The sequence below is a fragment of the Thiothrix sp. UBA5583 genome (assembly GCA_002425225.1).
GTDB lineage: Bacteria > Pseudomonadota > Gammaproteobacteria > Thiotrichales > Thiotrichaceae > Thiothrix > Thiothrix moscowensis.
In genome coordinates, this window is sequence record DILV01000003.1 from 55,751 (window position 1) to 102,823 (window position 47,073).

Below are 47,073 nucleotides of genomic sequence, written 5' to 3' on the forward strand. Positions count from 1 at the left end.
CAAAGGCAAGTCATGGTCAACCGAACAACTGGCTCAACAACTGGATGGCTGGATGATGTCAGGTCGTGATGTCAGTCTGCTGGTCGGTGGGCCGGAAGGTTTGTCAGCAGCCTGTCAGCAGCGTGCCGAGCAAAGCTGGTCATTATCCCCGCTTACTTTTCCGCATCCGCTGGTGCGTATTGTTGTTGCTGAACAATTATTCCGCGCATGGAGCATTTTGACGAACCATCCTTACCATCGTGGTGACTAATGCAAACAGAGCTACAGCTTGTGCTGGCGTCAGCATCACCGCGTCGTCGAGAACTATTGGAACAGATAGGTATCCATTTTCTGGTACAAACCGCTGATGTGGATGAAACTCCGCTTGCGGGGGAAAGCGCCGTGGCTCTGGTGGAGCGTCTGGCTGCCAACAAGGCTGAAACAGTCAGGAACCGGCGCAAAGCGGCAGGTGAAACGGATTTGCCCGTGCTGGGTTCGGATACGTTGGGAATACTGGATGGCGAGTTGCTGGTAAAACCAGATGACTATGCGGATGCCCAGCAGATGCTACGGAAAATGTCAGGACGCCAACACGAAATCCTGACAGCCGTCGCACTGGCTACGCATGAAGGTATCCGCGTTGCTGTCAGCCGGAGCGTGGTCAGATTCCGTTCAGTGTCGGATGAGGAAATTCTGGCATACTGGCGCACAGGAGAACCGCATGACAAGGCAGGTGCTTATGCGATTCAGGGGCGAGGCGCGATTTTTGTGGAAAAACTGGAAGGTTCCTATTCTGGTGTGATGGGTTTGCCCCTGTTCGAGACAGCACAATTGCTGACAGCGGCAGGTATTGCAGTCTTATAAAATAACAATGACCAAAGGCGGATTCATGAGTGCAGAATTACTGATCAACGTAACCCCGCAAGAGTCACGAGTTGCCTTGCTGGAAAACGGCAGTTTGCAGGAAGTTCTGATTGAGCGTACTTCCCGCAAAGGTATCGTTGGCAATATTTACAAAGGCAAGGTTAGTCGCGTTCTTCCTGGCATGGAAGCTGCGTTCATTGATATAGGTCTGGAAAAATCCGCTTTCCTGCACGCATCGGATTTGAGTCACCCCTCACTGGAAGAATTCAACGGTAGTACCATTCCTCATGTGACCGTGCAGATTGGTGAATTGCTGTACGAAGGCAAGAAGTTGCTCGTACAGGTCATCAAGGATCCTTTGGGAACCAAAGGGGCACGTCTGACCACTCATGTTACCATTCCCTCCCGTTTTCTGGTGTTGATGCCAGATAATGACAATGTTGGCATTTCCGGCAAGATCGAAGAAGCGGCTGAACGGGAACGTTTGCGCTCCGTGATTGAGCAATTGCGTACCGAATTCAATGACCATTACGGTTATATCGTGCGTACAGCAGCAGATGGCATCAGTGAAGATGAATTACGCCGCGATATGAAGTTTCTGCGCACACTGTGGGAAAACATTGCCAAAACCGAAGCCGAGTCGCCTGCGCCCAAACTGGTCTATTCCGACCTGCCGCTGGTACTGCGGGTGCTGCGTGACATGGTAGGTGAAAAAATCAGCAGGGTGCAGATTGATTCTAGGGAAACAGCCAGCCGAGTCATCGAATTCAGCCAGAAATACATTCCTGACCTGGCGGATGTGATTGAGCATTACCCCGGCGAACGCCCCATCTTCGACCTGCACGGGGTGGAAGAGGAAATCCAGAAAGCCTTGCAGCGCAAGGTTCCGCTTAAGTCAGGTGGCTATCTGATCATTGACCAGACCGAGGCAATGACCACCATCGACGTGAATACCGGTGGGTTTGTGGGCAGCCGCAATCTGGAGGAAACCATTTTCCGCACCAATCTGGAAGCCGCGCAAACCATTGCCCGCCAGTTACGCCTGCGCAACCTGGGCGGCATCATCATTATCGACTTTATCGACATGTTGCAGCACGACCACCGCCAGCAAGTGTTGAAGCTACTGGAAAAGTCGCTGGAACGTGACTACGCTAAGACTTACGTCTGCGACGTTTCCCCGCTGGGGCTGGTGGAAATGACCCGCAAGCGTACCCGTGAAAGTCTGGAACACGTTTTGTGCGAGCCTTGCCCCTGTTGCAGTGGCAATGGTTTTGTGAAAACAGCCGAGACCGTATGCTACGAAGTTTTCCGGGAGATCCTGCGGGCTGTGCGCCAGTTTGATGCCAAAGAACTGTTGGTGCTGGCTTCGCAGGAGGTCGTCGACCTTTTACTGGATGAAGAATCTGATAGCCTGGCTGAATTACAACAATTTGTAGGAATACCCATCCGGCTACAGGTAGAAGCACTTTACACGCAGGAGCATTTCGACGTTGTACTTTTATAGGGGGCAGGGCGGTTTCGTTTTACGCCTGACCTACCTGCTGCTGACCTTCTTTTTCCACCTGGCCATTTTTCTGGTTGCATTGGTTGGCCTGGCGCATTTCTGGCTACCTATGGTGGGTGATTACAAAGAGGTACTGGAAAAAGAGCTTTCCAGCTTTGTAGGCAGTCAGATCAGTATTGGGCAGATTCGGGTTGACCCTGACAGCGAGTCCCCGCGCTGGATCATGGAAAACCTGCAATTGACCGAAGCCGACGGCTATTCCCCCATTCATATCCAGCAGCTTGCATTGACCTTGGACTGGCGGGAAAGCCTGCGTACCTTGCGTTTGCAGCCTGCTGACATTCAGTTAGAGGGGGTGGAGTTCGCCCTGTACCAGCAGTCAGGCTCGCTGCCGGAAGTCCGTGGTTTACGCTTCCCGCTGCCGGGGCAGAAAAATACAACACTGAATATTGAACGCAAGTCACCTATTCGCATCAGCGTCAATGGTGGGTATGTCCATTGGACAGATGCTGCCAGCCATCGCACCCTCACCTTGAGTGACCTCCAGTTTTTGGGGGAGTTTTTGCCGGATGAAATTACCTTGCAAGCAGATGCACTGTTCCCGCCTGCTATCGGTGAAACGTTGGGAGTGGATGCCGTCATGCGGCATGTGGAGTTGCCAGATGGCAAAACCGACTGGGAGGGCAAGCTGCATACCCGCACCCATATTTACAACCTTGCCACCCTACCAGCCGCCATTGTACAGGAGTACGGGATACATTCGGGTTCTCTGGAACTGGATGCAACCATTACTGCCGCCACCGGCAAGCCGTTGCATATCAGTGGGGGTGGGGAAATCCAGCATCTTGGCTGGCAGGGTAATGCTCATGTACCTGCCCTGAATAATGTCAATGCTTCCTTTTCTGCCAGTAATGACGGCGGCAAGGTGGATGTCAGCGTTAATGACAGTGTACTCAACTACCCGCAATGGTTTGAGCGGGAACTGCTGATTGACCGTATGACCTCGGATTTGCAATGGCGGGTTGCGGATGATGGCTGGCATTGGCAAATCGGCAAGCTGCAACTGGAAAACCCCGACCTGACGGCGCAAGGTTCCGGGACATTACATGTGCCGCTGGATAAACCACCTGACCTGAATCTGGCGATGAGTTTTGCGACCCGGCAGGTGGTAAACAATGTGCGTGATTACATCCCGGCAATTGTGGATGACGATACCGAACACTGGTTGAAAACAGCCATTGTCGCCGGTTATGTGCCCAGAGGGGAATTCACCTTGCGCGGCAATCCGGCAGATTATCCGTTCAAGCAAAAAAATGGGATTTTCGATATTCGTTTTGATGTGGAGCAAGGTGTCCTCGCATATTTGCCGGAGTGGCCGGAAGCGCGTGACGTGAGCGGAACTTTGCGCTTTTATAACGAAGGCATGAGTGCCACTGTGAAAAGCGCCCATATCATGGATTTGAATGTTACCGGTGGCACGGTGGATATTCCCAACATGCTGCAATACGCTCGTTTGCTGCTTGATTTGAAGACAGAAGGCGATTTGCAGGGGCATATGAATTATTTGCGCGATTCCCCGCTTGGCAAGAACCTGCGTGATTTCATGCAGGTGGCGGAGTTTGCCGGGAACTCTCGCTTGCACCTGAAGCTGGATGTGCCGCTGACTCAGCAGGTACTGGATCGGGAAGGTGTTGTCGTCGATGGTGTGGTTGAGTTGCAAGACAACCGTTTTGCCATTCCCGGATACAATCAGGTTTTCAGCAAACTCAATGGCAAGGTACATTTTGACCAGTCCGGGGTGGAGGCGCAGGATGCCAGCGGCGAATATCGCCAGCAACCTGTTAAATTGGGTGCTGTGACCGACCGGAAAAAGAATCTGATTACAGTGATGTTGAATCAGCACAATGATCCGACGTTGTTTCTGCCTGACTCGCTGGCTGTTCTCAAACCTTATGTGCAAGGCAAGACAGTTATTGAAACGCGGGTGGAATTGCCTGCGTTTGGTAACGACAGTAGCAGTCAGACGCCTGCCAACCTGAAAATCACCGCCAAAAGCGGTTTGCAGGGTGTAGCGCTCCACCTGCCTGCACCGTTGCACAAGGCGGCAGAGGACATCCGGGAATTGCTGTTGGAGGTGGAGTTACCGTTTGATTCTGCCAAACCCTGGGACGTTACGGTTAACCTGTTCAAACAGTTGTCAGTAACAGCACGCCTGCCCCACAAAGGCAAGCAGCAGCTTGCGATGGGCATCAGTTTGGGAGGGAAAGAAGCAACTTTACCGGATAAAGGAATGCAGGTGACGGGGGAGCTTGCCGAGGTTGACCTGATGGCTTTGCAAGGTCTCGGCATGGCGGCAGCACCAAGACAAGGAAAACAGGCAACAACCTTGCCGATCAAGGCCAACATCAATATTGGCAAGTTGTTGCTGGGAGAACAATCATTGGGTAAAGCCAGTTTGCAGGTAGAAGGCGATGACATTATGCAGGCACACCTGCGGGCTGAAAAAGCCCAGGCAAACCTGCACTTGCCCCTGCGCACACCGGGAAGTGGCAGGGCTAACCTTGACCTGACCGACATTGATCTCGACAAGCTGAATCGTGGCTTGTCTGCGGGAGGCAAGGATTCTGGCAAAGGTTTGTCACCCAAGGGTTTCCCCTCCATGCGCTTTTCCTGTCTGGCTTGCCGCAAAGGGGATTTTCCTATCCAGCAACTGATCCTCAACATGAACAAGTCCCGCAATGACTTGCAGATTGAAACACTGGAAATCAGGAATCCTTTGCTGATCCTGCTTGCCAAACAGGGACGCTGGTATGAAGACAGGGATGGCGTATCACGCACGGAACTGGTAGCTACAGCAAATATTCCAGAGCCGGGACGTTTGCTGGAAGAGCAGGGAAGCCCGGCAGGTTTGAAAGGTGGAGCACTGACAGCAAATGCCAGCCTGGGATGGATTGGCGCACCCTTTAATTTTGCCTTGCCAAAACTGGAAGGTGACATTAGCGCCCGGCTGACCAGTGGCAGCCTCACCGAAGTAGAACCGGGGCTGGGACGTTTGCTGGGTTTGTTGGATGTGCAGCGTTTACCCAGCCGCCTGTCAATGGATTTTCGTGACATGACGGGTAAAGGTGTAGCCTTTGATGAAATCAGTGGGACTTTCCGGCTAGAACACGGTGTCCTGACAACCCGTAATACCATTATCAAAGCAGCCATTCTGGTTGCGGGTATTCAGGGCAGTACTGATCTTGTCCGCAAAACCCACAACCAGACCGTTACCATTATGCCTAATCTGAATTCGGCATTACCGTTAGTGGGTGCTGCCGTTGGTGGATTGGGGGGCGGGGCAGCCATGCTACTGTTCAATTCGGTAACAGAGAAACCGGCAGAAGACAAACTGAAGTCGTCTGGCGGTTTTCGTTACCGGGTAACAGGCTCGTGGGTAAAACCTGATATTGCTGAAATAAAAGCATCGCCCGGCGCTACGGATGTTGATGTTTTGTTGCAGTGAACAGACAATGGCAAGGTATTTGTTGTAAAACACAAACGGGGAGGTGTTCATGACATTGATGGCTGCAATCCAGATGGCTTCAGGCCCGCAAGTGCAGGCAAACCTGATGGAAGCAGGACGACTGATAAAGGAAGCAGCAGAGCGTTCTGCCAAACTGGTGGTATTGCCTGAAACCTTCGCCATGATGGGAGCCAATGAAGCTGACCGGGTAGCCATTGCGGAAACGTTCGGCGAAGGGCCGATTCAGGCATTTATCAGTCAACAGGCAAAAAAACACGGTGTCTGGATTGTCGCAGGTACCATTCCGATACGATCTGATGATCCAGGTCGGGCTTATGCTGCTTCCATTCTGTACAATGACAAGGGTGAAGCGGTTGCGCGTTATGACAAAATCCATCTGTTCGATGTGCTGCTGAGCGAGAATCAGGAAGTCTATACGGAAAGTGACACAACTGTGCCGGGACACGAAGCCATTGTAGTCGATACCCCGTTTGGCAAGTTGGGTATGTCGGTTTGTTACGATCTGCGTTTCCCCGAATTGTACCGGCGTTTGTCAGCCAGAGGGGCACAGATTCTGGTGATTCCTTCTGCCTTCACGGAACTGACCGGCAATGCACATTGGGAAGCGTTGTTACGGGCGCGTGCCATTGAAAACCTGTGTTACGTGATTGCGCCGGGACAGGGTGGGTATCATGTTAACGGCAGGACAACTTATGGGCACAGCATGATCATCGACTATTGGGGGCGCATCCGTGGCGTGCAGGAACGGGGAACAGGGGTAGTCATTGCCGAGATTGAGCTTGCTGCCCAGGAACAAACCCGCAAGACCTTCCCGGTACTATCGCACCGTTGCCCGGAAAGTATTCAATCATGATTGGCTAAACGTTAAGGAAAAACATGAAACAGGCAATCGAATTGGCTCGTGAGACGTTTTTGACGTCAACGGGTCTGAGCGACCAGCATCTTGAACAGGTTTTCAGCCATTTGCTGCGTCAGGATACGACGCTGGCAGATTTGTATTTCCAGTCTGCCCGTTACGAATCGTGGGGGTTAGAAGAAGGCATCATCAAAAGCGGCAGCTACAGCATCGAACAGGGTGTCGGTGTGCGAGCTGTTTGTGGTGAACAGACCGGTTTTGCCTACAGCGGTGAAATCAGCCTGCCTGCACTGCTGGAATCCGCCAGGGCTGCCAGCGCCATCAGCCGTGCTGGGCAATCCGGTTCCGTGAATGCTTGGAAAGTGAACGCACCTTCCCGCGCCTTGTATGGCATGGATGATCCACTGGCCTCTCTCAGCGAATCTGACAAGATCGCCTTCCTGCAACAGATCGACAGCATTGCCCGCGCTACCAGCCCGTATGTACAACAAGTCATGGCAAACATGGTTGCTGTGCATGAAATCATCCTGATCGTGGATGAAAGCGGGCGCATGACCGCTGATGTGCGTCCTCTGGTACGCACCAACGTTTCCGTCATCGTCGAGCGCAACGGGCAGACTGAAAGCGCGACGGCGGGCGGTGGCGGGCGCTTCAACCTCGATTTCTTCACCAATGGCAACAAGGCGCAGGAATACGCCGAAGAAGCCGTGCGCAAGGCACTGATCAATCTGGATGCCGAAGCCGCACCGGCAGGCAGCATGACCGTGGTGCTGGGCAATGGCTGGCCGGGTGTGCTGCTGCACGAAGCCATCGGTCACGGTCTGGAAGGCGATTTCAACCGCAAGGGCACGTCCGCTTTCGCCGGGCGCATCGGTGAACAGGTCGCCGCCAAAGGCATTACCGTGGTGGATGATGGCACACTGAGCCAGCGTCGTGGTTCCCTGAGCGTGGATGACGAAGGCACAGAAACCCAGTGCACCACCCTGATCGAAGACGGCATCCTCAAAGGCTATCTGTTTGACCGCCAGAATGCTGCCCTGATGAATACCCGCTCTACCGGCAATGGGCGTCGTCAGTCCTATGCGCATTTGCCGATGCCGCGCATGACCAATACCTACATGCAGGCGGGCAATTACGCAGCGGAAGAAATCATTGCCTCGGTTGACAAGGGTATTTACGCCGTCAACTTCTCCGGTGGGCAGGTCGACATCACCTCCGGCAAATTCGTGTTCTCCGCGTCCGAAGCCTATGTGATTGAAAACGGCAAGCTGGGCAAACCGCTCAAGAATGCGACACTCATCGGCAATGGCCCGGATGTTCTCACTCGCGTCAGCATGGTCGGCAATGACCTGCAACTCGACACCGGTATCGGCGTGTGCGGCAAGGACGGACAAAGTGTGCCTGTCGGCGTTGGTCAGCCAACCCTGCGGGTCGATGGCCTGACCGTCGGTGGAACTGCGACAGCATAAAGGAATAGAACAATGATTGAGTTGGAAAACCGTTTCGATACAGCTACCGAATTTCAGGCGATGGCTGAGCGCGTGCTGGAAGCTGCCAAAGCCAAAGGTGCGACTGCTGCTGAACTGGACATCGACAAAGGTACAGGCTTGTCAGTGGAAGTGCGTATGGGGCAGGTGGACAAGCTGCAATACCACCGCGACCAAGGCATCAACATCACCGTGTATTTCGGCCACCGCAAAGGCTTTGCATCCACGGGCGATTTTTCCCGCCAGGCAGTGGAAGATACGCTGGATGCCGCTTGCCGTATTGCCCGCTACACCTCGGAAGACGAATTCAACGGTCTGGCTGACCCGGAACAGATGGCTACTGTATTCCCCAAGCTGGATTTGTACCACCCTTGGGAACTGGACGCTGAAATGGCGGTGGAAATGGCGCTCCAAGCCGAAAGTGTGGCGCGTGAACATGACCAGCGCATTACTAACAGCGAAGGCGCTTCCGTCGATAGTTACGCCGGTTTGAGCCTGTATGCCAATAGCCATGAGTTCATGGGCATCCGCCACAGCACTCGCCATTCCCTGAGTTGTGCGGTGGTGGCGCAGGATGGCGACTCCATGCAGCGCGATTACTGGTATAGCGTTTCGCGCGTACCGGGCTATCTGGATTCAGCCGATACGGTGGGGGCGGAAGCCGCCCAGCGTGCCTTGCGCCGTCTGCACGCACGCTCCCTGTCGACCCGCGAAGCACCCGTGCTGTTTTCCCCGCAAATGGCGCGTGGTTTGATGGGTAGTCTAGTCGGTGCTATCAGTGGTGGCTCCCAGTACCGCAAAGCTAGCTTTCTGCTGAATTCACTGGGGCAGCAGGTGTTCCCGGAATTTGTACACCTGTACGAAGACCCATTCATCCGTCAGGGGTTGGGAAGTCGTTCCTATGATGGTGAGGGTGTGGCAACTCGCCAGCGCGACATTGTGAAGGATGGGGTGATTCAGGATTATTTCCTCGGCAGTTACAGCGCCCGCAAGCTGGGCATGAAGTCTACCGGCAGTGCCAGCGGCGCGAGCAACCTGTTGCTGGCAGATACCGGAGTGAGCTTTGTTGACCTGCTTCAGCAAATGGGAACGGGTTTGCTGGTGACAGAGCTAATCGGGCATGGCATCAACAGCATTACCGGTGATTATTCGCGCGGTGCGGTCGGCTATTGGGTTGAAGACGGCATGATCGTACACCCGGTGGAGGAAGTGACCATCGCCGGAAATCTGAAAGACATGTTCCGGGGCATTGTCGGCATTGGTGACGATGTAGACGAGCGCGGCAGTATCCGTACCGGTTCGGTTTTGATTGATAAAATGACCATTGCTGGTCAGTGATTTACCCCTCAGCTTAAAGGAAGTTTATGAGTCAGTTTGAAAATGTTAGCGTCAATAAAACTGCCAATGTGTATTTTGATGGTAAATGCGTCAGCCATACCGTGACGCTGGCAGATGGCACGCGCAAGAGCGTAGGTGTTATCTTGCCTTCCAGCCTGAAATTCAATACCGGTGCGCCGGAAATCATGGAGTTGCTGCAAGGCCGTTGCCGGGTGCGCATGGCTGGTAGTGACGAGTGGGTAGAGTATGCCGGTGGTCAGTCATTTGATGTGGCTGGCAATTCTTCCTTCGACATCGAGACGCTGGAAGATTTGCACTACGTTTGCCACTTCGGTTAAGCCATATGCAGGGCGGGGTGTGTCAACACGCTCCCGTCCAGTACCACCTGATTGTTTACCAGTTTCAACCGGCCTTCCACAAACCACTTCACTACGCGCGGATAAATGACGTGTTCCTGCACATGTACCCGTTGCGCCAGACTTTCTTCAGTATCGCTGGGTAACACCGGCACTTTGGCCTGCATGATCACCGGGCCACCATCCAGTTCCGGGGTGACGAAATGTACGCTGACACCGTGTTCGCTGCCACCGTCTTCCAGCACCCGGCGGTGGGTATGGATGCCTTTGTACAGCGGTAACAGGGATGGGTGAATATTCAGCATCCGCCCAGTGTAATGGGTAACAAATGCGGGGGTGAGGATGCGCATAAAACCGGCTAGCACCACTAGATCAGGCTGGAAGCTGTCGATCCGTTCCTGTAGTGCTTGATCGAAGGCTTCGCGGCTGTCGAAACAGGTATGATCCAGCATTTCGGCTGGAATACCGGCAGCGGTAGCGCGTTGCAGGCCGTAGGCATCCGGGCGGTTGCTGATGACGGCGGCAATGCGAGCATGGACACGCCCGGTTTGAACGGCATCAATCAGAACTTGCAGGTTGCTGCCATTGCCGGAAATCAGCACTACCACGGCGGGCAGTGCTGTTTGGGTTTCAGTCGGCATACTGGACAAAAGGTGTGTCAGAATCAGATGTATCCATGTTGCCGATTTGCCATGCACGGATATTTTCCAGACGGCAAGCCGTAATGATGTCTTCAGCCTGTTCAGCCGGGACGACCAGGATCATGCCAAGGCCACAGTTGAAGGTACGCAGCATTTCATCATCAGTCACACCGCCTTTTTCCTGCAACCAGTTGAAAATCGCAGGGCGTTCCCAACTACCCAGGTTGATTTTTGCCTTGGTACGGGATGGAAGGACACGCGGCAGGTTTTCGGTAATGCCACCACCGGTAATGTGTGCCAGAGCGTGGATGTCATGACGGCGTAACAGATTGAGGATGGCTTTGACATAGATGCGGGTGGGTTCCAGCAGTGTCCGCCCGAGAGTGGATTCACCGAATGGCGTATCCAGTGGTTCGCCGCTGACTTCCAGAATTTTGCGGATCAGGGAATAGCCGTTGGAATGCGGGCCGGATGATGCCAGACCAATCAGTACGTCGTTACGATGTACCCGTGCATGATCCAGAATTTTGTCGCGTTCAACTACACCGACGCAGAAACCGGCCAGGTCGAAATCTTCGCCGTGATACATGCCGGGCATTTCGGCAGTTTCCCCGCCAGCCAACGCAGCACCTGCCTGCAAGCAACCTTCGGCGATGCCGCTGATGACCTGGGATGCAATTTCAACATCCAGTTTGCCGGTTGCATAGTAATCGAGGAAAAACAGGGGTTCTGCACCACTGACAACGATGTCGTTGACACACATGGCTACCAGGTCAATACCGATGGTGTCGTAGATGCCGGTATCCAGTGCCAGTTTCAGCTTGGTACCAACACCATCCGTGCCGGATACCAAAATGGGCTGTTTATAGTGGGAAGGAATTGACATCAGTGCGCCAAAGCCACCCAGACCACCCAGCATTTCGGGGCGTTTGGTGCGTTGGGCAAGGGGTTTGATCCGTTCAACCAGATTGTTGCCAGCATCAATATCAACACCGGCATCACGATAGGTCAGGGAAGGTTTGTTTGAATCCATTAAAGCCTGTCTCATCGGGCAATGCAAAGCGCGGATTCTAACACAGCCGCTAATCGCCTGACAGACAGAAACCTGCTAGTCGCATTGAAAAAATGCTGGAAATCGGGCGTGATTTTGATTACGCTATGCCACCTTCGGAGAGCTGGTCGAGTGGTCGAAGGCGGCGGTCTTGAAAACCGTTGAGGGTTAAACCTCCGGGGGTTCGAATCCCTCGCTCTCCGCCATCATCTAATTTCATGCTGTGTCATGAAATATCAAAAAGCCCTTGCAGGCCGCAATCTGCAAGGGCTTTTTTTATTTTTACCTCATCTGGGCGTTTTTGAACGCAACAAATTTCGGTTGTACATAAGGATTAACAATTCTCCATATTCAGGCTATATTCCTTGAGGGTGTTAACAACTCGTCAGGGGATGCTTGCTCGTGCCGAATATTGCAGATATTTTCGTCAGCTTTGCTCATGTCGATGATCAGCCGGTTGCCAATCAGCAACAGGGTTGGATTACGCATTTCACCAACGATTTGCGCGGCGAGTTAAACCGGCGCATGGGGCGCAAGGACAATTACCATTTCTGGAAGGATTTCCGCTTGCAGGGTAATGATGCGGTCACGCCGGAAATAGAGCAGCAGGTGACGCAAGCAAATACGTTGGTGATTCTGTTTTCCACCGGCTGGCTGGCTTCGCCTTGGTGTCAGAAAGAGCTGGAGTTGTTTTTGCAAAGCCACCCGGATGTCAAAGGGCGCATTTTCGTGGTCGAGTTGGAACGTTTCAGGCAGGAAGACAAGCCGTCAGTCATGCAGGATTTGCTCAATTACCCGTTTTGGCGCGTGACAGACAAAGACCGGGTGAGGCAATTGGGCTACCCCGTGCCGCAAGCTACGGATAGTGTTTATTACGAACGGCTGGTGGATTTGTCACACGATCTTGCCAATACACTGAAAACCCTGCAAACCAGCACCGCCCAGCCCCCCGAACCACCCAAAGCCACGGTGTATGTTGCGCCAGTGGATTACCCCTTGTATAGCCAACGTTCCAACCTGATCAGCGAGTTGAAGCAGTTTGGGATTGCAACCTTGCCTGCTGCCAATACACCCGACCCACATATCGACGCGAATCTGGCGCAATGTTCGCATTTTGTGCAATTGCTTGATGCACACTACACGATGGGCATTCCCTGTAACCAGCATTTTACCGCCGAGGTGGCGAAAAAGCCGATCCTGCAATGGCGCGACCCCAAACTCGATTACGCGGGCGGGCATGTGCCGGAGGAACAGCGCAAGTTGCTGGAAGGTAAAACCGTGATTGCTGCACCGTTGGCAGATTTCATCCGCATGGTGCGCGAAGCGGTGTTGCCTAAACCCAAGCCGCCCGATGAGGAAACACCCAGAGTGAGCGGGGAACAAATGGTGTTTGTCCACGCCAGTCAGGATGACTTTGAACGGGCAAGGGAGGTGGCGAAAAACTTGCAGAAACGCGGTTACGGCATTGCTTTGCCACGCTATCAGGGTGAGCCGGAGCGTATCCGCAAAAGCATTGAACGTGGCTACCAGTGCTGTGATGTATTGCTGTTGGTGTACCACAAAGCGCCCGCCGAACTGGTGGAAGATTACTTGTCGGAAGCCAAGGTACAGACCTTGCAGCGTGATACCAAGCCGCCGATCCTGCTGTGTCAGGGGGACGATGCGGAGGAGTTGTATTTCATCCCGCCCGGTGTGAAACCGTTGGTGTGTCAGGGTGATTTCGACCAACACTGCCTTGAGCAGTTTCTGGCGGAGGTGGAAGCATGAGCCGCCCTAAACTCCAGCCATACCCCGGTTTGCGGGCGTTTGAACGTTACGAATCGCGCATTTTCTTTGGGCGGCAGCAACAGGTCGATGATTTGCTGGCTCGGCTTAAGCAGCACCATTTCCTTGCGGTGCTGGGCGCATCCGGCAGCGGTAAATCCTCGCTGGTGAAAGCGGGTTTGTTGCCGGGGCTGGAAAAAGGCTACATGGGCGAAGTCGGTTCGCGCTGGGCGATTGCCGAGATGTGCCCCGGTGATCAGCCGTTTGTGCGGCTGGCGGAAGGGTTGCTGGCGGATAAGGTATTTGTGGCGGCGCAGGGGAGTTCCCCCCATCCTAACCTTCCCCCGCAAGGGGGAAAGGAACAAGAGGTGATCCCTTCTTCGCTCCCTGCCCCCCTTGCGGGGGAAGGGTTGGGGAAGGGGGGAAAGGCTGCGCCAGCAGCCTTAGCAGCAGAGTTACGCCGTGGCTCGCGCAGCTTGCACGAAATCCTCACCCACGCGCCGCTACCCGCTGGCACGCGCCTGTTGCTGCTGGTTGACCAGTTTGAGGAAATGTTCCGTTTTCGGGAGCAGGAGGAAAATCAGGCGGCGGCTTTCGTCGCGCTGTTGTTGGAGGCTTGCACCCACCCGGATGTGTACGTGGTTATCACCATGCGTTCCGACTTTTTGGGGGCGGCGGCGGAATTCCACGGCTTGCCGGAGGCGATCAACGCCGGGCTGTACCTCACGCCGCGTTTGTCGCGGGAACAGTTGCGCGATGCGATTAGCTTGCCTGCGCAATTGTTTGGTGGGTCGGTGGAAGATGCGCTGGCAAATCACCTGTTGAATGAGGCGGGTAATGACCCTGACCAGTTGCCGCTGTTGCAGCACGCGCTGATGCGGCTGTGGGAAAACGACGCGGATAAAATCCTCACGCTCGACGAATACCGGGGCTTGAGGGGCTTGCGCGGGGCGTTGAATGACCACGCGGAACAGGCTTGGCAGGAGTTGGATGCTGACGGGCAAGCGGTTGCTGAAGCGATGTTTCGCGCCCTCACCGAACGCAGCAAGGATGGGCAGGACATCCGCCGTCCGCTCAAGGTGCAGGCGTTGCTGGATATGACTGGGGTGGAATTGCCGACCCTGACGCGCATTGTCGATACCTTCCGCCAGCCGGGGCGCAATTTCCTGATGCCGCCGCCGCAAGTGGCGTTGACGGCGGATACGGTGCTGGATATTAGCCATGAAAGCCTGATCCGCCAGTGGCAGCGGCTGCAAGACTGGGTGGCGGCGGAAGGCGACAAGGCGGCGCTGTATTTGCGGCTGCTGGAGGGGGCGCAGCGTCATGCGGGTGGGCGTGGCGAATTGTGGCGCGGTACGGATTTGGCGGTGGCGCGGGAGTGGCGGGAGAAGACGCAGCCGAATGGGGCTTGGGCGGGGAGGTATGCGCCTGCGGCAGATTCCTCCGTCTCTCCCCCCCATCCTAACCTTCCCCCGCAAGGGGGGAAGGAACAAGAGATACTTCCTTCTACTGCTGCTGCGTCTTCCTCTTCGCTCCCTGCCCCCCTTGCGGGGGAAGGGCTGGGGATGGGGGGGAATGTTTCGGAGTACCACAATTTCACCTTGGCAATGCAGTTCCTCAGCGAGAGTGAAGCGGAGGAGCAGCGTGTCCGCGAGGCGGAGGAGGCGCGGCGCAAGGCGGAATTGACGCAGGCACGGCGGCGGTTTGGCTTGGCGTTGGTGGGTTTGCTGATTGCAGCGGGCTTGGCGGTGTGGGGGGCGATTGAGCGTAACCGTGCCGAGCAACAGACCGTGCAGGTGCGCAAGACTGAGCAGGCGCGTACCGAGAGCCTGTTCGACTCGACCTTGACCCATGCCTCACTGCTGACCAAGGTGGAAGATTTCGCGGCGACTGCCACCAAGCTGGAAAGCACCCGCCCGCTGGATGCGGACATCCCCGCGCCGCGCCGCCATGCCCGCGACCTGCTGGCGGGCTATACCGCCATGATGGGCGGGGCAGCGCAAGCCACCTTGCAGGATGGCGACCAGCCTTTGCCAGCATTGGCTGGCGATGTTGCCATCAGCCCGGACGGGCATTGGCTGGCAGCCTCCGGCGAGCGCGGCACGGTAGCACTGTTTGAACGGGCGAGCGGCGAGCTGGTGCAGAAGCTGGAGGGGCATGATCCAAGCGCAGGCCGTAACGGTACAGTGTGGGATATTGTTTTCCACCCTACCCAACCTTGGCTGTTTTCCGGCGGTGACGATGGGCAGATTATCCGCTGGGCATTGCCGCAGGCGGGGCAAGCCGCCAAGGTGTTGCAGCAGTGGCAGGTTGAGGCAGGTAGTGTGGGTGCACTGGCGTTGACCCCGGATGGCAAGGTGCTGGCGAGTGGGCATGATGATGGCAAGATTCGCTTGTGGGAGGTGAAAGAAACCCCTCCCAGCCTCCCCTTGTCAGGGGAGGGGCAAGACGGTTCTCCCCCTGATAAGGGGGAGTTAGAGGGGGTTTCTTCGCAGGGGAAAGGCACTTCGCCGAAGTTGTTGCGGGTGTTGGAAGGGCATAGCCAGAGGATTGCTGATGGACGTGGTTTGGCTTTTAGCCCGGACGGGGAGCGGCTTGCCAGTGCGTCTTATGACAATAGTGTGCGTTTGTGGGATTGGGAAAGCGGGAAAGAAACCCATCAGCTACAAGGACGCAGAGGTGTTGCATTCAGTCAGGATGGAAAAAAACTGGCAAGTTCAAACTACGACAACACCATTTTATTGTGGAATGCCGAAACAGGAGAGCAAATCGGTAATCCGCTCAAAGGGCATCAGAACATGGTATTTGGCTTGCAATTCCTGCCTGACGGGCTGCTGGCTTCTGCCAGTCGCGACAACACCATCCGCCTGTGGGATGTGGCAACCGGCATTACCCGGCGCATCCTGCAAGGGCATACGGCAACAGTGGGCGGTTTGGCATTGTGGCAGGAGCAAGCAAGCGTGCTGCTGTACAGTGTCAGCAATGATGGCACGGTGAAACGCTGGGGTGGGGAGTTGCCGGGGCAATGGTTGGTTGATCTACCCAATGAACCAACGCCTAGTGCGATTTCCCCTGATGGCAAAACGGTGGTCGTTGGGTTCAATGATGGCAGCTTGCGGGTTTATGCTTTGCCTAATCAGGAGGGGAAAGTAGCGTTATTATCTGAAATGACGGAAGCACATAAAGCTCGGTTGATTCGTTTGGCTTTTAACCATGATGGCTCTCGCCTAGCTTCCAGTGATTTGGATGGTGTCGTCAAAGTCTGGTCAGTCCATGAGGATGACGGTTTTTCCCTGCAACTGGAAAAGACCTTGAGTGAGCATAAGCGTGCTGTCCATGCCGTCGCTTTCTCCCCCGACGATTCCCAACTCGCCACTGCCAGCTATGACGGGCGCATCGGCTTGTTTGATCTGGTGGGTGAGGGGAAGCCGCAGTTGTTGGACGCACACCCATCGGGAAGTTCTGATGGCGTTGCCTCAGTCAGTTTCGATCCTACAGGACAATATTTACTGAGTGCCGGATTCAAAGATTTTGCCATTAAACTTTGGGATTTAGATGCTCAACCACCTACTCCCCAAACGCTTGCAATTGGGGCAGATAGATTGATGTGGGCAAGCCTCAGCCCGGATGGTAAGCAACTCGCCAGTATGGGGCGCGAAGCCACCGTCAGCGTCTACCCCACCAGCGGCACTGACACACCCCTGCGCCTGAACGGGCATGAACAGACGGTGTTGAAAGCCATTTTCAGCCCGGATAGCCGCCAACTGGCAACGGTAAGCACTGACATGACCGTGCGGCTGTGGGATTTGGACACGCAAAGCGAACTGTTCCGTTTGCGTTTGCCGGATGATTGGAATCCCGCACGGGGGCGTGGGTCAGGTGTCTGGGACTTCGACTTCCGTTGTTCGCCGACGGGTTGCTGGATTGCCGTGCCGCTCACGTCGGGGAAGCAGGCGTTGTATAACTTGGGGAAGGTGGGGTATTAAGTCTTGTCCCCCGTTCTCATCCTCTGTAACATTTCAGTATGACCTGTCATACGCGGAGTATGCCCCCATGAGAATCAATGCACGGCTGGAGGACAGCTACGAAGCCAAGTTTATGCTCGTCCAGCAACAGGAACACAAAAACCGTACTGACATCCTCAAAGAGGCACTTGACCAGTACTTCGCCCACAAACTCCAGCAACAAGAACAGAGCGCGTGGGAGAAAAACCAGCGGATATTGAAAATGCTGGCAGGTATCGGCAATGGCCCGGAAGACGGTTCGGTCAATTACAAAAAATACGTACAAGAGTATCTGAATGAAAAATTCCCTGCTCGCTGATACGGGGTTTTGGGTGGCGTTGATCAATCCCCAAGACCAGTTTCACGCTGTTGCTGTGCGCTATTTGGCAAACTGCCGCCATGATCTGGTGACAACATGGCCTGTCATTACGGAAACCTGTTACATGCTGCTGAGCCGTCGGGGGATGCCTGCGGTAGAACAGTTTTTGAAAATTGGCAGTAGCGGTGACTTCAGCATTTTTCCTTTGACTAGCCAACATTTAGCAAGGTCAGCCGAGTTAATGGTCAAATATGCCGACCTGCCAATGGATTTAGCGGATGCTTCCATGGTGTTGTTGGCTGAATCATTAGGGCATGGGCGTATACTCTCGACTGACCAGCGTGATTTCAATACTTACCGCTGGAAGAATCACCAGCCGTTTGAAAACCTGCTACTGCCATAAAGCAAAAATAAGAGACACCCATGAACTACGAAGGCATCGAAACCCTCCCCTTGCAGGAATACACCGAAAAGGCGTACCTCGACTACTCGATGTACGTCATCCTCGACCGCGCCCTGCCACACCTCGGCGACGGCTTGAAGCCCGTGCAACGCCGCATCGTCTACGCCATGTCGGAACTCGGTCTGAACGCCGCTTCCAAACACAAAAAATCCGCCCGCACCGTCGGTGACGTACTCGGCAAATTCCACCCGCACGGCGACTCGGCCTGCTACGAAGCGATGGTGTTGATGGCGCAGCCGTTTTCCTACCGCTACACCTTGGTGGATGGGCAAGGCAACTGGGGTTCGCAAGACGACCCGAAATCCTTCGCCGCCATGCGTTACACCGAATCGCGCCTGACTGCCTATGCCAAAGTACTGTTGCAGGAATTGGGGCAGGGTACGGTCAACTGGCAACCCAACTTCGATGGCACGCTGGAAGAGCCGGTAGTGTTGCCCGCCCGCCTGCCGAATGTGCTGCTGAATGGCGCAACTGGCATCGCGGTGGGGATGGCAACCGACACTCCCCCCCACAACCTGCGCGAAGTGGTGACGGCTTGCATCCACCTGCTCGATCACCCGGACGCGAGCGTGGCGGAATTGTGCCAGTTTATCCCCGCCCCTGATTTCCCCACTGAAGCGGAAATAATCACCCCGGCAACTGATTTCATCAGCCTCTACGAAAAAGGCAATGGCACCTTCAAGATGCGAGCGCGTTATGAAGTGGAAGACGGTGATGTTGTAATCACCGCCTTGCCGTATCAGGTATCGGGCAGCAAGGTGCTGGAACAGATTGCCGCGCAGATGCAAGCCAAAAAATTGCCGCTGGTGGAAGACCTGCGTGATGAATCCGACCACGAACAGCCGGTGCGCCTAGTGATTGTGCCGCGTTCCAACCGCGTCGATGTTGAGATGCTGATGTCGCACCTGTTCGCCAGTACCGATTTGGAACGCAGTTACCGCGTCAACATGAACATGATCGGCCTCAACGGTCGCCCGCAGGTCAAGGACTTGCGCCACATCCTCTCCGAATGGCTGACCTTCCGCCGCCAGACTGTTACCCGCCGCCTGCAATGGCGACTGGACAAAGTGGAAAAACGCCTGCACCTGTTGGCAGGTTTGCTGGTAGCTTTCCTTAATCTGGATGAGGTGATCCACATCATTCGTACCGAAGACGAGCCGAAAGCGGTACTGATGCAGCGTTTCGACCTGACTGAGATTCAGGCTGATTACATCCTCGACACCAAGCTGCGTCAACTCGCGCGGCTGGAGGAAATGAAAATTAGGGGTGAGCAGGACGAGCTTCAGCAAGAACGCGAGGAATTGTTGTCATTGCTGGGTTCTGACACCAGGCTGACAGCGCTGATTCGTCAGGAGTTGCAGGAAGACGCTAGGCTCTACGGTGATAAACGCCGTTCCCCGCTCAGGGAACGTGCCGCTGCGCAAGTGTTGGATGAAACCGCGCTAACGCCTTCCGAGCCAGTCACGGTAGTGGTGTCGAAAATGGGCTGGATTCGTGCTGCCAAAGGTCACGAGATTGACCCGATCACCCTCAGTTACAAGCAGGGTGACGGTTTCCTCACCGCCGCACGCGGGCGTTCCAGCCAGTTGGTGGTATTGATGGATAACAGCGGGCGCACCTATGCCCTCCCTGCCAACGGCCTGCCTTCCGCACGCGGGCAAGGTGAACCGCTTACCGGGAAATTGTCGCCACCTGCCGGAGCGCAATTCCAGTACGCGCTAATGGGCAAAGACACTGACCAGTATTTGCTGGCATCGGTGGAAGGTTACGGTTTCCTCTGTTCCCTTGCCGACATGCAAAGTCGCAACAAGTCCGGCAAGGTGACACTGACCGCAGGCGATGGTGTGGCTATCCTGCCGCCTTTGCTGGTGAGTCATGTGGAAACTGATACGCTGGTCTTGGTGTCATCTTCCGGTTTCCTGCTGGTGATCAGTTTGCAGGACTTGCCAGTGTTGTCTAAAGGCAAGGGTAACAAGCTGATCAGCCTGAAAAAGGACGATCTGGGCATTGCCGGGGAAACCTTACAATTTGCTGCCATTCTGCCTGCCGGGGCGAGTATCACCATTCACTCTGGCAAAAAATTCAAGACCATCAAGGGCAGTGAACTGGATGAATACCGTGGCGAACGCGCCAAACGTGGCAAGTTGTTGCCAAAAGGTTTCCAGAATGTCAGCGGTCTGGAAATAGGCGGCAATCAGTAGGGAATACTTGCATACCTGTACACCTAACCTAATATTCACGGCATAAACAAGAAACCCGGAGGTTAACGGAACATGATGCGGATTATTCTGTTGGCATTGACCAACTTTGCGGTGATGGCAGTGTTGTTTATCACCATGACAATTATCGGCAAGCTGTTTGGCATCGACATGAGCGCTGGCAGCATGGGCGGTATCCTGATGATGGCGGTGGTGTTTGGTTTTGGCGGCGCTTTCATCAGCCTGTTCATGTCCAAATGGATGGCCAAGCGCAGCATGGGGGTGCAAATCATTGACAACCCACAAACTGCACAAGAGCGCTGGCTGGTTGAAACCGTGCGCCGTCAGGCCGAAAAATCCGGGATTGGGATGCCGGAAGTAGGTATTTTCTATTCCCCCGACCCGAATGCGTTTGCCACAGGTGCAAATCGTAACAATGCACTGGTAGCCGTCAGCCAGGGTTTGTTGGATCACATGACAGCGGATGAAGTCGAAGCAGTACTGGGGCATGAAATTGGTCACATTGCCAACGGTGACATGGTAACTCAAACCCTGCTGCAAGGCGTGCTGAACACCTTCGTGATCATTTTCGCCCGCCTGATCGGTTTGGCGGTGGACAACTTCTTCCGCAGCAGTGATGAAGAAAGCAGTGGCCCAGGTTGGGGCTATTTCATCGGCTCGATCATTGCCGAAATCTTCCTTGGCTTTGTGGCAACCGCGATTGTGATGTGGTTCTCCCGTCACCGTGAATTCAAGGCGGACATCGCAGGTGCTGATTTGGCAGGGCGTCAGAAAATGATCAACGCGCTGAAACGCCTGCAAAGCGCCCATGCGGTACACGACCTGCCGGGTGAAATGGCAGCGTTCGGTATTGCTGGTGGTTTGGGTGATGGTTTGCGTAAAGTCTTCATGACCCACCCGCCACTGGAAGACCGCATCGCTGCGCTGGAAAACATGCGCTAATTGTCGAGAACTCTTATAATCCCCGGTTTTCCGAATCGGGGATTTTTTTGTGTACAAGCTTCTGCGTGACGCGCTCTTCCTGTTTCCTGCGGAAACGTCCCACCATCTAGCCCTAAACTCTCTCAAACTGGCAGGTTTACTCGGCGCACTGGGCAAGTCACAGGCATTGCCCGGTAAAACCGTGCGGGTAATGGGCATCGACTTTCCCAATCCGGTCGGTTTGGCAGCCGGTCTGGACAAGAACGGTGAATATATTGATGCGCTGGCAGCACTGGGTTTCGGTTTCATCGAAATTGGCACGGTCACGCCGCGCCCGCAACCCGGCAACCCTAAGCCACGCCTGTTCCGCCTGCCGGAAGCACAAGGCATCATCAACCGCATGGGCTTCAACAACCAAGGCATTGATTACCTGCTGGAGAATGTGCGCAAGGCCAGTTACCAAGGCATTATCGGCATCAATATCGGCAAGAATTTCGATACGGCGGTGGAGAATGCCGCAGATGATTACCTGATCGGTCTTCGCAAGGCTTATTCGCACGCCCATTACATCACCGTCAATATTTCCTCACCCAATACCCCCGGTTTGCGCAAGCTGCAATACGGTGATGACCTGAAACGTTTGCTGGAAATCTTGCGTGAAGAACAGGGCAAACTGGTTCAGCAGCATGGGCGTTACGTGCCAGTAGCTATCAAGGTTGCACCGGATTTGACCGAGGCGGAAATCCGTGACATGGCGGGGGTATTTTCCACCGTGCAGATTGATGCGCTGATTGCCACTAATACCACGCTGGACAAGTCAGCGGTGCAGGGTTTGCTCCATGCCGATGAACAGGGCGGTTTGAGTGGCAAGCCATTGACGCAGCGGGCAACCGAGGTGATTCGGCAGTTTCGGGCAGACATGGATAGCCAGATTCCGATTATTGGGGTCGGGGGGATTCTCTCAGGGCAGGATGCGCAAGCCAAGCTGGATGCAGGAGCGAGTCTGGTACAGGTTTACAGCGGGTTTATTTACCGTGGACCAGAACTGGTGCGTGAGTGTGTGGAGGCAACAAAAAAGGCCGGTTAATACCGACCTTTTTCCTCAAACAATCAGCGTGAGCTGATTATTGAGCAGCAGCAGGTGCTTGCGCTGGGGCAGCAGCGGCTGGAGCAGCTTCAGCAGCAGGTGCTTGTGCTGGAGCAGCAGCGGCCGGGGCAGCTTGTGCAGGAGCTGCTGGTGTAGCGGCTTGGGCAGCAGCGTTGGTTTTTTCCTGGGCAGCAGCCATGGCTTTACGCTGTTCTTCCATTTTCTTGAAGAAGGCTTCAGCTTGGGCGCGTTGCATTTCCATTTGCTTTTGGATTTGCTCGAAGCTAGGCGCTTGTTGCATGGAGTAGCCGTAGCCAGGAGCCATCATCATCGGGTAGCCGTAGCCAGGCATTCCCATCGGAGCCTGTTGCATCATGGCAGGTGCTTGCGCTTGGCCTTGAGCAGCAGGAGCCTGTGCAGTTGGTGCTTGCATCATTGGCGCTTGTTGCATCATGTTAGGCATACCGTAACCACCCCATGGGTTGCCGCCCCAAGGATTGCCACCGGAAGTGGTGCTGTTGCTGTAGCCATACAGGTTGTTGTAGGCATTGCCGTAGCCATAGCCACTACCTTGCAGGTTGCTGGCTGCGTCGCCACGGCCTTGACCATAGACATCAGAATCCATGTCGGATTTGCCTTTGCCTTTGAAAGTGATGGTGAAATCCATTTCGCCGTCAGCGTTGCCTTTACCGCGACCCCAGCCGCTGGTATCGCCAGCGCCAGTGCCGTAGCCTTGACCATAACCGCTGGTGTTGCCTTGACCGGAACCGTAGCCTTGGCCAGTGCCACTGCCGTTGTCGAAACCGTCGAAGAAGTTTGCAGAAGCAACGCCGGAAGCTGCGAGCAGTGCCACCATCAGTGCAATTTTAGTATGTTTCATGAAGTATACCTCTAGCGGAGAAAGTGCGCCCGTCGGCGCGGTTAAGAAGGATAATGCTTTAATATAAGCATATGTTAATATTCTTATTGTCAAAATGCAAGGGTATGAACACTGAATTTCGCTGTTTCATGCATTTTGTTTAATTTAAGTTAGAATACGCCCTTGTTTCATATCTGGACAGGAACATGGGAATTACACCTGAGCAGGCTCTTCAGGCCATGCATGAGGCCGATCTGCTGTTTTCCGCAGCACAGATCACCGAGGCGCTGGATGTATTGGCGCAAGAAATCAGTCAGGCACTCAGCGATAAAAACCCGCTGGTGCTGTGCATTATGAACGGCGGGGTCATCATGAGTGGTCATCTGTTGACCCGGCTGGATTTTCCGCTGGAACAGGATTATCTGCACGCGACCCGTTACCGTGGTGCAACCAGTGGTAGCCGTACCATTAGCTGGTTGCACAAGCCGGAAACACCCTTGGCAGGGCGGCATGTGCTGTTGGTGGATGACATTCTGGATGAAGGTTATACCTTGCGCGAGATTCGCCACTGGTGTGAAGAGCAGGGTGCGGCCTCCGTGCATGTGGCAGTACTGGCTGACAAACAACATGAGCGGCGGGTGGAAGGCATTGCCTGTGATTTCACAGCCTTGCCATTGCCTGACCGCTATGTGTTCGGCTTTGGCATGGATTACAAGGAATACTGGCGCAATGCCAACGGTATCTACGCTGTGCGTGGTTTATAAAAAAGGAAAAGGAACATGACAATCGAATTTGCCGTGATCGGTGGAACCGGCCTGACCCAAATTGAAGGTCTGGAAGTAATTCACCGCGAAGTAGTACACACACCTTATGGCGAGCCTTCTGGCCCGATCACGCATGGCATGATTGAAGGCAAGCGCATTGCCTTTCTGGCGCGGCATGGTTACACACACAATATTCCACCGCACAAGATCAACTACCGTGCGAATCTGTGGGCGTTGAACAGTCTGGGTATAAAAAAAGTGGTGGCAGTGGCGGCGGTCGGTGGTATTACCTCGGAAATGGAGCCAACCCGCCTGGTCATTCCTGACCAGCTCGTCGATTATACCTACGGGCGTGCACATACCTACTTTGAAGAAGGTCTGACCCACGTCACCCATATTGATTTTTCCTGGCCTTATTGTGCCGATATGCGTAATGCCTTACTGGCAGCAGCAAAGTGTGCAGGGCTGGATGTAGTGCCGCATGGAACCTATGCCGTTACTCAGGGGCCACGTCTGGAAACCGCCGCAGAAATCGCCCGGCTGGAACGTGATGGTTGTGACATTGTAGGCATGACTGCCATGCCGGAAGCCTCGCTGGCGCGTGAGCTTGACCTTTGCTACGCCAGTTGTTCGGTGGTTGCCAACTGGGCAGCAGGCAAGAGTGATGAAGAAATCACGATGGATGACATCCAGCAGAACCTGCTGGTTGGCATGGCTAATGCCCGCGCTTTGCTGCGCGGATTGCTCTGCTAAAGCCGGATGGTGAATCCCCAGCCTCCCGTGCATTTGCTTGTGGAGGTTTCCAGCCGTTTAAGGGCATTTCTGCTGGTAAGCCATTTGTTGGCGGCGCTGGTAGTGATGTTCATGCCTGCCATGCCGTGGTGGGGTCAGTTGTTGTTACTGGTGGCGGTTGCGCTGTCAGTGGGCTATTTCTGGCGCTTGCATGTGTGGCGGACTGACCCCCGTTCGGTGCTGGATGCGCGTTTTTATGCCAGCGACAACTGGTTGTTGCGCACGCCTGTCGGGAGTGTGTTTGCGGTGCTGGACGACAGCAGTTTCCTGCATCCGTGGTTGTGTGTGCTGAACTTGCGTACCCGTCATGGTCGCGTGCACACCCTGATCCTGTTCCCGGATAGTGTACCTGCTGACAGCTTGCGGCAATTAAGGGTAAGGGTCAGGTTTGACCAAGGCGAGCCGGAAAAAAATAACCCTTCCCGGCGCAATGGGAAGGGTTAACCAAGGGCTCTCATGTATTTTTATGATGGACTAAGGGGTGCTTTCCCAGGGCTTATTTGTCACCGTCTTTCTTGCCATTGTCCTTGGTATCTTCTTTGACGGAAGTGTCAGCCGGGGCTTCTGCGGCAGGGGCAGTGTTGGCAGCAGGGGTTTCTACGGCTGGGGTGTCCGCAGCAGGGGCTGACGTTTCGGCTTTGTCGTCTTTGCTGTCATCTGCCTGTGGAGCCTGCTGTTGTGGCTGCTGCTCAACTTTGGGGGCTTCAGGAGCAGGAGCCGGGGCAGGTGCAGGAGCTGGTTCCGGGGTGGGTGCGGGCGCAGCACCAGCCAGAACAGCACCAGAACTTGCCAGCATGGCAGCAGACATCAGGGCGAGAATGAACTTTTTCATGGGGTTCTCCTTAACGGGTTTATTGTATGACGATGGTAAAATGCCGGACGCTTTCCTTTGCCAGGCATTAAGCTGTGAGCAGTTTCCCGTCATCCTGATTGGGTTGCTGAACACAAACTTAACAACTAAAACGACTGGTTACAGATTCGGTTGACAGGAATTCAAAAAATTTTTGATGATTTGCCCATGCAGACACTTAACGCCCAAACTGTCCCACTGACAGGCAGTAACCTGATCGAAGCCAGTGCCGGAACTGGCAAGACCTGGACGATTTCCTGGTTGTACCTGCGGCTGGTAGCAAGCCATGGTCTGGCAGTCAGCCAGATTCTGGTCGTAACTTATACCGAAGCTGCGACCGCCGAGTTGCGCGACCGTATCCGCAAACGGCTGGCGGATGCGCTGGCGTTTCTGGAAGGGCGTGCCCACGAGGAAGATTACGCTGCCTTGTTGCAGGAAACGGCCTTGGCTGATGCCATCCAGCGTTTGCAGTTGGCGCTGGTGAGTTTCGATGAAGCCGCCATTTTCACCATCCACGGTTTTTGCAAACGGGTACTGGCGGAGAATGCGTTTGAAGCCCATTTGCCGTTTGAAAGTGAGCTGGTAGCCAATGAAGATGACCTGTTGACCGAGTTGAGCGACCAGTTCTGGTATCAGCATTTTCTGTCGCCTGATGCCTTGCACTTGAGTCTGCTGAAACAGGAGGGGTTGACCCCTGACAAACTGCTGGCGAGTGTGCGCCATTTCATCGGCAAGCCGTATTTACAGGAAAGCATTCCACTGGTGACAGCAGAGGTGTTTCAGGCAAGCCAGGTTGCATTCCTTGCCCAGCTTCAGGCGTGCGCCAGTGTGTGGGACAGTGAGCAAGCCAGCATCATGACGCTGTTGCAGCAAGCCATCAGCAACAAGGTGCTAAACGGGCAGGCATACAAGGCGGACAAACTGGCTGGCTGGCTTGAGGTGCTGGAAAACCTGTTCAGCACGCAGGTGATGCCGAAAGACAGTTTGGGGATTCTGGAAAAGTTTACCCACCGTTTGCTGGCAGCCAAGACCAACAAGGGCAAGCCAACGCCCGACCACGCCTTTTTCAGGGCGATGGATGACTTGCTGCAAGTTTATGCGTGCGTGGCAGAATTGTTGCCCCAGGCGCTGGAAAGCCTGCGCTTGCAATTACTGCATCATTTGCGGCGGGAATTGCCCCGGCGCAAGCAGCAACTCGGCATACTGACTTTTGATGATCTGTTGCTGCATTTGCGTCATGCGCTGGCGGAACACGATGGGCTGGCGTTGCGTCTGGCAGAACAATACCGTGCCGCCCTGATTGACGAGTTTCAGGATACTGACCCGATCCAGTACGAAATTTTCGGGCGGATTTATCAGGCTGGCCCGGAACAACGGGTGTTTTATGTGGGCGACCCCAAACAGGCCATTTACGGTTTCCGCGGGGCGGATATTTATACCTACCTGCAAGCTGCCAATGCCGTACAGCACCGCTACACGCTGGGACACAATTTCCGTTCACATGATGACGTATTGCAGGGGCTGAACCAGTTGTTCGGGCAATCGGCTGATCCGTTCCGCAGTGCTATCCAGTACGAAGCAGTCAGGGCAGGGCGGGAGCAGGATGCGCTGCTGGTAGAGGGTATGACTCCCATTCGCTTGTGGGATTGGGATGTGCTGGGGGAAGGCTGCAATGCCACCCAAGTGCAGGATGCGGTAGCAGAAGCAACGGCTAATGACATCGCCCGCTTGCTGACTGCTGCGCAGGCGGGGGAGGCTTGCATTGGTTCCCGCTCAATCCGCAGCAACGATATTGCCGTACTGGTACGCACCAACCAGCAAGGCCAGCGTATCAAGCAGGCATTGCTGGAACGTGGCATTGCGAGTGTGCAGAAATCCACCGATAACGTGTTTGCCAGCCGTGAAGCCAGCGAATTGCGAGCCGTATTGCGAGCCATCGCCGAGCCGGGTAATGAAACTGCGCTGAAACAGGCACTGGTGACGGAACTGTTTGCTTGCGATGCGGCTCATCTGTCTGCGCTGGATGAACAGCCGGACATGCTGGAAACAGAACTGGAAACTTTCCACGCCTGGCACAAGCTGTGGCATTCGCAGGGTTTCATGCCGATGTTCCGGCAAATGCTGTTGCAACGCGACTTGTATGCACACTTGCTGGTACTGGCAGATGGGGAACGCCGCCTGACCAACCTGTTGCACCTTGCCGAACTAGTACATACCGAAGGCCGTTTGCAGGGGCACGGGATGCACGCCCTGATCCGCTGGTTGCAGCAAAAAGCCGAAGCTGCCCTCAAGGATGAAACCCACCAGTTACGCCTGGAAAGTGATGAAAACCTGGTGCAGATCGTCACTATCCACAAAAGCAAGGGGTTGGAATACGGTATCGTGTATTGCCCTTACCTGTGGCTGGAACGTGATCCCAAAAGCCCGCCTGCCTGGTTTAGCTGGTTTGACCCGGCGAGTGGTGCATCCTGTTTGCAGGCACAGATGCTGGCACTGGATGAGGAAAAACGGGCGGCAGCCGCAGCGGAAAAAGCTGAAGCCCTGCGCCTGTTGTATGTGGCTGTTACCCGCGCCAAATACCATTGTACGATTGTGCTGGTCAGCGGGCGTATTAACACGTTCGATTATTATTCAGCCCTGGGCTGGCTGTTGTTCGGAGATTTGCCCAACGCCCAAGAGCTGCTGGGCAAGTTGCGCAAGGATGGAATGCCGCCGGAAGAACGCCAGCAGCTTATGCACCAGCGTTTGCAGGCTATTGTAGAGAATTCTGCCGGACGTATCAGTCACACGCCATTACCGGATACGATGGTTTGTACCCGTTACCAGCCATCTGTCGAACGTCTGGACATGCAGTTCCGCCATTTTGACCACCGTTTGCCCCCCGTGCCGCGTGTTGGCAGTTTCAGTGGGCTGGTGGCTGGCAGGCATGATGAACAGCCCGATTATGACACGCTGGTTTGGCAAACGCCGGTAGCACATGAACTGGCACGTACTGCCTTTCCACGTGGAGCACTGGCGGGTAGTTGCCTGCACAAGATGCTGGAAGAACTGGATTTCCGGCAGGCAGTGGGCGAGCAACGGGACGGTGTGTTGCTGCCTGCCTTGCAGCGGCATGGGCTGGCAGAACGCTGGCTGGGGGCAGCAGAACATTTGCTGGATAATGCCTTGCACACGCCGTTGCTGGCTGCTTCCAACCTGACGCTGGCAATGTTGGGTAAAGAGCAGCGTCTGGATGAACTGGAGTTTTATTTCCCGGTGGCAAAGCTGCGGCTCAAGGCGTTGCAGGCAGTCTTGCATCAGCACTTGCCTGTGACATGGGAAGACATCCATGCTGCCATCGACAAGTTGAAATTCAGCCAGTTGACGGGTTATATGAAAGGTTTTATCGACCTGGTGTTTGAAGCTGTTGGACAGTATTACATTGTTGACTACAAGTCCAACGAGCTGGGGGCAGAAGCTACAGACTACACTCAGGCAGCGATACAGCAGGCCATCGCGGAGCACCATTATTACCTGCAATACCTGATCTATTGTCTGGCATTACATCGTTACCTGCGTTCACGACTGCCGGATTATGCCTGGGATACGCATGTCGGCGGGGTTCTGTACCTGTTTTTGCGGGGAATGCAGCCTGCCAGCCCGACCTCTGGGGTTTTCCTGCATAAACCACCGTTGGCTCTGGTGGAAGCGCTTGATCGCCTGATGTGGGATTAACTGATAGATAGGTTTGACAGCTTGTTCAGTACATGACTGACCGCTACCAGGGCAAAGCTGGCGGTCACGGTCGTGATGGAACCGATTCCCCCCGCACAACTGAGGTCACAGGCAGGGCCACTTTCCGGCAGGATCATGGCTTCCTCCGACCACACTGCCGGGATGTCAAAGCGCCGTTTCGGGTTCTGGCTGAAGCCATAGTTCTGGCGCAACTCCTTGCGTACCCGCGCCAATAGCCGGTCTTGCAGGGTACGACTCAAGTCAGAAAGGCGGATTTTGGTCGGGTCTTTTTGCCCACCTGCACCACCCAGCATGATCAGGCGGACTTTGTTGCGGCGGCAATGTGCGGCGAGGGCTGCCTTGACACGGAAATTGTCGATGCAATCCAGCACGTAATCAAATTCGGGGCGGATCAGGTCGGCAAGGTTATCTTGTTCAACGAAATCTTCAATGGTGTGGATTTGGCAGGTAGGGTTGATGTCGAGGCAACGCTCTTTCAGTACCTCGACCTTGGCACGCCCGATCGTGCTGCCGAGAGCGGGAAGCTGGCGGTTGATATTGGATTCTGCCACATTGTCGAGGTCGATCAGGGTCAGTGTGCCGATACCACTGCGAGCCAGCGCTTCCACCGCCCAGGAACCGACACCACCAACACCAATGACACAAACATGGGAGGCGGTGAAGCGGGCAAACGCCGCCTCACCATAGATGCGAACAACTCCCCCAAACCGGCGAACTAGGTCAATCTCTACTCCCCTCTCCCCTTGAGGGAGAGGGGCAGGGGGTGAGGGGTTCTTCACGCCGCGTAAGGGTCACGCAGGATGATGGTCTGGTCGCGGTCAGGCCCGGTGGAAATAATGTCAATCGGCGTTTCCACCACTTCTTCCAGACGCTTCAGGTAAGCCTTGGCATTGGCTGGCAATGCGTCGTAGCTGGTTGCGCCGAAAGTGGATTCCGTCCAGCCCGGCATGTCTTCATAAACCGGCTCGCAACGCTCAAATGCATCGGTATCCACTGGCGGTACGTCGATAATCTTGCCATCCAGTTGGTAGGCAGTGCAGATGCGCACGGTTTCCAGCCCGTCGAGCACGTCCAGCTTGGTAATGCACAGGCCGCTGATGGAGTTGATGTGCATGGCACGACGCAGCGAAACCGCATCGTACCAGCCGCAACGGCGCGGACGCCCGGTGGTGGAACCAAATTCGTTGCCCTGTTTGGCGATGTACGCACCCACGTCATCAAACAACTCGGTCGGGAACGGGCCGGAACCGACACGGGTGGTGTAGGCTTTGGTAATGCCGAGGATGTAATCGAGGTTGCGCGGGCCAATGCCGGAGCCGGTGCAAGCGCCGCCAGCGGTGGTGCTGGAAGAAGTCACATACGGGTAAGTGCCGTGGTCGATGTCCAGCAGCGTGCCTTGTGCACCTTCCAGCATCACATCTTTGCCTGCCTTGCGCAGTTCTGACAAACGGTGCGGGATGTCGGTAATCATCGGTTTGATGATTTCTGCCATGCGCATCGCTTCTGCCAGCACCGCATCCGGGTCAACCGGGTCACACTTGAAGTAGTTCACCAGTGCGAAGTTGTGGTATTCCATGATGCTGCGCAGCTTGGTTTCAAACTGTTCCGGGTTGAGCAGGTCGCCCACCCGCAGGCCACGGCGGGAAATCTTGTCTTCGTAAGCGGGGCCAATGCCACGCCCGGTGGTGCCAATGGCTTTTTTGCCACGGGCTTTTTCCCGTGCCGCATCCAAAGCCACGTGGTAAGGCAGGATCAACTGGCAAGCCTCGGAAATTTTCAGGCGTTTACGCGCTGGCACACCCCGCGCTTCCAGCATTTCGACTTCTTTCAACAAAGCATCAGGAGCGAGTACCACGCCGTTGCCGATCATGCACTCCACGCCTTCGCGTAAAATGCCGGAAGGCACCAGGTGCAGCACGGTTTTTTCACCGTTGATGACCAATGTATGACCAGCGTTATGCCCGCCCTGGAAACGCACCACGGCGGAAGCGTTTTCGGTCAGCAGGTCAACGATCTTGCCTTTGCCTTCATCACCCCACTGCGTGCCCAATACAACGACGAATTTTCCCATGTCAGTCTCGCTCAATGCTCAATGTGTAAGTCAAATGTCAAACAGCAACCACAGTCCACTGACCGTTGTGCTGTGCAATCTGTTGGTTGCAACCCAAGGCTACTGGCGTATCGGTTTGCCCATCCAGTGCGCGGATCACCGTGTTACCCTGGCTGCGCAGTTCACGGATCAGGGCATCCAGACTGGTATTCTGATCGGCAGGCGCAAAGATGCTAGCTTGCCTGCTGGGTTGGCCTTGTTGCAGGGCGAATGTTGCCAGTGTGCGCAAGTCGGTGCTGAAACCGGTGGCAGGGCGTTTGCGTCCAAAGGCTTCGCCGATGCCATCATAGCGCCCGCCACGGGCAATTTCCCTACCCATACCGGGAGTGTAAATGCCGTACACGATGCCGGTGTGGTAGTCATAGCCGCTCAGTTCCGCCAGATCAACATGAATGTTGCAGGCTGGGAAGCTGGCGCGGATGCGTGCCACCAAAGTTTGCAGGTGGGTGAGGGCAGCACGGATGTCGGCGTGCGCGTTGGCAAACACCGTAGCAGCCTGTTCCAGCACGTCAGGCGCACCGCTCAGGCGTGGTAACTGGCGCAGGTAATGGTTCATGTCCGCAGGCAGCTTGGCGTTTGCCAGCCAATCATCAATTTCTGGCAAGGATTTGCGCACCAGCATGTCGTAGAACGCACTTTCCTGCTGGGCACTCATGCCAGCTTCGCGGGCGAGGGTGCGGAAAATGCCAACGTGACCGATGTCCAACACCACATTAGGGACATGGCATTGCGCCAGCGTTTCCAGCAGCAGGGAAATCACTTCAAAGTCGCTGTCCTGCCCGGCATGACCAAACAGTTCCGCGCCTACCTGCAAAGGGGAACGTGAACCGTCGCGGTGGAAGCTGCGGGTACGCAATACGCTTCCGATGTAACACAGACGGTTGGGCAGGTCGGTTTTCAGTTTGTGGGCATCAATGCGTGCCACTTGCGGGGTCATGTCGGCACGCAGCCCCATCATGCGCCCACTCAACTGGTCGGTCAGCTTGAAGGTTTGTACATCCAGGTTGCTGCCATGCCCGATGCTGAGGGATTCCATGAATTCCACCATCGGTGGCATCACGAGGCGGTAGCCCCAGGTAGCAAACAGGTCAAGCAGGCGGCGGCGCAATTGCTCCAGCGCTTCCGCCTCATCGGGCAGGGCTTCGCTGATGCCATCGGGGAGCGCCCAGTATTGGTCAATCTTCGGCATGTTTCGGCTAGTCAGTCACAAAGAGCAGTAGGATACCAGCAATTACGCTTACCAGACCAATGGTTCGTAAGGTTTTGTCGGGCAATTCCAGCAATTGTGCATAGGCTTGTTTAAGGCGGGCAGGGCTTAGAAACGGCATCAAGCCCTCCAGTATCAACAGGAGGGCTAGTGCATTGAGCAAGTCGTGCCAGTTCAATTCCACGCTCAGGTATCTGCTACTGTGCGGATGGCTGTTTGAAGTAACGGAAGAATTCGGAGGTTGGCTCCAGTACCATTACGTCGCTGCCTTTGCCCAGTGTATTTTTGTAGGCATTGAGGCTACGGTAGAAAGAATAGAACTCTGCGTCCTGCTGGTAAGCCTGTGCGTAAACTTCAGCAGCTTTGGCGTCACCTTCACCACGAAGTTTTTCAGCCTCCTTGTAGGCTTCTGCTTTGATGATGGTGGCTTCGCGGTCAGCAGTGGCTTCAATCTTGGCTGCCTCTTCCTTGCCGCGTGAACGGAAGTCCTGAGCTACCCGCTGACGGTCGGAGCGCATCCGGTCATACACGGAGTCGCTGACTGTATCCGGGAAGTCAATCCGGCTAACACGGATGTCAACAATTTCAATCCCCAGTTGCTTGGCAACTTCACTGGATTTGCTTTCCAGCCCTTGCATGATATTCCCACGTTCAGCAGATAGGGCTTCCTGGATGGTGCGGCGGCTGAATTCGTTGCGTAAACCGTCTTTCATGAGCTGTTCCAGGCGGTTTTCCGCATCAGCAACGCGCCCGCCACCGGTGGAACGGTAGAAAGCAGACACATCCTGAATACGCCATTTGACAAAGAAATCCACGGTCACGTATTTCTTTTCACCTGTCAGAAACTGTTCTGGTTTGGATGTCAGTGTCTGGATACGCGCTGGAAATTTGCTAACTGTGTTCACAAACGGGATGCGGAAGTGCAAGCCAGGCTGGATGTCAGCATCAACAATTTCACGGAACTTGAACAGGATGGCTCGTTCACGCTGGTCTACTGTGTAGACAGAAGAGTACAGCAACAGGACAATAGCCCCGATGGTGATGGCAAGCAGGTTCTTGATGTCCATTAGCGGCTCTCCCGTGTACTGGCTTCACGTGCAGGGCGTGTAACCGTGCCTTCGGCAGGTGTTTCAGTGGGTGATGCCTGTTGTGTTTTGGCTTGAGGAGCGGTGGTAGCGGCTGCTACTGCCGGAGCCAGATGTTGGGCATCTGTTGGCTGTGTGCCGGTTAACTGATCCAGCGGCAGATACAGCATATTATTACTGCTGTTGGCATCAACCAGGATTTTACGGCTGCCGGACATGACGCTTTCCAGCGTTTCCAGATACATCCTTTCACGGGTTACTTCAGGCGCCTTGCGGAATTCGGCTACCAGTTGAGTAAAGCGGGCTGCATCACCCTCTGCTCTGGCGACCGTTTCCTGGCGGTAGGCTTCCGACTGGGCTTTGACCCTGGCAGCTTCGCCACGGGCTTCAGGCAGTATGCGGTTTGCATAGGTATCGGCTTCGTTTTTGAAACGGTTGGCATCTTCCCGCGCCTTGTTGGCTTCATCGAAAGCTGCCTTGACTTCAGCAGGGGCTTCGGCATACGTCAGGTTGACAGTGATGACCTGCAAGCCGGACTTGTAACCATCCAGTACCTGTTGCATCTGGGTCTGGATGTTGGCAGCAATTTGCTCGCGACCTTCCTTGAGGATGAAGTCCATGTCGTTGCGCCCGATGACTTCACGGGTAGCGCCACGCATGACCTGATATAGCGTACCCTGAGTCTGGTCGTTCAGGGCATCCGGGTTGACGATGTTGAAAGCATAGTCTTCCGGGCTACGTACCTTGTACTGGGCTGAAACGGCAATTTCGACGATATTTTCATCCTTGGTCAGCATGGTACTGCGATCCTGTGCGCTACGGTTTTGCTCAACATCAATGATTTCAACCGTTTCAATCGGATAAGGCAAGCGCCAGTGCAATCCGGCAGTGGTGGTTTGCTGATAAGCACCAAAGCGTAAAACCAGACCTTGCTGACGTGCATCGACAGTATAAAAGCCAGATAGCAGCCAGCCGCCTACCAGCAAGACCAGCAGGAATGCAATGCCTTTGCCGCCGTTGTTATCGGAATTGCCCTGTCGGCCTGAACCACCAAACAGTTTGCCCAGTTTCTGGTTGAGTTTACGGATGAATTCTTCGGGATCATTGTTGCCACCTGATCCAGGTTTTTTTCCCGTCCAAGGGTCTTGTTGATTGCCACCCGGTTCGTTCCAGGGCATAGGTAAGCTCCTCATGATAAATTCAGCACGAAGCATAGCAGATTCATGGGGGCGGTATTCAACACAACCGCGAAAAAAGGGGGAAATAAGTGACAAACGTCATCTGGCGTTTGATTGCAAACCTTTATTTTGTATAAAATTCCCTGCGAGTGTCAGTGGGGATGGCTGATTGGATACGTAACAGAATTTAATGAAAAATTTGAAAAGTTGACTATATTATGATCCTGCAACCCCCATACAGTCAGAAATGGATTTGACAACATGACCCAAGGATTGTCGGTACGCCAGGTACAGGATGTTTTTTTTCCTGCGCACAAACAGCACGTGTTTCACCGTATCAACCTCGAATATCTGGTTCCGCTACATGGCATGAAGCGCCAAGGCATTTACAGCCTGCTGGATGCTGGTATCCGTAACAACCTGCGCAAGTTTGGTAGTGCAGAGGATGTTTTGCACAGTTTGCGCCCTCAGCTTGAAGTACTCGCATCCCATGTTTCCATGCAAGGTTTGCGTTTGGTACAAAGCCGGGAAGATCTGCGTAAGCAACTGCAAGCAGATGGCAAGGCTGGTTTTGGTTTTTACCGCGCCGGAGTAGAGGCCGATTTTGCCAGCAAGCAGCTTTCCGAATCCCTGCTGGTACAGGGCAATGATGCCCAGCAACGGGTGGCAACCGCAGAATTCATGCTCAAGCAGGCACTGTCTGTCAATCAGCGCAATTACCGGGCGCATTTTGAGCTGGGCTGGATCTACCTGTTCCTGCTGGGCAGGTTGGATGAGGCGGCTTGTCATTTTGCCCAAGCTGCCAGTCTGGCGGAAAAGGATGACCCGGTATTTGCTGCTTTTGCCTTGCGCCATCTGGCGGATACCCGTTATGGCTTGCAGGATCATGGCAATGCGGTGGAAGCTGCCTTTGCCGCCCTCAAGCTGGGTTCGCAGCCAGACATGGAAAACCTGTACGAATGCTCACGTTATTTGGCAATGGCAGGGGACAAGGACACAGCCGCCCACCAGTTGGCACGGGTCGTGGCACGTTCCCCGCTGTATTACGTGCAGGCGCAAGTAGAGCCGGATTTCGGTGATGCACAGGAAATCAAAGTGGTGCTGCGTGACTTGCGGGCTATCAGGGTAAACCGTATCCAGACCTATGTGCACCAGAACTGGAAACAAAGCGCCCTGTCCGCCATGCCATTACCGGACGGCATTGATTCAAGCAGACTGTTCCGGCAGGTATTCCAACAGCATGTGCGGGTGATGTCACACTTGCCGTATGTCACTCTCAGCCAGCGTGAAAAACAGATCGGCAACATGATTCTGGATGCTTCCCAGAAGCGCATCGTGCGTGAAGTCAGGTTACGTTCACGTCAATACGAACAACACATGGAAAAACAGCGCTCCCGCTGGTCGTGGGTCAACCAGTTGGGGGGCGTCCTGATCCATGCGTCCGTGGTTCTGCTGTTGGCATCCTTGGTTTTCTATCTGCTGCGTTTTACCTCAGATCTGTTGGGTGTCGGCAGTCTGCTGGGTTCCGATGCCGTCATTTCCACGGTGCTGGGCAGTATGTTGCTGTTGGGGGTGACGGGCATCACCCTGTTCCAGTTCGTACCTTTCGGGGTGAAGAAGTTGTTGCGCAAGCAGGTTGAACTCGATAATACCCTGAACCTGCTGCAAACCTCCTGATGCCCAGCCACAAGGCGAGCAAGCCCAGTCCAGCCATTGCCCAGGCACTGACGGAACCAGCTCCTCCGGGATAGTTCATGCGCGGGTTGTCTGGCTGTACAGGGCTAGCGGCGTAAGGTGGTGGTGCATATTGCTGAATCCAGTGGGCATAGCTGGCTACGCGGGTGTAGATACCGTATTTGCCGGGCATGGCGCAGCCTTCGCCCTGACTGACAATCCCCACCTGCCGGTACACGCCATTTTGCCTTACCATCAATGGCCCGCCGCTGTCGCCGACACAGGCATCATGCCCACCTTGCGGCAAACCAGCACACAGCATGTTGGGCAAGATTTTGCCGTTATAGGAAGTGGGCTGGTTACAGACTTCGTTGGGTACGACCGGAATGGTTACTTGCTGGAGCTGATTGGGATAATCACCCGGTGCGCCACCTGGTGCGTTGGCGCGGCGTGCGCCCCAGCCCACTACGGTTGCTGCCGTGCCAGGTGGTGGATTATCGGCATACACCGGCATGGTTGCGCCTTCCAGTGGCGCTGTCAGCATCAGCAGGGCCAAGTCATTGGCGCCATTGCGTGGGTTGTATTGCGGGTGTACAACAATGCGCTGAACTTGCATGAATCTGCCACGTGGTGAATCCAGTCCGGTTGCACCGGAAAAAATTACCATGTCCGCAGGGCCATATTCATAGCTCAAGCCTGCCGCTTCGCCGGTGATGCAATGCCCGGCAGTCAGTACCCACAATGGATGGATCAGGTTGCCACCACACAGAATTTCGCCGGTGGAGGTGGTCTTGATGGCGACTACGGAAGGCCAAGCATTTTGCCCCGCCGGATTCCCCCCTACGATGCGCATGGTCATGTCGGAATTTGCGCCTGCCTGCTGCCAAGAAAACAGCAGGAGAAAAATTATCCCCAATACCTTGTACATTATATATCCCCTGTCACATTATGATTTGGCCCAACGTTTACGACCACAAAAAACACTGGATTACTGCATGAAACAGGAAAATTTTTTATGAGTTTTATTTTGATCACGGGTAATGCCGTCCTCGACATCGTGAATGGGGTTGACCATTACCCACAGGAAGACGAGGAAATGCGAGCCAGTAACCAATGGGTAGGCTGTGGCGGCAATGCAGCCAATACGGCACGGGTATTGGCTGCGCACCGTCACCGTTGTGACTGGGCAGGGGTGCTGGCAACGAACGCTGACGGGGAGCGTATTGCCAACAGCTTGCAAGCTGCCGGGGTCGGTCTGGAACATGCCAGCAGGCAAGCGGGCACGTCCCCTGTTTCCTGCATTACCCTCAATCAGGCCAACGGTAGCCGCACCATTGTGCATTACCGTGATTTGCCGGAATTGTCTGCGGCTGATTTTTGCCAGATTCCAGTAGAACGTTATGACTGGTTGCATTTTGAAGGGCGCAATGTGGCAGAGTTGGAGAAGATGCTGGCTTATACCCGCGACAACATTTTCGACCAGCCCGTTTCTCTGGAAATCGAAAAGCAGCGTGAGGGGCTGGCAGCGCTGATTCCACTGGTGGATCTGGTTATGTTCCCGCGTGCTTACGCCCAGCTACACGGTTTCAGTGACGCGGAAAGTTTTTTGCGTGACCAGCAGGCAAAATATGGAAGCATCTGGATGACCTGTACTTGGGGGGAGCAGGGTGCATGGGCGATTGACCAACTTGGGGTGGTGTTTCATGCCCCGGCACTCAAGGTGGAACAGGTAGTCGATACCACTGGATCCGGAGATGTGTTCAACGCCGGTCTGATCCACGCGCTGGCGACCGGGCAATTGCTGGAAGAAGCCCTGCATTATGCAACGGAACTGGCAGGACGCAAGGTCGCACAGCAGGGGTTGGAAGGTTTGATGTAGTGCCTGGGCTGTCAGTCCGGTGTCGCCTGTCCACGTAGTGCATAAAACTCGCTGACAAATGCCTCAAACCTTCCCTCCGCAATCGCTGTGCGGATGTCGCGCATCAGTTCCTGATAGTAATACAGGTTATGGATGGTATTCAGGCGTGCTCCAAGGATTTCCCCGCACTTGTCCAGATGGCGCAGGTAACTGCGGGAATAGTGCTGGCAGGTGTAGCAGCCGCATTGCTCGTCAATTGGGCGGGTATCGTGCTGGTACTGGCTGTTGCGGATTTTCAGCGTACCGTAACGGGTGAACAGGAAGCCGTTACGGGCATTGCGGGTGGGGATTACACAATCGAACATGTCCACGCCCCGGCGTACCGCTTCCACGATGTCTTCCGGCTTGCCGACTCCCATCAGGTAGCGCGGGCGGTCGGTAGGCAGCTCTGGCAGGGTGGCTTCCAACACCTTGTCACGTTCGTCCTTGGGTTCACCGACGGAGAGGCCGCCGATAGCGTAGCCGTCGAAACCGATCTCCAGCAGGCCGCTAGCCGAAACCTTGCGCAGTTCCTCATACATGCCGCCTTGCACGATGCCGAACAGGGCAGAGGGGTTGCCTTCGTGCGCTTGACTGCTGCGTTTCGCCCAGCGCAGGCTCAACTCCATTGAGAACCGTGCCTGATCGTAAGTAGCCGGGTAGGGGGTGCATTCATCGAAAATCATCACGATGTCGGAGCCAAGTTCACGTTGCACCTGCATCGAGGATTCCGGCGTCATCAATACCTTGTGCCCATCGACTGGCGATTGGAAGCGCACGCCTTCTTCGGAAATCTTGCGCATCTCTGCCAGTGAAAACACCTGAAAACCGCCGGAATCGGTCAGGATCGGTTTTTCCCAGTGCATGAAACCGTGCAGGTCGCCATGCAGTTGCACGATGTCCGTGCCGGGGCGCAGCATCAGGTGAAAGGTGTTGCCGAGGATGATTTCTGCGCCTAGCCCAAGCAGTTCTTCCGGGGTCATGGCCTTGACCGTGCCATATGTGCCGACCGGCATGAAGGCGGGCGTTTCCACCGTACCGCGCGGGAACGTCAGGCGTCCGCGCCGGGCTGTGCCGTCGGTGGTGAGCAGGTCGAACTGCATGTGGGACATGGGGTTTCCTTGGTTCAGGGCAAAGCGGGGATTTTAGCGGGTTGGGGGGAGCTAAGAAACCCATGACGACTTCTTCTTGCTGGACTTGTGGGGTTGATCTATAGAAAAATAGGGTATACAAAATTTTTCTGTTATTTTTCTGAAAACAGGCGTGTCAGGGGTCATGATCAAAACAATACTACGTTCCTTGCTGGTGGCAGCCGCTGTGTTGACACGTTTGCCTGTGCCACCTATTGAAGGTTTTTCTGCTGAAGAAAAAGGTCGTTCTCTGGCGTGGTTTCCTGTCATCGGTGCCTTGATGGGGCTGATTCTGGCAGCGATTGCCTGGCGGCTGGAGCATGTGGAACCAGTGCTGGCTTCCGTCATCTTGCTAACTTTGTGGATGTTTGTCAGTGAGTTGCATCATCTGGACTCGCTTGCCCGCAGTATTAGTGCGTGGTTCTTTGGTGAGATGTGTGCTGGCAAACAAGACAATAGTAGCCAACACCCCTCGGTTCCCCATCTGGGGGTCATGGGGGTAATGGCTTTGGTGATGATGGTCAAGTTCGCAGCGCTGTCTGTCCTGATTGAATACAAGGTCTGGCCTTATATCTTTTTCGCGCCGCTGATTGCCCGCCTGCTGGTGATCGCCCTGCTGGGCTTTACGCCAGTTGCTGCCAATGAGGGTGTGATGCAGGAATTTCGGGTGGAATTTCCTTATGTCGCGCTGTTTGTCTGGTTGTTGTTGGCAGTGCCGATAGCGCTGGTGGCAGGTATGCCCATGTTTGCCATGTTCGTGACACTGATATTGATCCGTTTCAGGTTGAAACGAATCTGTGGCGGTTTGACCTGGGACAGCATCGGAGCCAGCATTGTGCTGCTGGAAGCGGTAGGGCTGTTTGTGGCAGCCCTGTCCGCCTGATTTCAGGTAATTACGTCGGCAACTTCACGCCCGGTGAATTCTGTAATCCGGGCAACGTCAGCGGCAATCTGGATCAGGTCACTCAGGGCAACCTGTTCATCCAGAGCGTGCTTGCTGCTGTCAGGTTCGTAGCTTTCCAGATAAACCCGCAGGGTCGCGCCTTGGGTTCCTGTGCCGGACAGGCGGAACACAATACGTGCCCCATCAGTGAACAGGATACGGATTCCCTGGTTACGGCTGACAGAACCATCCACCGGGTCGGTATAAGCGAAATTGTCTGCATCAGCGACCGTGCGTTTGCCTAGTGTTTTGCCTGGCAATGAGGTCAGTTGCTCTTGCAAGGCTGCCATCAGTTCGTTGGCAGCTTTCAGGTCGATTTCTTCGTAGTCGTGACGGGAGTAGTAATTGCGCCCGTATTCTGCCCAGTGCTGGCGGACAATGTTAGCGACAGAATCCTGCTTTTCTGCCAGCAGGTTGAGCCAGAACAGAACCGCCCACAAGCCGTCTTTTTCACGCACATGGTTGGAGCTTGTGCCGAAGCTTTCTTCACCACACAAGGTAATGCGGCCTGCATCCAGCAAGTTGCCGAAGAATTTCCAGCCGGTTGGTGTTTCAAAGCAAGGCAAGCCCAGTTTGGCGGCAACACGGTCGGGCGCCTGGCTGGTTGGCATGGAACGAGCTATGCCGGTAATGCCACTGCGGTAGCCGGGGGCAACAGTAGCATTGGCTGCCAGTACTGCCAGACTGTCACTGGGGGTGACGAAAAACTGTTTGCCCAGCACCATGTTGCGGTCGCCATCACCGTCGGAGGCTGCACCGAAGTCGATTGTGCCATTGCGGGCGAATAGCAGTGACATCAATTCCTTGGCATGAGCCTGATTGGGGTCAGGATGCCCACCACCAAAGTCGGCCAGTGGTTGACCGTGCATGACAGTACCGGCGGGCGCACCCAACCGTTCTTCCAGAATGCGCTGGGCGTAAGGGCCGGTAACAGCGTGCATGGCATCAAAGCGCATGTTGAATTTGCCAGACTGGAGCATGGCAGCAATTTTGTCAAAGTCGAACAGGCTTTCCATCAGATCCATGTAATCGGCTACCGGGTCGATCACTTCAATCGGCATACCTGCCAGTTCGTAGTGACCCAGCTTGTCTAACGGGATAGGCTGGATAGGTGCAATCCGGTATTCGTGAATGTGTTGGGAAGTGGCAAAGATGGCTTCTGTCAGGCTTTCAGGGGCTGGGCCACCATTGCGGATATTGAATTTGATGCCAAAGTCGCCTTCCGGCCCGCCTGGATTATGACTGGCAGAGAGAATGATGCCACCGACTGCGCCATATTTGCGGATCAGGTTGGACGCTGCCGGTGTGGAGAGGATACCTCCTTGCCCGAGGATGACCTTGCCGAATCCGGCAGCCGCAGCCATGCGCAGGATGATCTGGATGGCTTCGCGGTTGAAATAGCGCCCATCACCGCCCAATACTAGGGTGCTGCCTGTAATACCTTCAACGGTATTGAAAATGGCTTGTACAAAGGTTTGCAGGTAATCGGTTTTCTTGAACTGCTTGACGCTTTTACGTAAGCCGGATGTGCCGGGTTTCTGGTCGGTGTAAGGTGTTGTTTTGATAGTCTGGATAGTCATGGGAATACGCTTGGTAACGGGTTTTTGTTAGGATCAGGTTTAGTCAGGCTTATTATGGATTTATGTTAGTTAAAGAACAACCCACTACTTTCTCCCCACGTCCAAAATCTTTTGTGGCTTTGATGGAGATGTATGAAATCAACTATATGCAATTGCGCTTGCTGTGTGGTGATGTACGCAACCTGCCTGCGGAAACGGTATCGCGGGTAGAACGCTGTATTCCGGTGGCTGTACGGATGATCGACAACTCCGCACATACATCCACGGTCTTGCTGACTTACCTGTTCAGTGAGAAAAATGGGGAGCAGCAGACTAGTCGCCCCGATATGTTGATCCGCATTTATCACGATTCCAGGCAAGCTGAGGTGATCAGTCACCGTTGCCGCCTGTCGGATGAGCCTGTCCAGTATTGGGGCAAGGAACTGGACACCATGTTGCTGTGCCGTTGGCGCATGAACCGTTTTCTTTACAAATGGGTCAGTTACTTGCGTAGGCAAGGCCATGGTTTTTCCTAGGGTTTACGCTACGTATAGTTATTGTATAAATAATGGAAGGTATAACTTCTTTCTGTATACTTGATCGAAGATAACAACCTATTTTTTGTATAAGTCAGGAGCACTAAAAATCTTGACTGTTTAAGTAGGTTTATCTAGTATGCTGACTAAATTAGTAGGAAATTAAGATTCAGCCACTCATGTTGCCAAGGAGTACCACATGAAATTATCAACCAAAGGCCGCTATGCGGTTACTGCTATGCTGGATTTGGCCATTCATGACCATCATGGCCCTGTGACGCTTGCTGATATTTCCCAATGTCAGGGCATTTCCCTGTCTTATCTGGAACAGCTATTTGCGCGTTTGCGCAAAGAAGGGCTGGTTGAAGGTGTACGCGGTCCGGGCGGTGGCTATCGGCTTGGGCGTCCTGCTAGTCAGATCAGCATTGCGGAAATCATCAAGGCGGTTGATGAAAACATTGATGTAACACGCTGTCTCGGTAACAAGGACTGCCAAGGTGGTGAAAAGTGCCTCACCCATCAGTTGTGGGAAGATCTCAGCAACCGCCTGTATGAGTTTTTGGATGGTCTGACACTGGCGAACTTCATTAATCGCCCTGAAATTCGGGAAGTAGCTATCCGGCAGGATACCATCGCCAGCCGTATTGCAACCATGTTCCCGCCCCGCACCAGCATGAGCGCTTTCATGTAAGCATGTGCATCATGAATGAAGTAAACGGGGCTGTGACAAGCCCCGTTTTTGTTTAAGCAGTCTTTTTGTATTTGGGCATGTCGTGGCGAACATCCAGTTGATGCAAATCCATGTGTGGCTGAATTTGCAACAACGTCAATTTTCCCAGATCATCGTCATTCAGCAGGGCTGCGCCGGTATCTATGTAATAGACATTGGCGTTCAACATGGGATTTTTGACCGGAGTATGCCCAAATACCGCCAGCGCAATACCTTCCACTGGCGTGGTACGTCCTGACATGCGCAGGTATTGGTAGCGGTTGCGTGACCATAGTGCGTAATCGGCAATGTCCTTGTCATTATACAAGGACTGGACAAACTTGTGCCAAGGCATCCCGGTAGGAATGTCGGCATGGACAATGCCAACCTGACCAATATTGGTAGTCACTTCAAATGCCAGCGGCAAATGTTCAATAACCTGACGGATGCGTGGTTGCATACTGGTAGGGATACGTTTCCACCAGTCACCACCGTTATAACGCATCCAGTTATCACGGATGGATGCACTGTTGATTGAATCCAGCAACATCCTTTCATGGTTGCCCATGATGGCATGGAACCAGGGATAATTGAGGAATTCGATAACACGGTGGGATTCGGGGCCACGGTCGATTAAATCGCCAACAGAAAACAAACGATCGCGTTCTGGATCAAAATTTACCCTGAGTAGTAAAACCTCCAAGGCAGAAAAAGACCCATGAATATCACCGGCGATGAAATCTCTTCCGCGTATATTCTTTCCAAAAAACTTGAATGGGGTATAGGACATACTTTGTCTTCCAATGACTATGTTTATTCATCACTATGATTTATTTAGGGCTTGGAAAACTGATTTTGTTATAACACCCAGTTCTAAATTTATTAAATAAACTCGAATTTAGCGAATACAAATATTTTTTAGTCAATAAATAAGAAAAGGTTTTTTATAGACATTGGAAGTATTTATATCCGCTATTACCTCTTGATAAGAAATACTAGCAGGAATACCCACCCAAGGATGAAGGCAGTTCCGCCAAAAGGTGTGATTATGGCGATTGCTGTAATTCCAGTCAGAACATACAGATACAGGCTGCCGGAAAATAGCAGAACACCGGTGATGAATGCATAGCCAGCGTAGTTCAACCATTGGTGTGCATATTTCTCGCGCAGCAAACCTGTCCCCAGCAGGGCAAATGCATGATAAAACTGGTATTCAACGCCAGTATGGAAGCGTTGCAGCATCCGGGGTTCCAGGATTTTTTCCAGTCCGTGAGCACCAAATGCCCCCAACATGACCGCAAGCATTCCCAACAGGGCGGCCGCTATAAGAAAATGGTTCCTTTGCATAAGATTTCAGTCCTCTATGAATACACATGAAAAACGCCAGCTATTTCAACGGATTTTGAGAATAATGACCAAGGCAGGTCTGCTGCTCTTGTTACTGGTGTTCCTGCGCAGTTGCTTTGCCTAGGTAGACATCATAGCGGACGGCCTTGCCGCTAATCACGAAAGCCGGTTTGTGCAAGGCCAATTCAGGGGCATGACGCGGGCGTTTGACCACAACGCGCTGTCTGGCGTACTGGATGGCAATCTCCAGCAGGGCATCACTGTCAGGGTCTTCGCCGACAACTTCGTGGAAAAAGCGCATTTCCTTCTGCACCAGGGCAGATTTTTGCCGTTCCGGGAACATGGGGTCGAGATAGATAACATCCGGTAGGCAAGTTGCAGGCAGTGTGGGTAGCCATGTATGGGCGCTGGCGTGGTACAGGTTCATGCGCTTAACAATAGCCAGGATGTCTGCGTCACCGTTGCGGTGGGCGCGTTGCAATCCATCGGCTAGCAGGGCGTGGACAGCGGGGGAACGTTCCAGCATGGTGATATGACAGCCCAATGTTGCCAGTACGAAAGATTCACGCCCCAGCCCAGCAGTGGCATCAACCACATGAGGGTGTTTGTATTTGTGCAAGCCGATGGCTTTGGCGATGTCCTGGCCTTTGCCACCACCGAACAAACGGCGGTGCTGGGCTTTGCCTGCGACAAAATCCACGTAGACTGCGCCGATTTTGGGATCTTGGGTGTCGTGGAGTTCCAGTCGCTCTGGCGTTTGTATCAGTTGATAACGTTCAGGCATCAATAATGCGGTGGTGGTGGCTCATCAGCGGCATTGCCAACCAGTGCGGGTTCGAGTGCCTTGAGCTTGTCATTGAGGCGTTCGATTTCCTGCAAGGCGCGGCGGATTTCCTGCTGTTGCAGGTAAACCTGCTGGCTTAGGGCTTCCAGCGTTTGCTCCTGTTCCATGAACAGGAGCTCCAGTTTTTCCAGACGTGCTTCCATCAGGAAATTATCTTCCTTTTACGGCGGCAATCCGCATCCGTAGCGCATTCAGTTTGATGAAGCCTTCCGCATCTTTCTGGTTGTATGCACCGCCGTCATCGTCAAAGGTGGCGATACGCGCATCAAACAGACTATCGTCGGACTTGCGGCCTGCCACGGTTGCAGCACCCTTGTACAACTTCATGCGTACCGTGCCGTTGACGAAGGCTTGCGAGGCGTCAATCATTTGCTGCATCATCTTGCGCTCAGGACTCCACCAATAGCCGTTGTAGACCAGCTCGGCGTACTTTGGCATCAGGCTGTCTTTCAGGTGCGCCACTTCGCGGTCGAGGGTCAGGGATTCAATCGCACGGTGGGCAGGCAATAGGATTGTGCCGCCGGGGGTTTCGTAGCAGCCGCGTGATTTCATACCGACGTAACGGTTTTCCACCAAGTCCAGACGACCGATACCGTTTGCACCGCCCAGTTTGTTGAGGGTTTCGAGGATGGCAGCGGCGGACATTTCCTGACCATCCAGTGCTACCGGGTCGCCGCCCTTGAAGGTGATTTCGACGTAGGTGGGCTTGTCAGGGGCAGTTTCGGGGGAAACGCTCCAGCGCCACATATCCTCTTCAGCTTCAAACCACGGGTCTTCCAATGGGCCGCCTTCGTAAGAAATATGAAGCAGGTTGGCATCCATTGAATAGGGGGATTTCTTGCCAGCCTTTTTGAAATCGACCGGGATGTTGTGCTGTTCAGCGTATTGCATCAGCGCTTCACGGGAATTCATGTCCCATTCGCGCCAAGGGGCAATAACTTTTACGCCCGGTTTAAGCGCGTAAGCACCCAGTTCAAAGCGTACCTGGTCGTTGCCTTTGCCGGTCGCGCCATGGGAAATGGCATCTGCGCCGGTTTCATTGGCGATTTCGATCAGACGCTTGGCGATTAGCGGGCGAGCGATGGATGTGCCCAGCAGGTATTCGCCTTCGTAAATGGTGTTGGCGCGGAACATCGGGAACACGTAGTCGCGCACAAATTCTTCGCGCAGGTCTTCGATGAAGATTTCTTCCGGCTTGATGCCCATCGCTAGGGCTTTGGCACGCGCTGGCTCGACCTCTTCGCCCTGACCGATGTCAGCAGTGAAGGTGACGATTTCGCACCCGTAATTTTCTTGTAGCCACCGGACGATGATGGAAGTATCCAAGCCGCCGGAATAGGCCAGCACGACTTTCTTGACTGACTGTGCCATGTCTGTTGTTCCCGTAGATAAATCGAAACACGGCATTATATGCCTGTTGCAACACCAAATAAATGCACCCGTGGTATGCTTGTAGGGTAATCGCATTAAACCGC

At 54.3% G+C, this 47,073-nt stretch carries 42 protein-coding genes and 1 tRNA gene (1 of these 43 running past the window's edge); 25 read left to right on the forward strand and 18 right to left on the reverse strand.

Annotated elements, in window-relative coordinates; all coding sequences use genetic code 11:
• The 8 genes in view from rlmH to B2U47_RS00630 are tightly spaced (at most 49 nt apart) and all read left to right on the forward strand, a layout consistent with a single transcriptional unit that may run on beyond the window.
• Nucleotides 1-250: the 3' portion of a 23S rRNA (pseudouridine(1915)-N(3))-methyltransferase RlmH gene (gene rlmH, locus B2U47_RS00595; protein WP_296674619.1), read on the forward strand. It extends 224 nt beyond the left edge of the window; the window shows 250 of its 474 coding nt (coding positions 225-474); its start codon lies off the left edge, out of view; it ends in the stop codon at nt 248-250.
• Entirely contained in the window at nt 250-843 is a 594-nt protein-coding gene (locus B2U47_RS00600; protein WP_296674617.1) for a Maf family protein, read from the forward strand. Before rlmH ends, B2U47_RS00600 begins: the two co-directional genes overlap by 1 nt.
• Before the next feature lie 25 nt (nt 844-868).
• Nucleotides 869-2,347 (forward strand): ribonuclease G, encoded by a 1,479-nt coding sequence (gene rng / locus B2U47_RS00605; RefSeq protein ID WP_296674614.1) that lies wholly within the window; start codon nt 869-871, stop codon nt 2,345-2,347.
• Nucleotides 2,334-5,852, forward strand: coding sequence for a YhdP family protein (locus B2U47_RS00610; RefSeq protein ID WP_296674611.1), 3,519 nt, complete (start codon nt 2,334-2,336; stop codon nt 5,850-5,852). The genes rng and B2U47_RS00610 overlap by 14 nt, the downstream gene beginning before the upstream one ends.
• Before the next feature lie 49 nt (nt 5,853-5,901).
• A complete protein-coding gene (locus tag B2U47_RS00615; protein ID WP_296674609.1) occupies nt 5,902-6,726 on the forward strand; it encodes a carbon-nitrogen hydrolase family protein in 825 nt (274 codons plus the stop codon).
• Nucleotides 6,727-6,749: 23 nt separating this feature from the next.
• Entirely contained in the window at nt 6,750-8,198 is a 1,449-nt protein-coding gene (tldD, locus tag B2U47_RS00620) for a metalloprotease TldD (RefSeq protein ID WP_296674606.1), read from the forward strand.
• 12 nt (nt 8,199-8,210) lie between these two features.
• The gene (gene pmbA / locus B2U47_RS00625; protein ID WP_296674604.1) at nt 8,211-9,554 is read left to right on the forward strand and encodes a metalloprotease PmbA; all 1,344 of its coding nucleotides are present in this window, start codon (nt 8,211-8,213) and stop codon (nt 9,552-9,554) included.
• Between the two features lie 26 nt (nt 9,555-9,580).
• Nucleotides 9,581-9,892, forward strand: coding sequence for a pyrimidine/purine nucleoside phosphorylase (locus B2U47_RS00630; RefSeq protein ID WP_296674600.1), 312 nt, complete (start codon nt 9,581-9,583; stop codon nt 9,890-9,892).
• On the opposite strand, the gene purN is transcribed toward B2U47_RS00630, so the two are convergent.
• A complete protein-coding gene (gene purN, locus B2U47_RS00635; protein WP_296674598.1) occupies nt 9,889-10,551 on the reverse strand; it encodes a phosphoribosylglycinamide formyltransferase in 663 nt (220 codons plus the stop codon). The two genes, B2U47_RS00630 and purN, sit on opposite strands and share 4 nt — an antisense overlap.
• Complete coding sequence (gene purM, locus B2U47_RS00640) at nt 10,541-11,584, reverse strand: phosphoribosylformylglycinamidine cyclo-ligase (protein WP_296674597.1); 1,044 nt, start codon at nt 11,582-11,584, stop codon at nt 10,541-10,543. The genes purN and purM overlap by 11 nt, the downstream gene beginning before the upstream one ends.
• A 136-nt stretch (nt 11,585-11,720) precedes the next feature.
• On the opposite strand from purM, the gene B2U47_RS00645 reads away from it, so the two are divergent.
• From B2U47_RS00645 to B2U47_RS00680, 8 genes are all read left to right on the forward strand, one after another.
• Nucleotides 11,721-11,808, forward strand: a tRNA-Ser gene (locus B2U47_RS00645).
• A gap of 196 nt (nt 11,809-12,004) precedes the next feature.
• Nucleotides 12,005-13,369 (forward strand): toll/interleukin-1 receptor domain-containing protein, encoded by a 1,365-nt coding sequence (locus B2U47_RS00650; RefSeq protein ID WP_296674595.1) that lies wholly within the window; start codon nt 12,005-12,007, stop codon nt 13,367-13,369.
• The gene (locus tag B2U47_RS00655) at nt 13,366-17,352 is read left to right on the forward strand and encodes an NACHT and WD repeat domain-containing protein (protein WP_296674594.1); all 3,987 of its coding nucleotides are present in this window, start codon (nt 13,366-13,368) and stop codon (nt 17,350-17,352) included. Before B2U47_RS00650 ends, B2U47_RS00655 begins: the two co-directional genes overlap by 4 nt.
• 67 nt (nt 17,353-17,419) lie before the next feature.
• Entirely contained in the window at nt 17,420-17,689 is a 270-nt protein-coding gene (locus B2U47_RS00660; protein ID WP_296674592.1) for a hypothetical protein, read from the forward strand.
• On the forward strand, nt 17,667-18,092 hold the full coding sequence (locus B2U47_RS00665) for a type II toxin-antitoxin system VapC family toxin (RefSeq protein WP_296674590.1): 426 nt from the start codon (nt 17,667-17,669) through the stop codon (nt 18,090-18,092). The genes B2U47_RS00660 and B2U47_RS00665 overlap by 23 nt, the downstream gene beginning before the upstream one ends.
• 20 nt (nt 18,093-18,112) lie before the next feature.
• Nucleotides 18,113-20,353 carry a DNA topoisomerase IV subunit A gene (gene parC / locus B2U47_RS00670; RefSeq protein WP_296674588.1) on the forward strand — a complete coding sequence of 747 codons (2,241 nt, stop codon included), beginning with the start codon at nt 18,113-18,115 and terminating at the stop codon, nt 20,351-20,353.
• 72 nt (nt 20,354-20,425) lie between these two features.
• A complete protein-coding gene (gene htpX / locus B2U47_RS00675; protein WP_296674587.1) occupies nt 20,426-21,313 on the forward strand; it encodes a protease HtpX in 888 nt (295 codons plus the stop codon).
• A 49-nt stretch (nt 21,314-21,362) separates the two neighbouring features.
• Nucleotides 21,363-22,379 carry a quinone-dependent dihydroorotate dehydrogenase gene (locus B2U47_RS00680; protein WP_296674585.1) on the forward strand — a complete coding sequence of 339 codons (1,017 nt, stop codon included), beginning with the start codon at nt 21,363-21,365 and terminating at the stop codon, nt 22,377-22,379.
• A 37-nt stretch (nt 22,380-22,416) separates the two neighbouring features.
• Here B2U47_RS00680 and B2U47_RS00685 read toward each other — a convergent pair whose 3' ends face one another.
• Complete coding sequence (locus B2U47_RS00685; protein ID WP_296674583.1) at nt 22,417-23,259, reverse strand: hypothetical protein; 843 nt, start codon at nt 23,257-23,259, stop codon at nt 22,417-22,419.
• Between the two features lie 185 nt (nt 23,260-23,444).
• On the opposite strand from B2U47_RS00685, the gene B2U47_RS00690 reads away from it, so the two are divergent.
• From B2U47_RS00690 to B2U47_RS00700, 3 genes are read left to right on the forward strand one after another with little or no spacing between them, the layout of a single operon-like run.
• The gene (locus tag B2U47_RS00690; RefSeq protein ID WP_296674582.1) at nt 23,445-24,002 is read left to right on the forward strand and encodes a hypoxanthine-guanine phosphoribosyltransferase; all 558 of its coding nucleotides are present in this window, start codon (nt 23,445-23,447) and stop codon (nt 24,000-24,002) included.
• A 15-nt stretch (nt 24,003-24,017) separates the two neighbouring features.
• On the forward strand, nt 24,018-24,755 hold the full coding sequence (locus B2U47_RS00695) for an S-methyl-5'-thioinosine phosphorylase (RefSeq protein WP_296674580.1): 738 nt from the start codon (nt 24,018-24,020) through the stop codon (nt 24,753-24,755).
• Nucleotides 24,756-24,794: 39 nt separating this feature from the next.
• Nucleotides 24,795-25,238 (forward strand): protein YgfX, encoded by a 444-nt coding sequence (locus B2U47_RS00700; protein ID WP_296683031.1) that lies wholly within the window; start codon nt 24,795-24,797, stop codon nt 25,236-25,238.
• Nucleotides 25,239-25,290: 52 nt separating this feature from the next.
• Here B2U47_RS00700 and B2U47_RS00705 read toward each other — a convergent pair whose 3' ends face one another.
• On the reverse strand, nt 25,291-25,626 hold the full coding sequence (locus B2U47_RS00705; RefSeq protein ID WP_296674577.1) for a hypothetical protein: 336 nt from the start codon (nt 25,624-25,626) through the stop codon (nt 25,291-25,293).
• Nucleotides 25,627-25,812: 186 nt separating this feature from the next.
• Between B2U47_RS00705 and recB the strand changes: the two genes are divergently transcribed.
• Entirely contained in the window at nt 25,813-29,358 is a 3,546-nt protein-coding gene (gene recB / locus B2U47_RS00710; RefSeq protein ID WP_296674575.1) for an exodeoxyribonuclease V subunit beta, read from the forward strand.
• Here recB and B2U47_RS00715 read toward each other — a convergent pair.
• Genes B2U47_RS00715 through hflK form a run of 6 tightly spaced genes read right to left on the reverse strand, consistent with a single transcriptional unit; the run spans nt 29,355 to nt 34,959 of the window.
• Nucleotides 29,355-30,104 carry a tRNA threonylcarbamoyladenosine dehydratase gene (locus B2U47_RS00715; RefSeq protein ID WP_349675727.1) on the reverse strand — a complete coding sequence of 250 codons (750 nt, stop codon included), beginning with the start codon at nt 30,102-30,104 and terminating at the stop codon, nt 29,355-29,357. The two genes, recB and B2U47_RS00715, sit on opposite strands and share 4 nt — an antisense overlap.
• A gap of 50 nt (nt 30,105-30,154) precedes the next feature.
• Nucleotides 30,155-31,450, reverse strand: a complete 1,296-nt coding sequence (locus tag B2U47_RS00720) for an adenylosuccinate synthase (protein ID WP_296674572.1) — start codon at nt 31,448-31,450, stop codon at nt 30,155-30,157.
• Between the two features lie 37 nt (nt 31,451-31,487).
• Nucleotides 31,488-32,678 carry an ATP phosphoribosyltransferase regulatory subunit gene (locus tag B2U47_RS00725; protein WP_296674570.1) on the reverse strand — a complete coding sequence of 397 codons (1,191 nt, stop codon included), beginning with the start codon at nt 32,676-32,678 and terminating at the stop codon, nt 31,488-31,490.
• 7 nt (nt 32,679-32,685) lie between these two features.
• Nucleotides 32,686-32,880, reverse strand: coding sequence for a DUF2065 domain-containing protein (locus tag B2U47_RS00730; protein WP_296674569.1), 195 nt, complete (start codon nt 32,878-32,880; stop codon nt 32,686-32,688).
• 13 nt (nt 32,881-32,893) lie between these two features.
• Nucleotides 32,894-33,763: a protease modulator HflC gene (gene hflC / locus B2U47_RS00735; RefSeq protein WP_296674567.1), complete on the reverse strand. Its 870-nt coding sequence runs from the start codon at nt 33,761-33,763 to the stop codon at nt 32,894-32,896.
• The gene (gene hflK / locus B2U47_RS00740) at nt 33,763-34,959 is read right to left on the reverse strand and encodes an FtsH protease activity modulator HflK (protein WP_296674566.1); all 1,197 of its coding nucleotides are present in this window, start codon (nt 34,957-34,959) and stop codon (nt 33,763-33,765) included. The genes hflC and hflK overlap by 1 nt, the downstream gene beginning before the upstream one ends.
• Before the next feature lie 261 nt (nt 34,960-35,220).
• Between hflK and B2U47_RS00745 the strand changes: the two genes are divergently transcribed.
• Complete coding sequence (locus tag B2U47_RS00745) at nt 35,221-36,636, forward strand: tetratricopeptide repeat protein (RefSeq protein WP_296674564.1); 1,416 nt, start codon at nt 35,221-35,223, stop codon at nt 36,634-36,636.
• Here the strand turns inward: B2U47_RS00745 and B2U47_RS00750 are convergent.
• Nucleotides 36,542-37,561, reverse strand: coding sequence for a serine protease (locus B2U47_RS00750; RefSeq protein ID WP_296674562.1), 1,020 nt, complete (start codon nt 37,559-37,561; stop codon nt 36,542-36,544). The genes B2U47_RS00745 and B2U47_RS00750 overlap by 95 nt on opposite strands.
• An 87-nt stretch (nt 37,562-37,648) precedes the next feature.
• Here B2U47_RS00750 and B2U47_RS00755 point away from each other — a divergent pair, with 87 nt between their 5' ends.
• Nucleotides 37,649-38,512, forward strand: a complete 864-nt coding sequence (locus B2U47_RS00755) for a PfkB family carbohydrate kinase (RefSeq protein ID WP_296674561.1) — start codon at nt 37,649-37,651, stop codon at nt 38,510-38,512.
• 11 nt (nt 38,513-38,523) lie between these two features.
• On the opposite strand, the gene tgt is transcribed toward B2U47_RS00755, so the two are convergent.
• Nucleotides 38,524-39,633, reverse strand: coding sequence for a tRNA guanosine(34) transglycosylase Tgt (tgt, locus tag B2U47_RS00760; protein WP_296674765.1), 1,110 nt, complete (start codon nt 39,631-39,633; stop codon nt 38,524-38,526).
• Between the two features lie 172 nt (nt 39,634-39,805).
• Here tgt and B2U47_RS00765 point away from each other — a divergent pair, with 172 nt between their 5' ends.
• Nucleotides 39,806-40,543 (forward strand): adenosylcobinamide-GDP ribazoletransferase, encoded by a 738-nt coding sequence (locus B2U47_RS00765; protein WP_296674559.1) that lies wholly within the window; start codon nt 39,806-39,808, stop codon nt 40,541-40,543.
• A gap of 2 nt (nt 40,544-40,545) precedes the next feature.
• On the opposite strand, the gene B2U47_RS00770 is transcribed toward B2U47_RS00765, so the two are convergent.
• Nucleotides 40,546-42,183 (reverse strand): alpha-D-glucose phosphate-specific phosphoglucomutase, encoded by a 1,638-nt coding sequence (locus B2U47_RS00770; RefSeq protein WP_296674558.1) that lies wholly within the window; start codon nt 42,181-42,183, stop codon nt 40,546-40,548.
• 62 nt (nt 42,184-42,245) lie between these two features.
• Between B2U47_RS00770 and B2U47_RS00775 the strand changes: the two genes are divergently transcribed.
• Nucleotides 42,246-42,698 carry a DUF1249 domain-containing protein gene (locus tag B2U47_RS00775; protein WP_296674556.1) on the forward strand — a complete coding sequence of 151 codons (453 nt, stop codon included), beginning with the start codon at nt 42,246-42,248 and terminating at the stop codon, nt 42,696-42,698.
• Between the two features lie 199 nt (nt 42,699-42,897).
• Entirely contained in the window at nt 42,898-43,389 is a 492-nt protein-coding gene (iscR, locus tag B2U47_RS00780; protein ID WP_296674554.1) for a Fe-S cluster assembly transcriptional regulator IscR, read from the forward strand.
• A 52-nt stretch (nt 43,390-43,441) separates the two neighbouring features.
• Here iscR and B2U47_RS00785 read toward each other — a convergent pair whose 3' ends face one another.
• From B2U47_RS00785 to B2U47_RS00805, 5 genes are all read right to left on the reverse strand, one after another.
• Complete coding sequence (locus B2U47_RS00785; RefSeq protein WP_296674552.1) at nt 43,442-44,197, reverse strand: metallophosphoesterase; 756 nt, start codon at nt 44,195-44,197, stop codon at nt 43,442-43,444.
• A 185-nt stretch (nt 44,198-44,382) separates the two neighbouring features.
• Nucleotides 44,383-44,754, reverse strand: a complete 372-nt coding sequence (locus tag B2U47_RS00790; RefSeq protein ID WP_298682349.1) for a DUF423 domain-containing protein — start codon at nt 44,752-44,754, stop codon at nt 44,383-44,385.
• A gap of 91 nt (nt 44,755-44,845) precedes the next feature.
• On the reverse strand, nt 44,846-45,538 hold the full coding sequence (locus B2U47_RS00795; protein ID WP_296674551.1) for a class I SAM-dependent methyltransferase: 693 nt from the start codon (nt 45,536-45,538) through the stop codon (nt 44,846-44,848).
• Entirely contained in the window at nt 45,538-45,741 is a 204-nt protein-coding gene (locus B2U47_RS00800) for a SlyX family protein (RefSeq protein WP_296674549.1), read from the reverse strand. Before B2U47_RS00800 ends, B2U47_RS00795 begins: the two co-directional genes overlap by 1 nt.
• A gap of 7 nt (nt 45,742-45,748) precedes the next feature.
• A complete protein-coding gene (locus tag B2U47_RS00805) occupies nt 45,749-46,969 on the reverse strand; it encodes an argininosuccinate synthase (RefSeq protein WP_296674548.1) in 1,221 nt (406 codons plus the stop codon).
• Nucleotides 46,970-47,073: the final 104 nt, after the last annotated feature.

Excerpts from the sequence above, each read along its gene's own strand:
- B2U47_RS00600 (WP_296674617.1), top strand. The coding sequence starts at position 250 with ATGCAAACAGAGCTACAGCTTGTGCTGGCGTCAGCATCACCGCGTCGT.
- rng (WP_296674614.1), top strand. The coding sequence starts at position 869 with ATGAGTGCAGAATTACTGATCAACGTAACCCCGCAAGAGTCACGAGTT.
- B2U47_RS00615 (WP_296674609.1), top strand. The coding sequence starts at position 5,902 with ATGACATTGATGGCTGCAATCCAGATGGCTTCAGGCCCGCAAGTGCAG.
- tldD (WP_296674606.1), top strand. The coding sequence starts at position 6,750 with ATGAAACAGGCAATCGAATTGGCTCGTGAGACGTTTTTGACGTCAACG.
- pmbA (WP_296674604.1), top strand. The coding sequence starts at position 8,211 with ATGATTGAGTTGGAAAACCGTTTCGATACAGCTACCGAATTTCAGGCG.
- B2U47_RS00630 (WP_296674600.1), top strand. The coding sequence starts at position 9,581 with ATGAGTCAGTTTGAAAATGTTAGCGTCAATAAAACTGCCAATGTGTAT.
- purN (WP_296674598.1), bottom strand. The coding sequence starts at position 10,551 with ATGCCGACTGAAACCCAAACAGCACTGCCCGCCGTGGTAGTGCTGATT.
- purM (WP_296674597.1), bottom strand. The coding sequence starts at position 11,584 with ATGGATTCAAACAAACCTTCCCTGACCTATCGTGATGCCGGTGTTGAT.
- B2U47_RS00655 (WP_296674594.1), top strand. The coding sequence starts at position 13,366 with ATGAGCCGCCCTAAACTCCAGCCATACCCCGGTTTGCGGGCGTTTGAA.
- B2U47_RS00660 (WP_296674592.1), top strand. The coding sequence starts at position 17,420 with ATGAGAATCAATGCACGGCTGGAGGACAGCTACGAAGCCAAGTTTATG.
- B2U47_RS00665 (WP_296674590.1), top strand. The coding sequence starts at position 17,667 with ATGAAAAATTCCCTGCTCGCTGATACGGGGTTTTGGGTGGCGTTGATC.
- parC (WP_296674588.1), top strand. The coding sequence starts at position 18,113 with ATGAACTACGAAGGCATCGAAACCCTCCCCTTGCAGGAATACACCGAA.
- htpX (WP_296674587.1), top strand. The coding sequence starts at position 20,426 with ATGATGCGGATTATTCTGTTGGCATTGACCAACTTTGCGGTGATGGCA.
- B2U47_RS00685 (WP_296674583.1), bottom strand. The coding sequence starts at position 23,259 with ATGAAACATACTAAAATTGCACTGATGGTGGCACTGCTCGCAGCTTCC.
- B2U47_RS00690 (WP_296674582.1), top strand. The coding sequence starts at position 23,445 with ATGGGAATTACACCTGAGCAGGCTCTTCAGGCCATGCATGAGGCCGAT.
- B2U47_RS00695 (WP_296674580.1), top strand. The coding sequence starts at position 24,018 with ATGACAATCGAATTTGCCGTGATCGGTGGAACCGGCCTGACCCAAATT.
- B2U47_RS00705 (WP_296674577.1), bottom strand. The coding sequence starts at position 25,626 with ATGAAAAAGTTCATTCTCGCCCTGATGTCTGCTGCCATGCTGGCAAGT.
- recB (WP_296674575.1), top strand. The coding sequence starts at position 25,813 with ATGCAGACACTTAACGCCCAAACTGTCCCACTGACAGGCAGTAACCTG.
- B2U47_RS00720 (WP_296674572.1), bottom strand. The coding sequence starts at position 31,450 with ATGGGAAAATTCGTCGTTGTATTGGGCACGCAGTGGGGTGATGAAGGC.
- B2U47_RS00725 (WP_296674570.1), bottom strand. The coding sequence starts at position 32,678 with ATGCCGAAGATTGACCAATACTGGGCGCTCCCCGATGGCATCAGCGAA.
- hflC (WP_296674567.1), bottom strand. The coding sequence starts at position 33,763 with ATGGACATCAAGAACCTGCTTGCCATCACCATCGGGGCTATTGTCCTG.
- hflK (WP_296674566.1), bottom strand. The coding sequence starts at position 34,959 with ATGCCCTGGAACGAACCGGGTGGCAATCAACAAGACCCTTGGACGGGA.
- B2U47_RS00745 (WP_296674564.1), top strand. The coding sequence starts at position 35,221 with ATGACCCAAGGATTGTCGGTACGCCAGGTACAGGATGTTTTTTTTCCT.
- B2U47_RS00750 (WP_296674562.1), bottom strand. The coding sequence starts at position 37,561 with ATGTACAAGGTATTGGGGATAATTTTTCTCCTGCTGTTTTCTTGGCAG.
- B2U47_RS00755 (WP_296674561.1), top strand. The coding sequence starts at position 37,649 with ATGAGTTTTATTTTGATCACGGGTAATGCCGTCCTCGACATCGTGAAT.
- tgt (WP_296674765.1), bottom strand. The coding sequence starts at position 39,633 with ATGCAGTTCGACCTGCTCACCACCGACGGCACAGCCCGGCGCGGACGC.
- B2U47_RS00765 (WP_296674559.1), top strand. The coding sequence starts at position 39,806 with ATGATCAAAACAATACTACGTTCCTTGCTGGTGGCAGCCGCTGTGTTG.
- B2U47_RS00770 (WP_296674558.1), bottom strand. The coding sequence starts at position 42,183 with ATGACTATCCAGACTATCAAAACAACACCTTACACCGACCAGAAACCC.
- B2U47_RS00775 (WP_296674556.1), top strand. The coding sequence starts at position 42,246 with ATGTTAGTTAAAGAACAACCCACTACTTTCTCCCCACGTCCAAAATCT.
- iscR (WP_296674554.1), top strand. The coding sequence starts at position 42,898 with ATGAAATTATCAACCAAAGGCCGCTATGCGGTTACTGCTATGCTGGAT.
- B2U47_RS00785 (WP_296674552.1), bottom strand. The coding sequence starts at position 44,197 with ATGTCCTATACCCCATTCAAGTTTTTTGGAAAGAATATACGCGGAAGA.
- B2U47_RS00790 (WP_298682349.1), bottom strand. The coding sequence starts at position 44,754 with ATGCAAAGGAACCATTTTCTTATAGCGGCCGCCCTGTTGGGAATGCTT.
- B2U47_RS00795 (WP_296674551.1), bottom strand. The coding sequence starts at position 45,538 with ATGCCTGAACGTTATCAACTGATACAAACGCCAGAGCGACTGGAACTC.
- B2U47_RS00800 (WP_296674549.1), bottom strand. The coding sequence starts at position 45,741 with ATGGAAGCACGTCTGGAAAAACTGGAGCTCCTGTTCATGGAACAGGAG.
- B2U47_RS00805 (WP_296674548.1), bottom strand. The coding sequence starts at position 46,969 with ATGGCACAGTCAGTCAAGAAAGTCGTGCTGGCCTATTCCGGCGGCTTG.